The sequence below is a fragment of the Trichocoleus sp. DQ-U1 genome, assembly GCF_039961925.1.
Lineage (GTDB): Bacteria > Cyanobacteriota > Cyanobacteriia > Cyanobacteriales > FACHB-T130 > FACHB-T130.
This window is the reverse complement of sequence record NZ_JAMPKB010000030.1, coordinates 1-57,671: the sequence shown is the minus strand read 5'-3', so window position 1 is coordinate 57,671 and position 57,671 is coordinate 1. Positions and strand designations below refer to the sequence as shown.

The window sequence follows — 57,671 nt, the reverse complement described above, 5'->3', positions numbered from 1 at the left end:
GTTTTGCCGGAACCAGCACCGGCAACAACCAGCAAAGGCCCGCAGAAATGCTCGACAGCGCGACGCTGGGAGGGGTTGAGGTGGCTAAGGAAGTCAGTAGTGGTGGTCATGGTTCAACTGGAGGGATGCGACGCAAGAGCGTATTTTAGCAAGGCTATCCCATACTACCTAACCTGGTTGACCACCATTGCCGTCCCTCCCTTAAGAGAGTGCGATCGCCCAGCATTAACTTCTCATCCCGAATGTAACACTACGGGTAAGATTCATGCAGACATTTCGCCTGAATCAAGTCCCCACTCGTGCTTCAGAAAGGACTTGTACATATTTTCTTTGACGATCATTTGCTCGTACAGCATAATCAAAAATTCCTGTGCTTGTTCGCGGGACATACTCTGCACTTGGTCTGAGAAGCTTCTAATACTGAATTTTTGCTCTAAAGATAATTCAATTGGCTGATTCATAGTTAGTTCCTTTACTCGTCATCAAATGAACTTCGAACTGATTTTTGATTCTCCCTTGTTGTTTGTTATTGACTAGGGAAATGACTGGTTTTTAAATGTTGTGTAGCATCAACAAGAAAACTTGGTATTAAACGTACAGCAACTTAACCGACACTCAACGCCATTTTGTAACCTGCATCCAAGGGAAATCTGAGACAGAGATTTCGTGAAAGTTGATTCACGTTCTTGTCAAGTTGTCAAGTCCAAGCACCGGATTTATGCGAATTTTTAAATAAGTTAACATTATCTAGCAACCGTCACAGCGATAACTAATTGCAACGTCTCCGCTGCCGTATCCAGCAAAGCTACAAAGTGACGATTTTTTGTTCAAGTGAAGTCTAATATTGATACTATGACGAGCATTTCTCCAGGACAAACGCTGCTAGAACGCCATCGGCAGCAATTTCCAGCTCTCGCGAATAAAGCCTATTTCAACTATGGCGGTCAAGGTCCGATGCCCCAAGCAGCATTGGATGCGATTTTCCAATCCTATGAATACGTGCAGCGTGTAGGGCCGTTTTCCAATGAGGTAGGGAGTTGGGTGGTACGGGAGGCAACGGAAACTAGAGTTGCGATCGCGTCTTCTCTGGGTGTCTCTTCCCAGACCATTACCCTGACTGAAGATGTCACCGTCGGATGCAATATCGCCCTCTGGGGCATTGACTGGCAAGCGGGAGAACATTTACTAATTTCTGACTGCGAACATCCAGGCATTGTGGCAACTGTGCAGGAACTCCAACGGCGCTTTGGAATTGAAGTATCCTGCTGTCCGCTCATGGGAACTTTGAATGAAGGCGATCCCGTAGCAGCGATCGCAGAATATCTGCGCCCCAAGACCAGAATGGTAGTGCTGAGTCATATCCTCTGGAACACGGGTCAAGTCTTGCCGCTGGCTGAAATTGCTGCCGCCTGCCGCAACCATTCCACCGAAAATCATCCCATCAGAATTTTGGTGGATGCAGCTCAATCCGTGGGGTCAATGCCGCTAAATTTGACAGAATTGGGGATTGATTTTTATGCTTTCACGGGTCACAAGTGGTGGTGCGGGCCAGAAGGCGTCGGTGGTCTGTACGTGCGACCGGAAGCTTTAGAAAGCCTGAATCCCACATTTATCGGCTGGCGCAGCATTCTTTACAATTCATCCGGTCAACCAATTGGCTGGCAACCGGATGGGCGAAGATATGAAGTCGCGACTTCTGCCTATCCCCTCTATGCTGGGCTTAGGGCAGCGATCGCTCTTCATCAGCAATGGGGAACCCCAGAATCTCGCTTCCAAAAAATCCTGGAGTTGAGCCAATACCTCTGGCAACGTTTAGCCGAACTTCCTCACATCAAATGTCTGCGAAATGCACCGCCGGAATCCGGTCTTGTCTCCTTCCAGCTTTCAGGAGAGGGCAATCACCAGCAATTAGTACAATCTTTAGAAAATCAAAACTTGCTGGTTCGGACAATCCGCAATCCCGACTGTGTACGCGCCTGCGTTCACTATTTCACCCTGCCATCTGACATTGACCAACTTGTTGAAGCCATTCAAAAATTGAGTCAGTAGTCACGGGTCATTAGACCTTAGGAACTGGCAACTAGACTAATGACTAATCACGACTGACTACTGACTACTGACTAATGACTGCTAAACACCCAATTTTATACATCGCTATCACCAATCATGGCTTTGGTCATGCAGTCCGGGCGGCATCCGTCGCGGCGGCAGTTCAGAAAATGTATCCGGAAATTTTGCTAATTCTGGTAACAACAGCACCCCGCTGGTTACTAGAATCTTATATTCCAGGAGATTTTATTCATCGCCCCCGCGCTTTTGATATCGGCGTTGTGCAAGCTGATAGTTTCGCAATGGATAAAGCCGCGACTTTGGAAAAAGTGCAACAAATCCGCGCCCAAGAAAAATCGATAATTGCGAGTGAAGTAAACTTTATCCGTCAAAACCGAGTGGGTTTGATTTTGGCAGATATTCCACCGCTGGCAGCGTCAATCGGCAAAGCGGCTGGAATTCCTTGCTGGATGCTGAGTAATTTTGGCTGGGATTTTATCTATCGGGCGTGGGGAGGAGAATTTAGTGCAATTGCGGATTGGATGAGCGAATGTTATGCAAAGTGCGATCGCTTGTTTCGCTTGCCCTTCCACGAATCGATGAGTGCTTTCCCAGAAATCGTCGATGTCGGCTTAACCGGCGGCACCCCTCGTCACAGCCCAGACACACTACGATCTAAATGGGGAATTACCACACCAACCGAGCAAACCATCTTGCTCACCTTCGGCGGCTTAGGGTTACAAGAAATTCCCTACGACAATTTGCTGAAGTTTTCCGATTGGCAATTTATCACCTTTGACCGGAATGCACCCGATTTACCCAATCTCATAAAAATTACAGACCAATCTTACCGCCCAGTTGATTTTATGCTGGTCTGCGGGCGCGTCGTTTCCAAACCTGGATACAGCACTTTTGCCGAAGCTTTGCGATTGGGAGTACCGATTGTGACGCTAACACGAGAAGATTTTGCCGAAGCGCCTCTGCTGCTTGAAGGCATTCAAAATCATACTTATCATCAAATTCTACAACCTGCTGAGTTCTTCCAAAGCAACTGGGAGTTTCTGCATCAACCAATGCTTCCACCCCATCAGTCTCAGATGGTGGCGACAGATGGAACCGAAGCGATCGCCCGTGCTGTCGTCAGCTATTTCCAAAACCGTTAATTTTTTCGAGCCGCAATGACTCATTACCAAAAGATCCTGACCGTTCAAACTCCTGGCAAATCTTTATACAAAATTACGCCCAAAGTTCAAGCGATCGTTGCAGATTCGCGTATACAGACTGGACTTTGCACCCTGTTTTTGCGTCATACCTCAGCCAGTCTGCTGATTCAAGAAAATGCCGATCCAGATGTTCTCAAAGATTTAGAGAACTTTTTAACAAAACTCGTGCCGGAAAGCGATCGCTACTTCCACAATGCAGAAGGCCCTGATGATATGCCAGCTCACATTCGCACTGCTGTGACTCATACTTCTGAACAAATCCCCATCGCTGGCGGTAAATTGCTATTGGGAACCTGGCAGGGAATCTATATTTGGGAACATCGGCAGCGCGGTCATTATCGAGAAATTGTTGTTCACATCGCGGGAGACTAAGCTAGATGAGCGCTCCAAAACGCTAGTGACTTCAATCCGTAACTGCTACACAACTTTGTAACTAGCGATTGATTGCTTCTGGGTGGCGATCAGCGCTGCTGGTTTCTACTTCTATTGGGTCTTGCTCGACAGGAAGTAATTTGAGCAGCTGTAAACCCAAAAGAATCAAATAAAGAGGATTAAGTAACCAATAGCGCTTCCACAAGCGTTTGGGTTCCTGTAAAAAGCGGAAAAGCCATTCTAAACCTAAGCTTTGCATCCAGAACGGAGCTTCAGGAATGTTGCCAGAATGAAAATCAAAAGCAGCACCCACCGCAACGAGCGGACAATCTAGCTGATGGCGATGATTAAAAGCCCATGCTTCTTGGCGCGGACAACCCAAAGAAACAAAGACAATTCCCGCGCCAGATTCCCGAATTTGTTTAGTGTATGCCGCATCTTCTTGCGGCGTTAAAGGGCGAAACGGAGGAGAAACTGCTCCGGCAATTATCAATCTGGGAAATTTTTCTTGTAGATTCTTCTGTAAAGTTTCCAGAACTGCTTCCGTAGAGCCATATAGAAAAATACTTATTTCTTTAGCAGCAGCTTGTTCGCAAATATTTAACATTAGCTCTGGACCCCGCACCCGCTCCGGGAGTATCTCTTCATCACGATTACGAAGAAGATTGAGCGCCCAACGCACCGGCTGACCATCAGGGGCAACTAGAGTAAATTGATTGAGTTGATAACCATGACCGTCTGGGTCAAGATAACCGGAGGTAATGCTATGGACATTCACTGCTGCAACGGTACAAGATTGGCGTGATTGGGCACTTTGAATAATCAAATCCGTACAGTCTTTATATTTAGTACGACTGACTCCAATTCCCAATATATTTGTCTTAATTGGAGTTGTTTTTAAAGTTCGGGTGTTCATCTTTACCTTGAACTCACATATATTTTGTAGAGCGATCATAATTTACCTTTGCAGTATAACTTTGCAAGTACTTTTACGAAATTTATTTTTAATGATTTTTAAGTATTGCTCTTTGAAAATAGGGCAAAAACTGAATCAACTAGCTGTAGCTTAAGATTTCCATCTCTATTTTTTTATTCCTCAGTGAAATAGGTAATTTATTACCAACTTTTATTTTTTATTTCATCAGCAAAATTGCTGAATTCAAATTGGTAGACGGGAAATGATTTTATCAACTTGGCTAGGTTCTTTCACTGTCTTTCACTTCTCCTTAGAGTTTTCAATGAGTGATTATTTTCTCGTCGTTAAAGGAAAATAAATGGCTCTGATTCTAAGAAAAGTTAGGAAGCGAGCGAGCCGCGAAGCGTGTGGGGGCATTTTTGCCGAAAGCAAAGCAACCACAGACCTTACAGCCTTTATGCAGACAAGTTTATGCGAGAGTGCAGTGGCAATATATGCGTGTAATCACTGAAACCTGGAAGGGACACTCACAAATATTCAGTGATGTTCCTCACGCAATATAGACAGGAAATTAGGGAGGATGATAACAGAAGAGTTCTCACAAGCCTTTTGTCTGTCAAGTCGGCATTCGAGATTAACCGAGCAAAGAACAAAAAATAGCGATCGCGCGTCAATGATTAAGTAAGTCTAACGGTCAAAGTTTCTAGAAACGCTCAAATCTCACAGCCAGCATCCGGTAAAAGCAGAGTCGCAGTTGTAGATAAAGGACAGACAGTTAAATTTAGCTTTTTGAAGACTTGAAAACGTAACACAGGAGAAGCATCATGAATGTATCCCAGTATACAGTAAAAAATATTTCCCTGACAAGCTGGTTCTGGATGCCTCAAGAAGAGGTTTCCCAAAAGGTAGCCCCGATTCAACAACCCACAAAAGCACGGACGCGGTTGAACTTCCTGCAACCTCTGCGCGAATGGGTTGACAACATACAAGTGCGCGATCGCGAACTCGCTCATCGCCTGTGCAAGTCAATCCCCTCCCAATGCCCCTTTGAGCGCGATATCAAAGTATTTGGTCGCACCCTGCTTCACATTCCTCCAATGTGCAAGCTGAATCCGCTTTACGAAGAAGTCGTAAGCCTGCGTTTCCGGGCACTTTGCTATCTAGCAGATGAATGTGGAGAAGATGTCACCGCATACTGCTAAGATTCCTTCTCAGACGTCTTAAATTAAAGACGTGAAGATTCTGTGCATTATTGATAGGACATCATGGCTATCATTGCCCTGAGAGGCTGGTATCTCCAAGAGTATGAGCCGATTAAAGAATTAGAGAAACGTCCCCACGATCTGCGATTGAGCAAAAATAGCTTGCTGAAGTCTGGATTACGGGCAGATTTTTTAGAAGACAGCCAGGATGTTAAGCGCTCAGCTTGGTTTGGTCGTTATCTAGAAGGGGAATCGGTAGAGTTTTACATCGAAGGCAGCGGTGGCTACATAATCTCCAACATTGACCTGACAAGCCACGAGATTTATTTCACTAAACAGACGGTGATGGCGAATCTGGAACCGATTATCTTCCTCTGCCATCAGACTGAATATGCGGCGTCGAGTGAAGCCCTGCGAGAGGGACTGGCTAACGCCCTAGAAGCATTAAACACGCGATCGCGTCTTCCTTTGACGCTAGAAGTATCCAACCGCCCCACAGGTGCCTCAAATCGCCTCAACACCACGCAGATGCGAAAAATTCGGAAGAGTCTGCTATTTGTTGCTGATGGGACACCTATCACGAGCATTTCCAGGGAAGAAACGCCCCTACTCATTCCCAGTCCGAATGTTTGTGTAGAAATTGGCTACGCCTTTCAAAGTAAGCGTTCTGAACAAATTCTGCTAGCTCAAATGGAGCGTTCGGAGATGTCGGGACAGTTTCCCTTTGACCTTCCCAACCATCAACAACTGTTGTTTAACAGTGCGTCGGAACTGCATCAGACTTTACCGCCCCTGCTAGAAACCCTGCTGCATCGGTTTAATCTGTTTTCCTAGTCATTCGTCACTGGTCATTACAGTATATAAATATATAAATTTCAACCTGTGAAAACAGGTTCTAGCCGTGAAGCCTGAATTTTAATTCAAGGCTCTGAAGCCAGTGCTATTCGTCATTCGTTGGTTGCTACAGACTAATAACGAATGACCTTTTGAGAAAATTCTGTAGAAATAGCCTGTTATTTTCGACCATTCTCAGCTCATAATAATCAGGACGGATTGAAAATCAATCGACTGTATGCCGAGAACTCCCACCGAATACGCTGTACACCTGATGATAGAAGGTGGTCACAAAGCAGAAGTGCGTTTTGCAACCATTCAAGAGTTTCAGAAGTGGTACAGCGGCGAGCTGATGCCCAAAGCCGCCTCCACGGACTTTATCAGTGTGCCGATCAAAAATATCCAGGGCGAGTACATGGTTATACGTCCCGTCAGCATTAGGGCAATCCGAGTGGAACCTGTCTTCGCCGGAAGTGTCGATAGAAGTGACTACGAATAGCTATCACTTTCCCTTTTGGTGTAAGTAATGAGAAAGACATTGGCTTTACTGTCCCTGAGTTTTGGTGTAACTCTGGGAAATGTCACTTTGCCTGCCCTCGCTAAAGATCCCCTGTCCGTTCCGCTGATACCAGTCAACTCAAACCTTTTAAATCTCGTCTGTTGCCGGTCAGATGCACTGGGACTTGATGAGCAAATCTGGGGGCAAAACGGTCAAGCCGGAGACCGAAAAGCTTTAATCGCCTCGATTGATAACAGTCTGCGATATTTACAGACAAACAGTGCCGCTCAAGCCTACCAGCAGTATCCGGTGCCGGGAATCACCCGCGATCGCGTCCGCCGATCTTTAGTGCGCTTTCGGCAGCTAGTTCTCAACTCTGGTTCGGCTGCCGAACTGCAAGCTGCAATCAAGCGTGAGTTTGTCTTGTACCAGTCTGTAGGCAAGGACAACAAGGGGAACGTTCAGTACACCGCCTACTACGAACCAACCTATACAGCCAGCCGCAAGCAGACGGCAGAGCATCGTTATCCTCTCTATGGGATGCCGTCAAACTTCAACTCTTGGCCCAAACCCCACCCCACACGGGTTCAGCTAGAAGGGGAGGATGGCTTGCTGGGAGCGAACAGTCCGCTACAAGGGCTAGAAATCGCTTGGATGAGCGATCGCCTGGAAGCCTTCTTGGTGCAAATCCAAGGTTCTGCTCAGCTCCAGATGACCGATGGAAGCGTGATGACGGTCGGTTATGCGGGTGGAACCGATTACCCCTACACCAGTGTTGGGAAAGAACTCGCTAAAGATGGCAAACTGCCCCTATCCGGTCTGACGTTACCTGTGCTGATCAAATACTTCCAGCAAAATCCTTTGGAGCTGAGTAACTATATCCCGCGCAATCAGCGCTTTGTTTTCTTCAACGAAACCAATGGTGCCCCAGCGATGGGAAGCGTTGGGGTGCCGGTGACAGCTGAGCGTTCGATTGCGACGGATAAATCTTTGATGCCTCCGGGTGCCTTAGCTTTAATTCATACAAGAGTTCCCTACTTTAATCGTGCCGGTAAGATCGAACAGCGTCTGGTGAGTCGCTACGTACTCGACCAGGATAAGGGAAGTGCAATTCTAGGTCCCGGTCGCGTAGATTATTTTATCGGAACGGGTAAACGGGCGGGCGATCGCGCGGGTGTTACCGGCGGCAATGGGCAACTGTATTACCTGCTGCTAAAACAGTAAATCTTTTAGCGTCCCACAACCTAAGAAATTGAGGCGCTCGCGTCCTAATCCTACCTAGAAATTAAAAGTAAAAAGGCAAAAGTAAGAAGTTTTTACTTTTGCCTTTTTAAGTTTTTACTCTTTCCTTGTGTCCTATTTAGTTGAACTCAATCCAAAAATCACTTCTTGAATTGGTCTTCAGAACCGTGCGTGAGACTTTCACCTCACACGGATCCTCAATGATTTGAACTTTGTCATTAGCACTTCTCATTTACCATTCCTCTAGTGCCTTAAATTCGTTCTCTAACCATATAGAGTGTGCATGGTCGTGGCAATGCCCATGTAGCATTGATAGGTTGCTGTTCTTGTTGTTGTTATGGTTTCCGTCAATGTGATGTATTTCCATGACATCTCCCATTTTAAAATTAAGCCCACAACGGCTGCATTTACCCTTTTGCCTTCTTAGTAGGAAGGCGGCATCTTTTGAAATACCGGGATATTTTGCTAACCTGCTACTCCAGTACACCCAGTTTCCATCGAAGGGGCTGCTATTACCTTTGACTTTTGTATATCTGAGTATGGGTGTATCCGCTATTTCGAGCAGTCTTGCCTCCTTCGTGGAGTTCGTAAACACCCACTTCTCAGTACCTATAGTCTTCCAGTATTTTGCTTTTACCCAAGATGTTCCTTTGTTATGGTGCCTAAATTCCGCCCAACTTTTAAGCTGTGAGAATAGTAAGTGATCTGCTTTTGCAAAAGCATCTTTGCTTACTACTGTTGAGTAATAATTTGCCCATCCACGCAGTGTGAGATTCAGTCTTTTGATTAACTCAGGCTGGGGCGCAGCTTTCATGGAACCAATTATTTCGGCAGTTTTACTCAACAATCTCTTTATTGCTTCATTATTGGGTTTGATGAGGGTTTTAAATCCAAGCAATTGTCCATTGGTGTTTTTGCCAGAGTGATTTTTTCCTTGTGGATATTGTCTGACATTAAAACCTAGGAAATTGAAGCCTGTATTTTCTTCATACTTTTGGAGGGTATGAGAAGTTCGGGTTTTACTTGGTTTTAATTCCAAGCCCATGTCTTTTAACCAGTCTGATGCTATCTGCTGACATCTTTGGACAACGGATAAATCTTCGTGTAATATTACGAAGTCGTCGGCATATCGAATAACGGCAGGGCTTGGAATCGTTACCGTTTTACCATTTACCAAGAGATTTCTTTTGGGAAACGCCTGAGTAATTCGATTTTCCAATCCGTGAAGGGCAATGTTTGCTAGGAGAGGCGATATTACGCCTCCCTGCGGTGTGTCCTTAGATGTATGACTATATGCTTCTTTCCTTTCGGAGTAGGCTTTCCAGTCTATTACCCCTGCTTTTAACCAAGCCTTTATTTGATGGCGAATGGTGGGGGATGTATTTAATTTTCTGAGCAGAGCTTCATGATTAATGCTGTCGAAGCACTTAGCAATATCAGCGTCTAATACAAATTTGGCTTTATACCTGATTGTATTAAATATTGCTTCTATTGCGTCATGACATGAGCGTTCCGGTCGGAAACCGTATGAGTTAGGCTCGAATTTTGCCTCCCATTCTGGCTCTAATGCTAGTTTTACCAATGCCTGCAACGCACGGTCTGCCATCGTTGGAATCCCTAATGGTCGCTCCTCTTTTGTTCCGGGTTTGGGAATCCAAACCCTTCTCGTTGGTCTTGATTTTTGGGATAGTTTCAGGTTTTTAACTAGGGCTAGCCTTTGGATGGGCGTAAGTGATTTTATTCCATCTACTCCGGCTGTCTTTTTGCCCCTGTTTTCCTGCGTTACTCGACGTACAGCTAAACATTTTGCCGACCAGGATTTTATCAGTAGTCTCTGGAGTTTGTGGACTGTTTTGACATCACCACGTTGAGAAGCTTGATAGATGCGCTTTTGGAGCTTAAAAACACTTCGCTCAAGCTTACGCCAAGGAATTGTTTCCCATACATACATCGACTTGTCAGCCGTGTTCATATCTTTTGTACTCTACTTAGTACCTCTATCTTTCAAATCATCGTGTCTCTGTCTGCATATCCTCATCATTACAATGAGGCATTAGCTTTTGAGACAATCCTGCCCTTGTATCACTTGCGCTGGTTACTTCTCAGATACCGACCTTTTCTGAGAGTGAAGCAAGGGTTAAAACGTTCCTAACAATCATTTGATTGAACTTTTAGGATGATACTTTCCACCAGGTTTAATGGGAGTGCATACTGGTCAACCGTACATTTGCCAGCCCCGATATCCTGTGACATTTTGTCTGTTGCGTGTCAACCTATTTTCGCAACGTCGAGCTGATGGTGGTTAAAGTGTATCTTTGCTTTCGCTATCCATGAGTTCTCGCTTGACAGTGTTCCAGATTAGGTTTCTAGGTTCTTGCCTTTTTCCCTTGCTCACCACCGTATGATTACCAGTCATATAGCAGCAGGGAATGCAGTCACTCTTAGCACTTAGAGGATGGGACTTGAACTTTCTAGGTTACTCATTCTCACCCATATGATTGTTAAGTTATCCGGAGCATTTCTCTAACCAAGAAATTTCATCCGGTGGTCAATCCTTTGATGATTCCATTCCTCAGTTAGAGGTTCATAAATACCATCAATTTCTGACCAAACGTTTCGCACATAAGGAGGTTCGCCGTACTCAAATTCATCGTGATAATCGTATGAACTAGATACCCCTGCCATCTCCATTTTGGGCGCGGGGGTTTCCTCTTTCGGTTTTTCCTTTCCGAAGTCTTGGTATTCCTCAAAAGTCTTGCAGATAATCGCAGACTCCTCAGAACTGGAAGAAATTAGATATTCTGTTAAATTCTTAGCAGTAGGATGCTCGTAATCTACTGTACTAGCCACCAGAGCCGTATTTGTGCCGCTGCCCCTTTCCTCCATTTCAATTAACGGACAAAAAATTCCATGAGCGTGAAACAACGGTCCTTTTGGTGTTAAAGGCTGCTTGCGATACTGAGCATAAGCCTTTTCCAATTCAGCAATAAATCCACCGACGACTTGACCTTGTTTCATCTCGCAGTAGGATTTTCCAAAACTAGCACCTGCTGCACCATTCACCGTCAATTGCAGTGGCAAGTGATGCAAAAGCTTTTGTTTCTCCCCGACTAAAAAAATCAAGTGGCGAGTGAACGTCTTAAACTTGAGCTTGTCTGCCAAGAAAGCATCGTAGTTATCTTTAAACGTACCCAATTTCATCCCAGTTTCACGGTCTTTCACAGACAATGGACCCCGCCGCACGATGACTAAGCGGGGGGTAGTAGTGATAAACAGCGTTTCGACTCCGGTGCTAAACTCATGCTGCACCTGGTCCCAAGTGGCATCCGGTTTAAAGCCAACCGCATTAGCGTTATCTAGCTTAATTGCCAATCCGTGCGGCTGGATGCCAGTTTTCCCATATCGAGGATTGATCATCTGGCACCAAGGGATAACTTGAGAAGGTGGTGCGTTGAACTTGTCGTCGTCGAAGTCAAAATTCGCAGATGCGTTCATGGTCTTAGGCATCCAAGTCGTGTGCTGATCAAGTTTACAAGTCTGGAGCAAGTGGTGATATCCGAAAAGATACCGTAGAAATGATAAAAGTAACACAAGTGCAGCTAACCGGGTTTACTGACACCCTTACTCCAGTTGAATGCCAGCAAGAAGCAGTGTTTCTTAGAACAGCTTGCTAGGATCGAACCAGCACAGTAGGAAGAGGTTCTTTGCGTTCTGAGTGCAGGAACGGTTGTCCAGTGAGAAGATTTGGGGGAGTTGCTGCTGGATTTTTCTCAACAAACGGATTGAAAAGCGTGGTTGAAAGGGCAAGCAATTCAGTAAAGGACGCACTTTTCTTCTGTGCGCTTTTGGCATCTACTCTATATACCCTGTTTGCATCACAGACAAATTTTTGCTTTTTCAGTAGATTTTTAGACCGACCGTGTATCATAGACTACAGATATTTGTCTCAAAATATCCGATGCAAAGACAGGTTGACTATTGCATAGCAGCCAGGAAGGGTTAATATTTACTATCCTTTACCAAAGATATTGATATTGATAAAACTTCGTTGGTTTTATCAAAATCTACAACATGGAAACATCCTTTGAACTAACCCTGCAAATCGTTATCACGGTTGTTGCAGGTATCAGCGCCCAGGTTTTAGCCCAATATCTTCAGGTTCCTAGCATCGTCTTTTTGCTGCTGTTTGGCATTCTCCTGGGACCTGATGGCTTGCGCCTGCTACACCCGCATTCTCTAGGTACTGGCTTAGAGGTCATTACTGCCCTGGCAGTGGCAGTGATTCTGTTTGAGGGGGGGCTGAACCTAGAGCTGAGAGAGTTGGGAAAGGTTTCCGGCAGCCTGCGAAACTTAGTGACGCTGGGAACGCTGATCACGCTTCTGGGCGGCGGTATGGCAGCTCACTGGCTGGGTGAATTTCCCTGGCCTATCGCTTTTCTCTACGCTTCCTTAGTGGTCGTAACGGGACCAACCGTGATCAGTCCTCTGCTGAAACAGGTGCAAGTAGATCGGCAAGTGGCAGCACTTCTGGAGGGAGAAGGCGTCTTAATTGACCCGGTAGGGGCTATCTTGGCTGTCGTCGTGCTAGACACCATTTTGAACGCCGATACCGACCCCATCGAAGCTTTCATCGGTCTCGTCTTGCGCTTAGGCATCGGCGGCGGCATTGGCGTTGTCGGTGGCTGGTTGATGGGTTGGATTATCAAACGCGCCAAGTTTCTTTCAGAAGACTTAAATAACCTGGTCGTTCTGGCTGGGTTGTGGGGCTTATTTGGTTTGGCGCAAACAATCCGCAGTGAGTCGGGGTTGATGGCAACCGTGATGGCGGGAATTGTTCTGGGTGCCTCCTCAATCCCAGAAGAACGGATGTTGCGGCGATTTAAAGGACAATTAACGATTCTTGGCGTTTCGGTTTTGTTCATCCTGCTGGCAGCTGACTTGTCCATCGCAAGTGTATTTGCGCTGGGGTGGGGAAGTTTGTTTACAGTTCTGGCACTGATGTTTATCGTGCGACCGATAAACATCGGCTTATGTACCTTCAATAGTGACCTGAACTGGCGGCAGAAGCTGTTTTTGTGCTGGATTGCTCCTAGAGGAATTGTTTCAGCGTCGGTTGCTTCTCTATTTGCCATTTTTCTGACACAGAGGGGCATCAACGGCGGCGATTCTATCAAAGCGTTGGTCTTCCTCACGATTATCCTGACCGTATTTTTGCAAGGACTAACAGCACGTTGGGTTGCTCGTTGGCTGCAAATCAACCTCCAGGAAGCAACGGGCGCTGTGATTATTGGTTGTAATCCCTTAAGCCGCCTGATTGCCCGTTTGTTTCAAGAACAAGGAGAGTCTGTAGTGCTGATTGACACAGACCCCGAAGCGTGCCAAAAAGCAGAGCAGGAAAATCTGCGGGTATTCTTAAGCAGTGGTTTGGATACGGAAGTTCTGGAAGAGGCGGGACTCGACTCGATGGGAACCTTCCTGGCAATGACCAATAATGGGGAGGTGAATTTAGTGTTGGCGCAGCGTGCTTCTGAGGAGTTTCGTCCTCCTCGTGTGTTGGCAGTATTTCCCCAAGCGAATACACCGACTAATAATAGTAAAGTTCACCAAGCTTTCATTCCTAATTTATCAATTAAGAATTGGAATCAATACCTGAACGATGGACAGGTGAAGTTAGGCAAAACGTCACTCAAAGAGCCAGGTTTTTCGTTTCAACAAGCTCATCTACAAGCCTTGATTCGTTCTGGGGAGCTAGTACCCTTACTATTTTTACGGGAGGGGCGTTTCCAAGTGGTGCCTGCGACAGAGGATTGGGAAGCGGGAGATCAGATTATTTATGTGCTGCATGACCCTCGACCAAAACTCTTGAAGCGTTTATCGGGTGCGAGTCCATCTTCTCGTTTGGCCCTAGAGAAACTGCCGGAAGTTGAGGAGGTACCCATCTCATCTGCAAGCGTGGGCGTCCTTTTGGGAGAACTCAAACCAGAACCTCAAACAGAACCTACAGAAGCTTGACACAAGACAGTCGCGACTATGCCAATCTGCCTGGAAAGCAAGAAAAGCGATCGCATATTCTTGCAATCGGCGGTTGAAACCGCACAGCGACAGCAAGCACACAACCGAAACCTGCCAGGAGCAGGCTACTAAGTGGAACTAGATTTGAGACTATAAATTTGCTATTTCTGTGACTCAGCACTGCTAAGGCTGAGAGATTTGGGATCGTTCTGTGCTTGCGCGGATTCTGACTCGGCAGCTAAGTTAGTGGCAGCTAATTTTATCTGAAGCTGCTTTTGCTGTCTTTCCTGGACTAATAACCCGCCTAGATGAATCAGTGCGATCGCGATCGCTCCCACGGATAAAATGTAGCTGTGTAGGGTGTAGAGGTGTTCGACAGTAGCTGTAGTAATGGCTCCACCACCTGTAACGATGTCTCGCAGTTGAGAGCCAATAAAAGGAATGGCTTCGATGGTTCCCAATTCAATGCTCAGACGCCAGTAGCCGAGTTGAGTCCAGTCGAGAATCATCGCCGTCCAACCGAGCGCGATCGCGGTTAATGTCAATAGAATGCTACTAATCCAAGCAGTTAGCCAACTATTCGTAAATTGTCGCCCCAGAAACATCACGACAATTTCGATTAAAGACACTGCAATTAACCCATTTCCCGCGAGATCGTGAACGCGGAGAATCACCCAGCCATTGGAAACTTCATTTGCGATCGCTTGCAGGGAATCATAAGCACCACCTGCCGCCGGTTCGTAGTAGAAAGCTAACAGAATTCCAGTCACAGCAGCGATTAGGCTCAAGGTTAGAATCCCAACAGCCAGGATCGTAGCCAGACGCCGAAGGACAAATTCATACTGCTCGGTTTTCATGGCTAAACTTTACTTTTCTTAACATTAGTCAAATGCTAGCCAGTTACAGAAGGAATTTCGTTGTCCTAACAGCGTATGCCTAAAGGCTGAATCGTTGTGATGAGTCATGAGTGATTCGCCAACCGCCAATGACTCATCAGCATTACCCATGTCATGCCAAATACTCCACCCAAGACGGTAAAGCGACTGGCGAACCGTACCAAATGCCAGGAGTTCTGGGTGAGTGCTTGACACCTTCGATAACCAGATTGGTTGCTCCCTCCAGATGAGCCGCTTCAATCGGCGTAATCCCATCTCCCCAAGTGTTACCAATCCCGCAGGTAAGTTTGTAACTGCTGTAGGCTAGCCACTGCCCCGGACGCCTCGCCCCGAAGATAGATTTACCGGCAACGCAGATGTAACGCACCGTTGAGTAGAAGGCTCCTGGATAGTTCATTTTGACAAAATCTAGATTTTTCCGCGTCCAGCGTTCCCCGCTGATATGGGGCGTTCCCAAGGTGACAAGCGTGGCAACATAAGGGTGAGCGTGCCACAAACCAGCGTCTTCTGTGACATCTCCGTGAATAGAATAAGGTTTTTCCCCCAGGTAGATCCGGGAAATCCAGCCGCCAGCGGAGTGACCAATCAGGTTAAGCTGAGAAACGTTGTATTGCTGCAACATTTGTTTTACCGTGCGGTCGAGTTGCCGCAAAATCGGAATCATCGACCGTCCTCCTACAGTGGGCACCCAATCCCGACTTCGCAAGGGTACGGTTACAGTGGGGAAACCCGATTCTTGTAGAGATTGTTCGAGTGGACGGTAGGCGATCGCGCCTTCGAGATATCCGGGCAAAATGACAGTCGGTAAAGGCATTTGAGATTTTAGGTTTTGGCTTTTAGATTTTAAATTTTATTGTGCAATCAGGTATCTTGTACGGCATTGGCGTGGGTCCCGGCGACCCAGAACTGATTACTGTGAAGGGACTCGGCATTTTGCAACGGGTGCCGGTGGTGGCTTTTCCCGCTGGGTTACACGGTAAGCCAGGAATCGCTCAGCAGATGGTGGCTCAATGGTTGAATCCCCGCCAAGTGCAATTAGGGTTAACTTTTCCTTACGTACAAGAAAGCGAGATTTTGACTCAGGCGTGGCAAGTCGCAGCCCAAGAAGTCTGGCAATCTCTAAAATTGGGTCAAGATGTTGCTTTTGTCTCGGAAGGCGATGTCAGTTTCTATAGCACGTTTACCTATTTGGCGCAGACACTGCAACAACTGCATCCTGAAGTAATAGTGCAGACAGTGCCGGGAATCTGTTCCCCTTTGGCGGCGGCAGCGGTGTTAGGAATTCCACTGACAATTCGCGCTCAGCGCCTTGTTGTGTTACCAGCGATCTACACGGTAGGAGAGCTGGAAGCTGTTTTAGAATGGGCAGATGTGGTGGTGCTGATGAAAGTGAGTTCAGTTTACGAGCAAGTTTGGAAAGTGTTGCAGCAGCGCGGGTTGTTGGAACGTAGCTGGGTAGTGGAACGGGCAACGCTACCAGAGCAGGTAATTTATGCGGGGTTAAGCGATCGCCCGAATCTGAAATTGCCTTACTTTTCTTTATTAATTGTGCAAGTAAACGAGTCAGTAGATTAATTTCTTCAGGAACTTGAGGAAAGTGGCAACTTTTGGGCTTTTTTTCCAGTCTTGGCGATTGGGTCAGAGAACCTGAAAATTAACTTTTAAGCATTTTAGACTGAAATAATTGAGATTAAAATTCAGAATCTGAAACTAATATAAAAGCGGAGTGCTTGTTTTGATCGCGATCGCGTGCTTGCCGCACGTACCCACCTGACCTGATTCCCAGCCTGTCCTGTCGCTGAGGAGTGTAACTTACCTGCTATGTCCTATCTCTCATTCATTAGAAACCTGCCTGAAAAGTTAACTCAGCCGCCTCTGATTGCAGCTTTGGCTTCTGTGGGCATCCACGGAGTGCTGGCGATGACCCTTCCCAGTTTATCCGCGTCCTCCAAACCGGAAGAGCAGAAGCCGCGAGGGACTGTCAAAGTTGTGGAGTTAACGCCAGCAGAGCAAAGCCGCATTCCGCAACTTGCACCGCCGCCCGTGTCGCTGCCACCCATTCCCAACCAAACCCAGCTGTTGCCACCTTTGCCGCCGCCGTCTTCCGTATTGCCGCCGATCCCTAGCTCCCCACCCTACAAATTTCCGCTGAACTCCACACCGCAACCTAACACTGGGGCTGGGTTGCCGGAGATTTTTCAGAGATCGAGCGATCGCCGTCAGCAAAGAGCTAGGCAAAATCCTTTCAATCCCAACAACCCAAACTTTATCGTAGGACGGCTTCCCGATCCCCCCAAAGTTCCCCAATCAGGTTCTCGGAAGGTGACACAGCAAGAGATTCGCCGTCGCCTGTTTCAGGGATTGCCCGCTGGTGTCCAGCCGGGGCAGGACGACATTTCCGCTCTATTTCCGCCGCCACCGCCCACTTCCGAGCAACAGACACCTTTCAACCCTTCTGAGGAATCTTCTGGGAAACAGCCGCCTATCGATTTTGGACAACAGACGCCTAGCAATCCCAAGCCACAGAGGTCGATTGATTTTGGACAACAGACGCCAAATTCGGAATCACAAATAGCAGTGAATTCCGAACAACAAACGTCTAAAAATTCTGAGCAACAACCTCCAGCGACTTCCGGACAACAGACGCCTCCTCTTTCTCCACAACAAATAGCAATGGCGCGGCGCGAACTGCAACGGCAGCAAGTCCTTGCTGATATACGGCAGCAACGTCGAAACTACGCCTATGACGGCAATGGCACTCGTGATGACGATTACAGACAAAAGTTAGCGGGTTGGGGTTCTAGACTCAACAAAGTCCCATCGAAAGAACAAGAAATTACGCTGACTTCTCAATTTCGTGCGTGCTTTATTAAGAAGCCGGAAGCAACTGCTTTAGTTGGGGCGCAGGTGGATGCTAAAGGTAGTGTCACGACCGAACTGCTTAGGAGTTCTGGTTACAACATTTTGAATGAGAAAGCGCAGGAAGTCGTTAAGGCTCATTCCTTTGGTGCAAAGGAACAAGTTTATGTTGTTCAGGTCAAGTTTGCGTACAACGAAAAAGATTGTCCGCCGATGACAGCTTCACGAGAAGCTCGAAATTCTCAAGAAGCTCAAGATTCTAGAAAACCACGAGATTCTCAAGAATCCTCTGAGTCTCAAAAACCACGAGATTCTCAAAATTCCCAAAACTCACCTGCGCCGAGAAAACTACGAGATTCTCAAGAAGCTCAAGATTCTAGAAGACCACGAGATTCTCAAGAATCCTCTGAGTCTCAAAAACCACGGGATTCTCAAAATTCCCAAAACTCCCCTGAGCCGAGAAAACCACGAGATTCTCAAGAATCCTCTGAGTCTCAAAAACCACGGGATTCTCAAAATTCCCAAAACTCCCCTGAGCCGAGAAAACCACGAGATTCTCAAGAAGCTCAAGATTCTAGAAAACCACGAGATTCTCAAGAATCCTCTGAGTCCAAAAAACCGCAAGATTCTCAAAATTCTCAAAACTCACCTGAGCCGAGAAAACCACAAGAATCTCCGGATTCTCAAAATTCTCAACAGACACCCTGAACATAGTTCACAAGAAGCGAAGACAGTATTAGACAGTCAGTTGGGTTGAGGAACGAACCCCAACCAATACTTATGCGTGTTGAGGTTCGTTCTTCAAGCTAGCCTACAACTCTCAATAAACTCAAAACTCACGTGGGAGTAAGCGGCTAGTGGTTGGAATCCATCTGGATTCATTAAAAGCGCCCTCTTGCAGGATAATAAACCCTTGGACTTTTGCGACTTCCTCTATGGCTTTAGATGCTTCCTTCTTGGCTCAGCTGCAAAATTCATCTGAGCGATTAATTCAGCTACTGGATAACTTTGCCCAAGCACGGGTGCTGGTTGTCGGGGATCTTACCCTCGATGAGTTTCTGACGGGTCAAGTGGAACGAATTTCTCGTGAAGCACCTGTATTGATTCTGCGCCACGAAAATACCCGGCAGGTGCCTGGGGGTGGAGCGAATGCCGTTTATAACCTGGCAACGCTGGGGGCACAGGTGAAGGTGGCTGGATTAGTCGGAAAGGATGACCAGGGGCAAGCATTGCGCCATATCTTTGAGGCAGCTGGAATTGATACCAGTGGAATGTTGCTCGATCCAGACCGCCCGACGGTGACGAAAACCCGGATTTCTGGTCATGCTCGGCAGTCAGTGACTCAGCAGATTGTGCGCGTTGACCGGAAATCGGATGAGTTGCCAGATCAAGATTTGCAGCTACAGCTTGCTAAGTATATTCAGCAACATCTAGATACAGTGGATGCAGTAGTTTGCTCAGATTATGGCGATGGCGTTTTTACTCAGCCTGTAATTGAGGCGGCGTTGTCTCACCAGAAGACAATAGTGGATGCTCAAGTCGGTCTCCAAAGATACCAAGGGGCGACGCTGTTTACGCCAAATTTGCCGGAGGCGGAGCAAGCGGTAGGGTACGCGATCGCGTCTGGGCAAATCACCCAAGCTGGACGCGACCTCTTTGCACTGACTCAAGCTCAGCAAATGCTGATTACTCGCGGTGAAGAGGGGATGAGTTTGTTTGACCGCGGCGGGACGGAGCAGCATATCCCAGCGTTCAACCGTACCGATGTGTTTGATGTGACTGGCGCTGGAGATACTGTGGTAGCGGCGCTGACGCTAAGCTTAGTTGTTGGGGCGTCATTCTGGGAAGCGGCGGTTTTGGGAAATTTGGCGGCTAGTATCGTGGTGCGCCAATTTGGAACGGCAACCACCAGTCCAGAAGAGATGAAGGCGGCTTTACTGGCGTTGTTAGAAGAAGAATAAACGAACCGCCAAGACGCAGAGTCCGCAGAGGGAAGAAAAGGAGAGAGTTTGATGAGAGGAAGCCGTCGGTTGTTGGTGACAGGTGGGGCTGGGTTTATTGGTTCCAATTTTGTGCATTATTGGGGTAAGGCTTACCCTGACGATCGAGTGGTGGTACTAGATGCGCTCACTTATGCAGGGAATCGCTATAATTTGGCGTCCTTGGAGGGGCAAGAAAATTTTCGGTTTGTCAAGGGGGATATTTGCGATCGCGCTTTATTAGACTCACTCTTACAAGAAGAAAATATTGATACAGTGGCTCACTTCGCCGCTGAATCTCACGTTGACCGCTCAATTCTAGGTCCCGGTGCCTTCATTCAAACCAATATTGTCGGCACATTCACCCTATTAGAAGCTTTTCGGAAACATTGGGAAGGAAGGCAAGAGGGGATTTTTCTTCATGTTTCCACCGATGAAGTCTACGGTAGCCTAAACCCCAGCGATCGCGCATTTACAGAAACAACGCCCTATGCTCCGAATAGTCCTTATTCTGCTTCAAAAGCGGGTAGCGACCATTTAGTCCGCGCCTATTACCACACCTATGGCGTCCCCACCATTATCACCAATTGCTCTAACAATTACGGCCCTTATCAGTTTCCTGAAAAGCTCATTCCCTTGATGTGTATCAATATCTTAATCGGCAAATCTCTGCCAGTTTATGGAGATGGGCAGAACATACGGGATTGGCTGTATGTAGGCGATCATTGCAGCGCTTTGGATGTGGTGATTCATCGCGGAAAACTAGGCGAAACTTACAATATTGGCGGCAATAATGAAGTTAAAAATCTTGACTTAGTTAATATGTTGTGCCAGCTAATGGATGAATTAGCACCTAATTTACCCGTGCATCCTTGCAAAAAATTGATCGCATTTGTGAAGGATCGACCGGGGCACGATCGCCGCTATGCGATTGATAGCACGAAACTAAAAACTGAGTTAGGGTGGACTCCTTCTGTAACGGTTGAAGAAGGTTTACGACGCACTGTTGAATGGTATCTCACTCACCGCGATTGGTGGGAACCGTTACTGTCTGAGGAGTACCAAGCTTATTATCGCCAGGTTTATGTTTCTTAAAAATTTCCTACCTTAACGCGAATGGCACTGATTTAAGAGCCGTAAAATAAATTTCCGCCTTCACCACGCAAACCCCTTGAAACGAGTTGAAATCGCTATCTAGCTGGCTTTAGCTAACTTTAGGGATTAGCTAGCCCGAAATTTGTTTCAGGGCAGAGCTGTGGGTAAGGCTAAGCTTAAGCCAGTGCAATTCGATTTAAGTTTCTTATGCCCCAGATCCAAAGGGCCAAGTTGTGTATAAGAAAACGCTCACGGCGGCGATCGCGAGTAATCCCTGAATCAAATTCCCAATCAGCGAACCCACCACAATGCCTATCCCGGCTTTCAGTGCTAGCTTGATTCTTGGCTCAAATTCTAAATCGCGTCGGTAGAGAAACTCTCCAGTAATCGCTCCCAGTAGCGGTCCAATCAAAATTCCGATTAGTGGCCCCGCAACTAGAAAAGCGGGTAACAATCCCAAAAAGCCCAACACCAAGCCAACAATGGCTCCAATCTGCCCCCACTTGCTAGCCCCTGCTTGTTGCGCCCCCAAGTAGGTTGCTAAGAGATCGACGCCAACGCTAAGTAACAACACTAGGATAGCAACGCCCAGCGCCACAGACACGCTGCTAAAACTGTGAACGGCTCCCCAAACCACAATAGCAATCACAATCAAGCTAGTTCCAGGAATGCCGGGAACCACTGCGCCCACGACGCCAACGAGCATGAGGACAACGAGAAGCCAGTAGAGAATCGTCATGGATATTTAAATTCCAGCGGGTGCAACATCATCTAAGTGGTAGCTGAGAGTAACGTCTAGTTTTTCAGCAATCCCAGCTATCCAGTTTTCATCTTGCTTGGTGTAACTGCGCGGAGCATTGGCACCTAAAATCAAGACGCCTTGATTGCCAATCGGCTGACAGATCGCTCCTTGAGTATTCTCTGGTAGATAGTCAAATTCAATCCGTCCTGGGTATATTTTTAGAGCCACTAGATAAACGGGTTTTTGTTTTTCCAACACCCGCTGTAGAATCGGCCCTGGTTTTACTTCTGGGTTGACGCCTAAGATACCCCGCCGCAACAACACTCGTCCTTTGTACCAAACGACGAGCGATCGCGTCCCAGTGTTCGCGAGCAACAGATGCGATGCCCAAGCCAGTTCTATCTTTACGGCTTCCGGTAAGTCGGGTGCTAGTTCAAACCCTTCCTCGCCGATCAATTCGACAGCTTCGGGCGATCGCGGCTGTACTTGCTGCCACAGCAACCCCGTTAAAATTAACACCGCACTGATTATCACGCCCAACGCATCCGAACGAGCTTGAGAATCCGCTAGCTGCGGTGTCAATAAACGGTTAATCAACAGCAGCACCCCTGCCAACCCACCAACCACAAGAGGGAGTTGTCGTAGAACCTGATTTTGATCTGGCTTAGCCATTCTCTTAGTGCTGAGGATTGAGGGCTGAGGAATGAGTAGGAATAAAAGAGTAGAAATTTTCTCACCTTTTAACGTAATTCATTCTTCATCCTTCAGTTCAGATTTCATCCGGCTCAATGATCCGTTGAAACAGATAGCCAGTGCCTCGCGCCGTCAGTATTAGCTCTGGATTGCTCGGATCGTCCTCCAACTTTGCCCGGAGGCGCGAGATATGCACATCCACCACGCGAGTGTCTACGTGGCGTTCTGGCGTATATCCCCAAACCTCTTGCAAAATCTCAGAACGGGAAAAAGGTTCTCCAGAACGGCTGACTAACAACTCCAGCAAGCTGAATTCCATTCCGGTGAGTCGAATCCGCTCATCGCCTTTATAGACTTGCCGTTTATTGGTGTCAATCTTGATATTCCCGACATGGATGACCCCAGAACTGGGAATCCCAGAGGCACCCGTTTTGTCTACCCGCCGCAACACAGAGCGGATGCGGGCTTCCAGTTCCTTGGGGGAAAAAGGCTTGACAACGTAATCATCTGCACCCAGCTCTAAACCCGTGATGCGGTCGGCGACATCCCCTAGAGCCGTTAGCATGATAATTGGCACATCCGATTCCTTCCGCAATTCCTGACAGACGCCGTAGCCATCTAGCTTTGGCATCATCACATCCAAAACTACTAAGTCAGGAGTGGCATTGCGAAAGGTATCCAGCGCTTCTTCTCCATCGGCAGCCGTCACGACATCGTAGCCAATCATGGAAAGGCGCGTTTCCAGAATGCGACGGATGCTAGCTTCATCGTCAACTACCAGAATTTTTTCTTTATGGCTTTCCAAGCTCGTCAACGCTCCTTAAGTTCCGATTTCTAATCGTTAATTTTAGATACCATTACATTAAGATATCATTCTGTTTAGTCGGTTTGGAAAGCCTGAAATCCTCACAGTTGCTGGATTTTTATATTCTCTTATTCCTTGCGATTTATTAAGATTCTTTAACAAATCGAGAATGGTGCATGGCAAAGCCGCGAACTAACTATGTTTGTAACGAATGTGGGTCAGAATCTTCACAATGGTTTGGCAAGTGTCCCGCCTGCGGCACATACAACTCCCTGGAAGAGCAGTTTGTGTCCCAGATTAATTCTTCCCTTCCCAGCCGGGGTTTGCAAAGCTCACAGCGCAATGGCAAATTAGCTGCCAAAGCACCCCAGGCGCGGGCATCGCTGACATTCGCGCAAATTACCGATAAGTATCAGGAGCGGTGGACTTCTGGTTATGGAGAATTTGATCGCGTACTGGGCGGGGGGGTTGTTCCTGGCTCTTTGGTGTTAATTGGTGGCGATCCGGGCATTGGTAAGTCAACGCTGCTGCTGCAAACGGCGAATCAGATGTCGCAGATGTATCGCATTCTCTATGTCTGTGGGGAAGAATCGGGACAACAAGTAAAACTGCGGGCTTCGCGTTTGGGTGTTAGCAACCTGAATCCGGATCGGGAAAAAAACGGCGATCGCGTGTCTCTCCAGCCAGAAATAGAGGCATCTGTAGAGACATCTGTAGAGACTCCGGTGACATCTATCTCAGCGGGTGCGGATCTGTATGTGCTGGCGGAAACCGATTTAGAAGAGATTATCAGGGAGTTGGAATCTCTGAAACCGAATGTGGCAGTAATTGATAGCGTGCAGACGATTTACTTACCGTCTCTAACGTCGGCAGCGGGATCGGTGGCGCAGGTGCGGGAATGTACTGCTGCATTGATGAAGGTGGCAAAGAGAGAGAGTATCACCCTGCTGATTGTGGGACACGTTACTAAGGAGGGCGCGATCGCTGGGCCAAAAGTCCTAGAACACCTAGTAGATACCGTATTGTATTTTGAAGGCGATCGCTTTGCGTCTCATCGGCTTCTGCGTTCTGTCAAAAACCGCTTCGGCGCAACTCACGAAATTGGCGTTTTTGAAATGGCAGATCGAGGACTCCGAGAAGTTTCTAATCCGTCGGAGTTATTTTTGGGCAATCGGGACGAAGTGGTTCCGGGTACCGCCCTTGTCGTCGCCTGCGAAGGCACTCGCCCGATTGTCGTGGAACTGCAAGCCTTAGTGAGTCCAACCAGTTATAGTTCCCCCCGCCGCTCAACGACGGGTGTTGATTACAACCGACTGCTACAAATTTTGGCAGTATTAGAAAAACGAGTCGGCATCCCTTTATCTAAATTAGATTCTTATGTGGCTTCAGCGGGGGGTTTGAGTGTAGAAGAACCTGCTGTCGATTTGGGAATGGCGATCGCAGTTGTGGCTTCTTTTCGCGATCGCGTCGTCGATCCCCGCACTGTCTTAATTGGCGAAGTTGGCTTAGGCGGACAAGTCCGCGCTGTCTCCCAAATGGAACTGCGCCTGAAAGAAGCCGCCAAACTAGGCTTTAAGCGAGCAATTGTCCCCAAAGGGCAAACTTTCCCAGAATTGGGATTAGAAATTGTACCCGTCGCCAAAGTTATCGATGCCATCATTGCTGCTATCCCAGCCTCTCATCATCATGATGATGAAGAAATGCTAGATGATGATGATGAATAGACGGCATTAAGGTGCAAGTGGTAGCGCTTGGGGAATGATGCGCGATCGCCTTTATTGCGTTTTTTAGGCATCTTGTATCATTTTGGAATCTATCCATTTCACCAATTTTTGTAATATACGCTTTCTCAAAAACCGTTATTAAGCGGAACCAAGGAGAAAGCGAATATAGCAATTCTATTTGAGTTGTGAGCCAGCTCTTCAGATCCCCGACTTCTCTAGGAAGTCAGGGATCTCGCTTGCCCGCATGATTTAGGATTGCTGTATATTGGCTCAAAAAAATGAATTTATTTATATTCCCAATTATAGAAATTCAACTTTCAATCCCTTAAGAAAATAAACTTTTTATAAAACTAAATAGTTTTATTTGTTAATATTATCCGCAATTTTATCCGTAATATTACTGATGCACAAATACAAAAGAATAGGCTGAATTAAGAAAAGGGTTAATAATAATTAACCGTCTGGGTGCAGATAATCGATCCTGTTATTGATGAAGAACTCTGGTAAACCTTAACAGAGAGTTACAGCCAATCCAGCACCCAGATTCAGTTTAATTTAGCAATGAATATTACTACCAAGAAAAACGCATGGAAGCTTGAAAGCTCAGTTCCATTATGGTTTTTCGCTTTTGTTCCTTATAAAATAGGTGAAGGCCTACTAATTATACTAATGCCCCTATTTATCATTCAGGTAGTAGGGGGAACCGTCTCTGATGTCGCTAAAGTAAACTCACTGATCGCCCTAGTAGGTATGTTTGCCTTCATTTTATGGGGCAACCTATCAGATAAGATGGGCTATCGTACTCCCTTCTTGATATTGGGATTTCTAGGATTCACTCTCTGCACATCAATGCTCAGCTTTAGCGATAACCTCTCACAAGTATTAATTCTTGGCAGTGTGGGGGGCTTTTTCATGGCAACGATTACCCCAGTAGGTTCAGCGTTGGTACTGGATAGTTTTCCCGAACAGGAGTGGCCTAAGTTTTTCGGTAAATTCTATCAGGTAACAGGATGGAGTTTTGTCGCTAGTGTTCTATTCGGGATGACCTGGCTCAACTTTGCTTCCAAATACGTGGATAATGTTGCAGCAATGCGCGGATTATTATTATTTGCAGGTGTTGTTTCGTCGCTGAGTTTACTTTTGTGCTTTCTTTGGGTAAAAGAACCGAAATTTGTTCGCAAACGCCGAAAATTTAATCCGAAACTGCTAGGACAATTGACTGTAGGAGTGATTGAAAGGCGAGCAGTTTTTTACCCATCCCGCGCCCTCTACTTTGTACTGCGCCCAAGCTCTCTGAGCCAAGCGGTTCAGCCACTAGGAAGCCCTTTAGGGCGTTATTATCTATGTTCTTTACTATTTTTCGTTGCCATCAACCTGGTTATTGTGCCCTTCCCGGTTTTTCTCACCAACACATTAAAAGCTACGAATACTCAGGTATTCTTAATTGCCTTAGTTAAGTCAACAATAGAGTCTTGGTTGTACGTTCCTGTCGGTCATTGGGTGCATCAGCGACCTGGTATCAAACTCCAAGCGCAGGCTACCGCTCTCAGGGGTGGCGTTTTTGGAATTTTTGTCTTGTTGGCTTTAATTCCGCCTCAACCGAGCAGTCTGGCATTCGTTGGATTAGCCCAGATATTAAGCGGTATTACTTGGGCAGCGATCGCTGTGTCTAGTAGCACGGCAGTGGGTATACTGGCTGGCAAAGAGAAGGAAGGTTCGGCAATTGGGTTTTACAACGCAATAATTGGGGCATCAGGCGCACTGGGTAGCTTGGGAAGCGGATACCTTGCTGCTACCTTTGGATATAGCGTTTGTTTTGGGATAGGCGCACTATTGACAGCATTCACTGCATGGTTGCTTTGGCAACTACAGCCGGTTGTATTAGCCAAAACGTCCTGAGCGGCTTTTGGGCTTTATAAATAGAAGATACTAGGCAGCAATTTTTGAAAGGGTCGGGCAAGTGCAAACTCCGGCAAGTGCAAACAAAGACAAATTCTTGAGCGCGATCGCTTGCACTCTGTCTGATTCTGTCTGATTCTGTCTGATGAGGATGCGATCGCATTGCCCCAAATTGTTTCTTGTCTATTTTTATACAACTGTAAGCAAATAGACACTTGTCCTCCTTTGCATCCGACCCAAGTTTGATATTCTGCTAACCACAAAAACAAATCGAAGAATACGGAAGCTTTATCTAATCTTCATAATTTAGTTAAGTATTAATATTCAGCAAAACTCCTTAAAGCCAAGGAAATAGCAGCTTTATAGTTTTACCTACTCTATTTGTAGGTAAATCAAGATATTTTTTTGATAAAGATTCCGTGAACCTACTGGGAATTCATAGCAAGCTATGTAAGTATTTTTAAGTAGACGCCTGTATTTTATAAATATTATGTACAACTCTTCCGAAAGCTCACCTTTAAGCACACGTACAAATTTTGATACGCACAGTGGATGGATTTTGGGAAACCCCATGCAAATCAGCCGACGCAACCGCCGCTTGCTCTTTTGCGCGTTCCTGCTTTTAGGGTTTGTAGGGTGTGTTTTTGGAATATTGCTGGGAGCGGGTCTGGATATTGGAAAAGCTATACTGGCATTTATCGTCTTGTGGGCAGGATTGTGTACTCTTAGTGCCCGCTAAGCGTAAAACGAGAACGATTTTATAGGTCTAGTAGGAAATTAAGCAGATTTTACTCAATTTGCCTAAATAAAGACCTAAATAAAGAAAAGAAGCGCTCAGTTTGCATTCAAAAATTCCAGATATCCATTGCTGAGTTCTTTTACGGCTAATTCATAAAATTGCTTGCCGTGTTCGGGTGTTGCCAAAGCGGGATTAGAACCCATACGCCCATCAGGATAACGGTTACGGAAATCAGTAGCACCATAAATTGGGTGTCCAGAAGCGACTTGATCTGAGAGGGGCGCTTGTTTAATGGCTTCTGGATAGACGTACTGAGTGAGGGCAACTTCACTAGGGGTGGCATGAGAACCTTCTTGGTCTTTATATAGCTCTTTTGCCAGCTTGTAGACAGAACTGCACATGAACCAGTTGCCGACTTGACACTGCACTAACTGGGCATTGGGAATATTTAAATCAGCTAAATGAGCGTAAGTTTCCGAGAAAGCCGCCTTTAGCGTCGCAATATTACCGCCGTGACCATTAATAAAGAAAAATTTGGTAAATCCAGCCCTAGCTAAACAGAGGATATAGTCTCGAATTAGCTGAATCATGGTGCTGGGGCGCAGGCTAATTGTGCCAGGAAAAGCCGTATGGTGCAGCGCCATGCCAACATTGATAGTAGGGGCTACCATTGCGTCAATCGCTTCGCCAACCCCGCGCGCGATCGCTTCTGCACAAATTGCATCTGTCCCAATCAACCCAGTTGGCCCGTGTTGCTCTGTCGAACCAATCGGGAAAATTATCCCCTGAGAACGGTTGAGATAGACTTCTACTTCAGGCCAGGTACTTAAGTGCAGCAGCATAATCAGAATAATCAGAAATGTTGGGCGATCGCTAAAGATAAATTTGGGCGAAACAGCGCACCGACTCCATCCTAGCTGGGTTGAGGGGTCATGTACTCGAAAAGGAATCTCTGAGGCAGCAATTTTGTTGTATGAATGAGGATGGAATTACACTCTCAAGTTCCCCAATTATGCTTTCCCTCGACCTCCCGAAGAACCCATCTAGTCCAGAATTAGGGCGAACAAGCCAGATCCTAATTGTTGAAGATGAGGATCTCATCCGGGAAATGATAGTTTTGGCTCTAGAAGAGGAAGGTTTCGAGGTGGTAACAGCCGCCGATGGGCGTACCGCTTTGACATTTCTTCAGGGTGAGACCCCTGCTACGGTAGATTTCCCCTTTGACCTGATTATTCTCGATTTAATGCTTCCTCAGGTCAATGGCTTGGATCTTTGTCGCTTGTTACGGTATCAAGGAAATCCAGTCCCGATTTTGATTCTCAGTGCTAAAGCAACTGAAACTGACCGAGTTTTAGGTCTAGAAGTGGGAGCCGATGACTATTTAACCAAGCCATTTAGTATGCGGGAGTTAATTGCCCGTTGTCGTGCCTTATTGCGACGCCAACGACTTGGCGGATTGCCCCAAGCGCCAGTGCTGCAATTCAAGGATGTGACGCTTTATCCCCAAGAGTGTCGCGTGATTGTTCGGGGCGAGCAAGTTAACCTATCACCCAAAGAATTCCGCTTGCTGGACTTATTTATGAGTTATCCGCGTCGAGTTTGGTCGCGGGAGCAGCTGATCGATCAGGTGTGGGGTCCAGATTTTGTGGGGGACAGTAAAACAGTAGATGTTCACATTCGCTGGTTGCGAGAAAAATTAGAACGCGATCCTAGCCAACCAGAATACGTAATTACGGTACGTGGGTTTGGTTATCGGTTCGGCTAAAAGATGCAATATGAAGAAGGAAGAGTGAATTTTCAACCTTCCTTCTTCATCAGTAGAGGGGCACAACTAAACATGGCTGGTAGCGGTCGATGGTTGAGAGGCGCTGTTTTTATGAATCACTCCCCCCAACCATTCCCATCACCTTACGTTTATTGGCACCCACCTCTACTAACTTTGTATTTTTAACTGATAGCTTAAATGACCCTCATCGCATTTTTTGTGGGGCTAACTTTAGGAGTTGGGTTTTGGCTCTGGCGGCGGAACAAGCTTTACCGCCAGTTAGAGCAAATTCTTGGGTTGCTACCTTCAAGTGTAATTGGGGTATCTTTACCGCTGGTTTCGCAGCTACGCAGTGGAATTGCTTTGGCAAATCAGCAGTCTCTTCAGCTAAAGACGCAGTTGCAAATGAATCAAGAGATTCTGCAAGTGGCACCCATCGGCTATCTGGAGGTGGATGAAGAAAACCAGTTGATTTGGTGCAACGAGCAAGCCCGTATTTTATTAGAGCTTCATCGATGGGAACCAGGACAGGTGCGTTTGCTGCTGGAGTTAGTGCGATCCTATGAACTCGATCAGCTAATTGAGCAAACTCGACACCAGCAAAAGCCTTGCGAACAAGAGTGGGTATTTCACCCAGATTGTTCGGATGCAGCGGTAATTGGGGAGATGCGATCGCTTACTTTACGCGCATCTAGCTTGCCCTTAGCCTACGGACAAGTGGGTGTATTTCTAGAAAATCGCCAACCTTTAATCGAACTTTCCCAATCGCGCGATCGCTGGGTTTCTGATTTAGCCCACGAACTCAGAACCCCCCTCACCTCCATCCGTTTGGTAACGGAAACCTTGCAAAAACGCTTGCAGTCTACAAAAGAGCGCTCATTAATTGACCGCCTCCTGCCAGAAGTCAACAGACTAATGAACCTAGTTCAAGACTGGCTAGAACTAAGCCACTTAGAGCAAGATCCCAGCAAACACCTCACCCTAAAATTAGTAGAACTGCGAAGCTTAATTCACTCTGCCTGGGAAACAATAGAGCCTTTAGCACGACAAAAGCAACTCAGCTTCAGCTATTCTGGTTCCGACACCTTACTCATCAAAGCCGACGCATCTCGTCTCACCCAAGTATTTCTCAACTTACTCGACAACAGCATTAAATACAGTCCCCTTGAAGGAGCTATCCGTGTTGAAGTAAATCTTATTCCGAATAAGGATATCCCTAACTTGGTTCAGATCAATATTATTGATTCAGGGATTGGGTTCCCTGAGTTCGATTTACCCCATGTTTTTGAGCGGCTCTACCGAGGAGATCCCTCCAGGCGGCGTCAGCACAACTCCTCTGGAACTTCTGAAGAATTGTCAGTTGTGGTAACGACTGGCAGCGGTTTAGGCTTAGCGATTGTGCGGCAAATTGTCATCGCTCATGGCGGCTCCGTCAAAGCGAAGAATCATCCAGAAACCGGCGGCGCATGGCTGCAAATTGAATTACCTTCCTTTCAATCCCCGCTTGAAATTTAAGGTTAGCCGTCGTTGCAATTTCGATATTTATTTTCAAGTTTTTGCACAATTTAAGAAAATTAGTATTAACCAATCATGCTAGTCAGACAGAACCCACAATCTAAAAGGATTCTGAAACACTAAGATAACCAAAGTATGATTCGGCTAAATGATTTTTCAAGGGTTTCAGCCCCTGAACTCGGATCGTTAAGTTATTAACTGTGCCTTCCAAAATTAGCTCATAAAAATTACATCTATCCTACGATAGGTTTTCATTTAGTCTATATGCATACAGCCAAATCAACAAATTTAAGCCATCTTAGAGAGTATAGTCGTTTTGTTTTTCTACCAGCAGAGGTGAATGCTTTCCTCTAAACACGTGCATACGGAACGGATACACTTCGATCGCAGAACTAGGGGCTTATTAAGGGATGTTTTGCGAATGGGAGCCTTAGTAGAAAACTCCTTTCGCCTCTCGCATCAAGCCTTATTTTCCCGTAACCTGGCAGCCGCTAGGGAAATTCCCTTATTGGATAAACAAATTGATCGATTTTATCGCCAAATCGAGCTAGATTGTGCAACTTTAATGACCCTGGAAGCTCCGGTTGCACAGGATTTGCGTTTACTCAGTGCTTGTATGCAGCTGGTGCGCGACTTAGAACGCATTGGTGATTACGCCAAAGACCTAGCAGAAATTGCGATTAAACTCTTTCCTTACCCGCCTCATTCTTGCCTACCGCAGATTGAGGTAATGTCCCATCATGCTCAAGCCATGCTGGCGTCGAGTTTAGTCGCGCTGGCAGATTTGGACGCAGCCGCCGGGAAAGCTGTCAAGCAGCAAGACGATGCCGTGGATAGTGCTTACGAAACGGTTTATCAAACCTTAGCCTTTCAGCGGGATATCAAAGGGGTGGTTGAACCGATTCTGTTGATGGGGTTGATCATTCGGCATTTGGAACGAATGGCAGACCACGCCACCAATATTGGTCAACGAGTTGCCTACATTGTCACGGGAACCCGGTCTTAAAGGCTACAGTCACGGCACGGCAGTGCCCATACTGATTTAAGAGTAAACTTGCACTCATATAGCATTTTTTACTTGCGTTCTATACAGTTCGTGATAAGGGTCTACAGCTAGCTACCTGTAGACCCCTATCGCTGTATTTCCCTCTCATTGAGAAGTGATATAACTGTTACCCTCACTGCTGCTAATGGACTGCATCACTATTACGCTGACACAGTTAACCCGTATTTTGAAGGCAATGGCGGTGGCAATAATGCCCTATCCCGCTTTGCCGAACGCAACCCCATTTATCGGATTGGACCTTTAGGTGCTGGTGTCGGCTTGAACTACAAGATTAGCAACGCTCTGAAGTTGGACTTAGGTTATCTCTCCAACACAGCCAACAATCCCGAAGATGACAACGGGGTTTTTAACGGTAACTACTCAGGTTTGGCACAGTTAGTTTTTGGGACTAACCGATTTAAGGTTGGATTCACTTACATTCACGCCTATGATAATGGCGGCAATAATGCTCCCCGCTTTGCTATGGGTGGTACTGGCACTGGTCTTGCCAATTTGAATCCAGCGACGCTAGCTGCTGCGACTACAGGTGGTCTAACCCAAGCTCAGTTGAGCAGACCCGTTTCGAGCAACTCTTACGGGTTAGAGGCTTCCTTCCAATTAACCCCTCAATTTGTTCTAAATGGCTGGGTGGGCAAAACTGACGCTCGTTTGATTGGCTTAGGCGATGCCGACATTTAGAACTTTGCCCTTGGTCTTGCTTTACCGGATTTTTGCAAAAAAGGCAATTTGCTTGGCATTATCGCTGGAGCCGAACCAACTCTCAGAGGTCTAAATGTTCCTGGCCCAGAAAACTTCGAGCGTGATTTTGCCTATCACATTGAAGGTTTCTATAAGTATCAGATGATAAATAACATCTCAATTACTCCGGGCAGTATCTGGCTGACATCTCCTAACCAAAACAGAGATAATGATGACATCATTATTGGTACGATTAGAACAACGTTTACCTTTTAATTAGCGGTCAGGGTGAGGATCGATAGTCACAACTGACAACTAATCATATAAACTAATCTAATCGCTTAATCGCCAACTTTGCTCTTGCCGATTCGGAGCGCAACTTGAAAGCCTCTAAATCGGCTTTATTTGTTGGGTTCCTAGCTAGCGGATTGTCAGGATTGCTTAACCTGTAGATTACCAAATCCTTACCTATCCCTAAACTGACACAACTAGCATTAGAGGAAATTATGTCGCCTACAAGACAATGTTGAGCTTGAGTTGGCAGTGTTTCATGTTTAATAATGATGGAGTTTCTCAAGAAGACTCCCTATAGCGTTCCGTTAATCCGGGATTGTTTCCCTTGAGTTCAGTTAGGTGTGAGGAGATTAGATGTCTAAAATTTTGTGGAATACTCTAAAATTAGGGCCAGCGATCCTAGGTGCATCCTTATTAGTTTGCAGTAGCACGCTTGCCGCACAGACGCCTGAAACTCAAATGGCGAGCGAGCCGATAGCTGCCACTAACCAGGTGACTGATTTATTAAAACCAGCCGACCAATCCCAGCAAGCGCAGCAGACACCTGTTCAAGAACTGGCTGTTCAACCAGAAATTAGTTCTATTCCAGTTTTCACCAACGGCACGTCTGCCCAAGAAACGCCGGTTGCCGAAGCTGAATTAGTGAGTCCGAAACCAGTTTTAGCAGATAACGCGATCGCGCAACCCACTGCTGATGCTGTCCCCACGAGCCAAAACAGCGAATTAGAACAAATCGACCAATACACCAATGAAGTCGGGACGACCGACTCAATGGATCAAGTCACCAACGTCTCGCAGTTGCAAGACGTAGAACCGACGGATTGGGCTTACGAAGCACTGCGGAGTCTGGTAGAACGCTATGGTTGTATCGCCGGGTATCCCGATGGTACCTTTCGCGGCAACCGGGCACTGTCGCGTTATGAATTTGCCGCCGGGATGAACGCCTGTTTGCTGCAAATCGAAAAACTGATTGCGGCAAGTTCGGCTGACTTTGTCACTAAAGAAGATTTAGCGACGCTACAGCGGCTAATTGATGAATTTGGGGCAGAATTAGCCACCTTAAGAACGCGAGTAGATAACTTAGAAGGTCGCACGGCATTTCTGGAAAGCCATCAATTCTCTACAACGACTAAGCTGACTGGCGAAGTTATCTTTGCGCTTGCTGACGTTTTTGGTGAAGAAAGGGCTGGCGGGGGCGACATAGACGCTAACCTCATTTTTGCTGACCGTGCCCGTTTGAATTTTGACACTAGCTTCACGGGCAAAGACCGCCTGCGAACCCGCCTGCAAGCTAGAAACATCTTTCAATTTGATGCCGGTAGCTCGTCATCAACGAACCCAAGACCCAACATTACGGGTACCAGCATGACCCGCTTGGGATTTGACGGCAATAATGGGAATGATTTCGAAATCGACGACTTTTACTATCGTTTTCCTCTAGGTGACAAGCTCCTAGTCCAAATTGATGCCGCCAACGTTGAATTCAATGACAACGTCTACACCTTTAACCCCAATTTTGAGAGTAGTGGAAGTGGCTCCATCTCCCGATTTGGGCGTTTCAACCCCATATACCGACTAGGTTCTGAGGGGACTGGGTTGACTGTGACCTACAACTTTAGCAAGGCATTAAACCTCTCTTTAGGTTATCTAGCTCCTCGAGGCAACGATCCTTCAAACGGTTACGGGGAATTCAGTGGTGCCTATGCAGGTTTAGCTCAACTTGTTTTCCGTCCTAGTGACGCCCTGAATGTGGGTTTGGTTTACGCCCATACTTATGAGAACCAAGAAAAAGGCGTCAGCTTCATGTCGAGTACGGGTAGTAGATTTGCCAACCGGCCCTTCGGGAACATTGCGACTTCAGGCAATCACTACGGACTGAATGCAAGCTTCCGGCTTGGTTCTGCCATTACCCTCTCAGGCTGGGCAGGTTACTCAGTAGCTACAGCTGAAATTAGTCCGGTTGGTCTTGCAACTACAGGATCTAATGCAGATATTTGGAACTGGGCTGTAAGCTTAGCCTTCCCAGACTTGGGCAAAAAAGGGAACCTACTTGGTTTCGTATTTGGGATGCCGCCTAAAGTGACCGACAACGATGTCAGTAACAATGAAGATCGGGACACCTCATATCATGTAGAGGCTCTGTATCGCTATCGGCTGACTGACAACATTGAACTCACCCCAGGGTTGTTGGTGATTCTTAATCCCGAACACAACGATAACAACGACACACTCTACGTAGGAACGCTGCGAACAACCTTTAAGTTCTAAGCACCTATATTTCGGGTAGGGGCGGGGGATTCCTCTCCCGCTCGTCTCTGACCCCACAAAGGATACATTTACGCCAATAAAATGCTGCGTGCGATCGCTCCTATCTGAACTTATGCGATCGCACCTTCGCGTGCAGATCTAAGCCTTCAAAACTCCTTCGAGCTGCGCTTTCCTGCTGGCAATCATCATCTTTGCTTAACCTGTAGATTACCAAAGCCTTACCTTTACCTAAACTTACAGAACTAGCATAAAGATCGGCAGGGGTAGCATTTTAATTTTGTAAATACGCTATCTTGTAGAGTTGGTTTTCATCTGCTCTAGTTCATTCCTACTTCCTGGCAGTAAATAAAACGACAATAACCGCCAGGAAAGAACATGCACCTAGCATTTTTGACAATTCTTCAGCGTCAGCTTTTTAAAGACTCAAAGATTCAGTATGTTTTCTCCAATGCATTCAACACGACGGGCTTTTCTCGTTCCCTTTATTGCCCTCTCACTCAGCGTGACTGCCTGTCAGTCGCCAAACACAACTCCTACCACCAGTCCAACGGCAGGAACCCCTGGTAGCGCTACTCCTGCGGCAGCAGGCGGTGGTGGCGGTGGCAACGTCTCCTTAACTGGTGCCGGTGCCAGTTTTCCAGCTCCTTTGTATCAGCGGTGGTTCTCGGAGTACAACAAGCAGAATCCCAACGTCCAAGTCAGCTATCAATCGGTTGGTAGCGGTGCTGGTGTGGAACAGTTCACCCAGGGAACTGTGGACTTTGGTGCCAGCGATACGGGGATGAAACAGGAGGAAATCACCAAGGTTAGCAAGGGTGCCGTGTTATTACCCATGACAGCAGGCAGCATTGTTCTAGCCTACAACCTGCCCGATGTCAAAGGTCTCAAGCTACCGCGTGCAGTTTACACCGATATCTTCTTGGGCAAAATCAAGAAGTGGAACGATCCCAGAATTGCCCAAGCCAATCCTGGGCTGAATTTACCAGACAGGGAGATTACTGTTATCCATCGCTCCGATGGTAGCGGTACTACAGCAGTCTTCACCAAACATCTGAGTGCGATTAGTCCGGCATGGAAAAGTGGTCCTGGCGACGGTAAAACGGTCAACTGGCCTGTCGGCGTGGGTGCCAAAGGCAACGAAGGTGTCACCGCTCAACTCCTGCAAAGTGATGGTGCCATCGGTTATGTCGAGTACGGCTACGCCAAGCAACAAAACATCCCTGTAGCGGCGCTGGAAAATAAAGCGGGCAAGTTTATTGAACCCTCCAGCGAAAGTGCGGCTAACACGCTAGCCGCAGTGACTCTGCCCGCAGACTTGCAAGTTTCTATCACCGACCCAACCGGCGAGAATTCTTACCCAATTGTCACCTATACCTGGGTCATGGCTTACAAAACTTATGAGAATCCTGACGAGGCAAAAGCCCTCAAGGATGTCTTGAAGTGGTCGTTAAATGAAGGACAAAAGTACAGTGAAGAGCTAGGATACGTGCCTCTTCCCCAGCCTGTTGTCGCCAAAGTTCAAGCAGCAGTGGATACCATCAAGCCGTAAGTTTCAGCGTTAGATATTGCCCGAATCGGCAAGAGGCTAATCCTTTCTGAACCAGAATGTTAGTCAAGTAGGCACTGCTTACCCTACTTGACTATGAAGACTTTACAATGAAGTTTTTGGGATTGGATAGTTAGAATCTAGAACTTCCAATCCTGAATTCGCCTAGCACTATATCGCCTACAAAAGTAAAAACTTGGCAAAATTCAGAGATTCCCGGTAGACGTATACCTAGCTCTTGATATAAGATTAAAGGCTGTGACTTTTTGGCGAAACCAATGAACGCTCAGGAAATCATCCGCTCGATTGAAGCGGAGCATCTGAAAAAAGAGTTGCCCATTATCCATGTGGGCGACACCGTTAAGGTTGGGGTAATTATCCAGGAAGGCGGTAAAGAACGGACGCAGCCCTATGAAGGCGTCGTCATTGCCAAGGGCGGGAGCAGCATTAACTGTACGATTACCGTGCGGCGGGTATTCCAGGGAGTAGGCGTTGAGCGGGTATTTCTGCTCCATTCTCCCCGAGTTGAAAGCATCAAGATTATTCGTCGGGGTAAGGTGCGTCGTGCTAAACTATACTATCTGCGCGATCGCGTCGGGAAAGCCACTCGCGTTAAACAACGCTTTGACCGTAGCCTGTAGTCCAATTTGGACAAGGCTATTCCCGATTGACGCCGCTAGGGGTTAAACTTAAATAGAGAAAAGTTCAGCCTCTCGCTCTCAAATCCACCTGTGCGCTCTTAGTTCAGTTGGTAGAACGCAGGTCTCCAAAACCTGATGTCGGGGGTTCAAGTCCTCCAGGGCGCGCTCTCATCACAAAACAGGACTGAGAACTGAAGAGTGTTCGCGAAGTAGCGCAACAGCGCCAACTAAGTGAAAACATAGAGGGACTCAGAACTTAGGCATCAAAGCTCTGCCCGAAAGCATTCCTGTGGTTGCATAGTCAGCCTCAAAAACGTTTACTTTCGGGTAGACTTGTGTTGTGTAGGTGGTTCATCAGTATTGCCTAAGTCAGGTGCTAGACCCAACGATTGCATCGGTATCTGCGTAGATTGGCAGCACATTAGGCTGTACACAGCTAAAAGCGGTAGAAATGAACTGCTCAAGAGCTGTATTAACGGGAGAGATATTGTGGCAAAGAAAAACGAAGCCGAGAGCGAAGCAAAAACAACTGGGTTTAATATATCAACCTTTTTTCAGGAAACCAAAGACGAACTGAATAAAGTCGTCTGGCCCAGTCGGCAGCAATTGCTCAGCGAATCTGCTGCTGTGCTGTTAATGGTAACTCTTTCGGCAGTTTTAATTTATCTGGTTGATGGTTTCTTTGCTTGGGCAGCAAAGCAGGTGTTCGGATGAGTTTTGCAACCGACAATCCACAGGATTTCAATCAACTTGAAGACACGTCAGATGGCTCGGTAAAATCCCGCTGGTACGCCGTTCAGGTGGCATCTGGATGTGAAAAGCGTGTCAAGACAAACTTAGAACAGCGGATTCAAACTCTTGATGTTCGCGATCGCATTCTCCAGGTGGAAATTCCTCAAACTCGCACCCTGAAAATGCTCAAAGATGGCACTCGCAAGGAGTCGGAAGAAAAAGTCTTTCCCGGCTACGTGCTAGTCCGGATGCGGCTAACTCCTGGGGCAGATGGTGAATTGGAGATGGACGATGAAGCTTGGCAGGTTGTCAAGAACACCCCAAACGTGATTAACTTTGTCGGTGCAGAACAGAAACGCCGTTACGGACGGGGACGCGGACACGTTAAACCCTTGCCGCTGAGTTTTTCAGAAGTCGAACGTATCTTTAAACAAGCTACCGAGCAAGAGCCAGTAGTGAAAACTCATCTGGCTACAGGAGATAAAATTATTGTCCTTTCTGGTGCGTTTAAAGATTTTGAAGGCGAGGTCATTGAAGTCAGCCCAGAAAGAAGCAAGCTGAAGGCGTCACTATCCATTTTTGGACGCAATACGCCGGTAGAATTGGAGTTTAATCAGGTTCAGAAACAAAGCTAAATAGTTAAGATGGCAAAGAAAGTTGTTGCAATCATCAAGCTAGCTCTTAATGCGGGCAAAGCTAACCCTGCCCCGCCAGTGGGACCAGCACTCGGTCAGCACGGGGTCAATATTATGGCGTTCTGTAAAGAATACAACGCCAAAACAGCGGATCAAGCTGGGATGGTAATTCCGGCAGAAATCTCAGTCTATGAAGACCGCAGTTTTACCTTTGTTCTTAAAACACCACCGGCATCCGTTCTGATTCGTAAGGCAGCTGGCATTGAGCGAGGCTCCAACGAACCAAACCGGAAAAAAGTGGCGTCAATTTCAAAGGCACAGTTGCAAGAAATTGCTCAAACTAAAATGCCGGATCTCAATGCCAACGACATTGATGCGGCAATGAAAATTGTGGAAGGAACTGCCCGGAATATGGGCGTTACTATTAACGAATAGCGATTCTTTGATTCGCTAATTGCAAGCAAGCGGAAAGCTGGCAACGTAAACCCAATCGGGGGAGAGGTAACATCTCGTTAGTGACCCCAGGAGAAAAATATGGCAAAGAAAGTATCCCGTAGGCTCCAAGAGCTGCAAAAGAAAGTCGAAGATCGACCCTACGAACCCACAGAGGCTCTCAACCTTTTAAAAGAGACAGCCACTGCTAAGTTTCCTGAATCTGCTGAGGCGCATATCCGCCTGGGAATCGATCCCAAATATACCGACCAACAGCTGCGAACAACCGTTGCTTTGCCCAAAGGAACTGGACAGACAATTCGAGTTGCCGTAATCGCCAGAGGGGAAAAGGTACAAGAAGCTAGCAATGCCGGTGCTGATATTGCCGGTTCCGAAGAGCTGATTGACCAAATCCAAAAAGGCATGATGGATTTTGACCTGCTGCTGGCGACACCGGATATGATGCCCCAGGTAGCAAAACTGGGACGTTTGCTCGGACCCCGTGGCTTGATGCCCAATCCCAAAGGTGGGACGGTGACATTCGATCTGGTGCAGGCGATCGCTGAATTTAAAGCCGGTAAGTTAGAATTCAGAGCTGACCGTACTGGGATCGTCCACGTTTTGTTTGGCAAGGCTGCCTTCCCAACTCAAGATTTGCTCGTGAATCTTAAGGCGTTACAGGAAACGATTGACCGTAACCGTCCTTCTGGAGCCAAGGGTCGCTACTGGCGCACAGTGTACATATCTGCGACAATGGGGCCATCGATTGAAATTGACATCAACGCCCTGCGCGATCTAAAGCTGACTGAAGCTGCCTAAGATTCAGCCCTGTAGGGGCAAGGGTTTCCCACCCTTACAGGAGCAATCGATTGAGTAAACAACAGGAGCAAGATTTAAAGTTTTCAGCCCAATTAACTGAATAGCACGCGCCGGAGACAGCAGGAGCTAATGGCTTAATTTCCTGCCTAGGTTTGCGACTTTACCGCATTAAGGTCAATCTTCTCGCCACACGCAACATGGCAGAAACTGCACCAAAAATGCGAACTCTGAAAAGGGTTCCTTGGGATATTGCGTAACCCCGGCTCAACCGCTGGGGTTTTTAATTGGGCTTTTTTAGGTTTGGCATTCTGCATTTTCTAAAGGAGGTGAAAGATACATGGGTAGAACGCCGGAAGATAAACGGGCGATGGTCGCTGAAATCAAAGAAACTTTAAATGTAGCTCAGCTGGCAATCGTCATCGATTACCAGGGGTTATCAGTTTCGGAGATTATGGACTTGCGGCGGCGGCTGCGTCCCAGCGGCACCGTTTGCAAGGTAAGCAAGAACAAGCTGATGGGAATTGCCATTGAGGGTGATTCCAACTGGCAACCGATGTCAGAATTCCTTAAAGGTTCTTCTGCTTTCTTGCTAGTCAAGGACGATTTGAGCGGCGCAATTAAGGCTTACCAAGACTTCCAAAAAGCCACTAAGAAGACAGAACTTCGTGGTGGTGTAATGGAAGGTCGAGCTTTGAGCCAAGCTGACATCAAAGCGCTGGGAGATTTGCCTTCCAAGGAACAACTCATGGCGCAAATTGCTGGAGCTATCAATGGCTTGGCAACCAAGATTGCTGTGGCTATCAACGAAGTTCCAGCTTCGCTGGCAAGAGGACTACAAGCGGTCTCCGAGCAGCAGCAAGAAGGTGGCAACGGCGAAAGCGATGCAACTGCTACTGCCTCAGCGTCTGAGGAATAAATTGGCGGCTACAGGTACAAAGTCTGCCGATGAAGGCAGCTACCTAAACGCCTAAAGAATGGATTCGCGGCTACACAAACAAAGCCTGCCTAGGCAGGCTGTAACAAAAATAACGTTACTGGAGTTTTGAAATGTCTGCTACAACTGACCAAATTCTCGATCAACTAAAATCACTGACTCTGCTGGAAGCTTCTGAACTCGTTAAGCAGATTGAAGAGGCTTTCGGCGTTAGTGCTGCTGCCCCTGCTGGTGGAATGATGATGATGGCGGCTCCTGGTGCTGCTGCTGCTGCGGAACCAGTTGAAGAGCAAACTGCGTTTGACGTGATTCTGGAAGATGTCCCAGCTGATAAGAAGATTGCCATTCTTAAGGTAGTCCGCACCATCACGGGTCTGGGTCTGAAAGAAGCTAAGGACTTGGTAGAATCCACTCCCAAGCCAGTTAAAGAAGGCGCTGCCAAAGAAGAAGCTGCTGATATCAAGAAGCAGTTGGAAGAAGCTGGTGCGAAGGTAGCAGTTAAGTAAAAGGCTAATGGCTAATGGTTTTTTTCAATGAGCCATTAGCCATTCAGTAGGCGGCATTAATTATTTGTAGGATGGGTTAGCGATCGCGTAACTCATGCAGATTTGGGGTTTCCTGGCGTTTTTCCAACTAACCTACGAAAATCTACGAAAATCTTCAATTTAATTGCATCCGCCTACTTAGCAAAAAATCACCGAATAGAAATGAAGTAATTTCCTGAAGCTAAACAGGAATTACGATTCAGGAGTCTAAAGAAGGCTCCTTTTTTTTTGAGGTGATTTTTTAGGTAATCTAATCCCTCTTTTGTTCCTAGGGGGAATTCCGGGCGACCATGCGATCGAAGACTAAACGAGACATTTTGGGAAAAATTGTCTTATTTTGGGCGTAAGCGGCATCGTCACCAAAGACTGTCAAAATATAAACGGTGCTACCATCTCTGGTTGCGACGAATGCCGCTTCTTGGCGCGAAAAAGAAGTCCAACCCGCCTTTGAGTAAAAATCAATATCCACATCAGACAAAGCCTCGCCAAAAAATTCCTGGATGGGGTTGAAGTCACCCCAGGTTTTTGACTCTAGTGTCCTCATTTCTGGACGCAAATCTCTTCTCAGCCATCCGCACATTTTTTCGCTGGCAGTTGAGGAAACAGCCTGTCCAGTTCCACACATTTCGTACAGGAGTCTAGCTGCCTGATCGGTTGTTATCTTATTCCGAATGGGGTCTTTGGGATCGCCTCGCATTTGCAAATCAATCTCTAGAGGCTCTGGAAGCCTTAGGTAGGGGATTGGATAAGTTTTTTGGCTAATATTAATGTCTTTGTAGCCTGCTTCTCTAAAAAAATGATTAACTTGTTGACGCTTATCTAGCCATATTTTAAACTCTTCATCATTTTCTATTTTCGGTCTAGATTGCGTATCGGTTAACAGGTCAAGAATGACGCTAGCTGCCTCGTTATCAGACTCCTCGATCATTTTGGACACATATAAAGAAAATGCACCTTCGTCTGCCCAAATCCCGTTTTCTATCTGAGCATATAGAGCCACCATCCAAAATATTTTGATGACGCTAGCTGGATATCTCAAAGTATCTTGTTTATATCCGGCAATTTCACCTGTTTTAACGTTGATTAAGGTAATAGATAAAGGCTTTGTGGGTAAGTCTTTCTCAGTCGCCAATTTCACAACATCATCAACAATTTCTTCCAAATCTTGACTCTGCTTAAAGTTCGGCGGAGTCTTGACATTGTAGGTAAGTTGTGAGGGATTGCGTCCGGGGAGGCGAGATGGAAGAGGTAATAATGCAGTTTTAGCCCAAGGGGGAAGTACCGGCAAGGTAGAACTGAGTGGTTTGGATACGACTGCTGGACGCTGAGTTAACAACCGATTTAACGTTAATCCACAAGTTGTAAAGATTGTAGCGGAGGCGATCGCTAAAGCCGCAAATCGCAGCAGTCGCACCCGTCTCTTGACTTGATGGGCACGAGCTGCACGTCTGGCTTTAAATTTGGCAATTTGTTGGGCACGTTTATTCGGTTTTGGTTGTGGTTGCTGACCCACGAGCTGCACCTTATGGTTTTTAAGTTTTCCTGATTTCTCGTTTTAAATAATTTTCAAGGAACTGCACGGGGAGTTATTGAATTTCTCTGATCGTTTTGTATTCAAGGATTTTCCATTTGCTGTCTACTGATTGCAAAGTGTATCGCACCAACCGAGTTTTGAAGTCAGTTTCGTTGGGGTCGATATTACCGTTTTTATAGAGAGTACGTTCTTCAGTTACCCTGATTTCGATAGTTGCGCGATCGCCATCTACGGTAAATTTTTCAATATCTCCAACTTTTTGAACGCCGTACTGGTAGTAAGCATTGTTATTCTCTAGCCAAGCCATTGAGCCGCCCTCTCCAACGGTATTCTCATAGAGTTGTCCCGTGGTCAGTTCGGCAGCAAGTTCGCGATTAAAGGGGGGAGCGAATATTTCTCGCTTACTGTTTACCCACCGATTAATTAACGCGACTGCTTCTTGTTGAGCTTGCTGAGGGTTTTCTATATTGGGAGAACGGTTAGCAAAAAAACTTGGTAACTTTCCAGTTGTGAATAAAATACCACCCAGAATTACTACCCCGATCGCACTGCCTAAAATCACAGCCTTCTGCCAATCTCTTGAATCGGAGATGGTTCTGGTGGCAACAGGTTGGGAGGATGAAACCGCAGCGGTTTGTAAAGAAGCAACTTCAGGAGGGTAAGAAGGCACCGTGGATGGCTGATAGGTGTTTTCTGGAGGTGGAGAAACGACTGGCAGAGGAACGTAAGGAACCGTGGGGGGAATTGGAGAGACTGGAGTTTCTAAAGCATGAAGCATTTCTTGAACATTCGTATAGCGATCGCTCGGATGAGACTGAATCGCCTTATCCAGCACCGCCAGCAAACTGGCGCTAACATTCAAAGTGTACTGATGCCACAGAATCTCGCCGCTGTCACGATCGATATTTAAGGATTGAGGGAGTTTTCCGGTCAGTAGATAAATCGCCGTCAAACCCAAACTATACAAGTCACTCGAAAAAAGTGGGCGTCCGATTGCCTGCTCGCTAGGCATAAATCCAGGCGTTCCAATTACAATTGAGCTGATGGTACGCCCCTCAGAATTGACGATGGTGCCCATCGTTTCTTTCACCGCCCCGAAATCAATTAAGACGGGTTTGGTATCCCGTTTTCGCACAATCACGTTGGCTGGCTTAATATCTCGATGGACAATCCCTTTGTGATGCACGTAATCTAGGACAGGTAATAGATTTACCAAAATTTCCCGCACCGAACTCTCGCTGAGAGATCCCTGCTGTTGCACCATTTGAGCCAGCGTTTCCCCCTCAATCCATTCCTGAACTAGGTAGAACTGATCGCCAGCCGCAAAGTAAGCATACAGCCGGGGAATCTGGTAATTGCCTTCGCCCAACTCTTCTAAGATGGCGGCTTCGCGTTGGAATCGATCTTTAATTAGCTGGTACTGGGGATTATTCGTCACCGGCTTGAGTCGCTTGATCGCGCACCGGCGACCCGAAGGCATATGGATATCTTCTGCCAGAAAGGTTTCGCCAAACCCACCAGCGCCCAGCGTCTGAATTATGCGATAGCGATTGTCCAACAGCGTTGGCATCATTGGCCTTCACCGCGTAAGGTTTTCTTTAGAAGATAACATCAGGTATTCAGGACATTTCTAGCAGTTTCAGCAAAATTTACCAATAGTTAAAGAAGGATAAAGAAGGAGAAACCTCGGAAAGGTTTCATTTTCCTAAAAAAAGTTACCCACTTTTAGAGAATGCAATGACCACCCAGCCAGGGCAGCGGACTGTTATCAGCACCAATCCCTATTTGGTGCTAAATAATCAGGGGCAGATTTTACCACCCTTGGAACTGACAGCAGACCGACACATACTGGGACGCGATCGCGCTTTCGCCGATTTGATTGTTCCAGATAATTGGCGCGTCATTTCGGCTTGCCAAGCCGTCTTCCGCAAAGATGGGGATGACTATTACATTTATGACGGCGATGGTCGCAAACCCAGCACCAATAAATTGTTTGTAGATCACCGATTGATTACGCCTACAGAAGGCTATCTTCTGGAAAACGGCATCGAAATTCAAATTGGTCAAAATCCCCAAAACTTCATTCAGCTAAGGTATTTCAACCCCTCCAGCGCCAAAATGCTGACGCCACCGCGTCCTGTCTCGCTGAAAAATCGGTCGGTGGAAATCGGACGCGACGCCAATGCCACGATGCAGTTAGATTCGCCCATCGTTTCTCGACGTCACGCCACGATTGATACGGACTCTCAAGGGCGGTACATTCTGCAAGATCGCAGTACCAACGGCGTTTTTGTAAACGGGCAACGGGTAACGGGTTCTGCGGTTCTGGCACAAGGGGCAACTATTCGCATTGGGTCATTTACCCTGGTGCTACGCGGCGACAATCTGGTGGTACTCGACCAGGGCAATCAAATTCGCCTGGATGCTGAGGAATTGGTCATCGAACGGCGTCTGGATGACATTTCCCTGGCGATTGAACCGGGACAATTTGTGGCTTTGGTGGGGGGAAGCGGAACGGGTAAATCTACGTTGCTGAAGACTTTATTGGGGATTGAAAAGACGAAGAAGGGTGCGGTGTATCTTAATGGCGACAATTTGCAGAAAAACTTTAATCTATACCGCACGCAAATTGGTTATGTGCCGCAAGATGATATTTTGCACCGAGATTTAACGGTGGTAGAAGTGTTAACTTATGCGGCGGCGCTGCGACTCCCGCCGGATACGGATGTGTCACAGGTGGTGCAAAAAACTCTGGCGGATATTGAAATGTGCGATCGCCAGGATGCCTTAATCAAACATCTCAGCGGCGGTCAGCGCAAGCGAGTCAGCATTGGGGTAGAACTTTTAGCCGATCCGAAGTTATTTTTCTTGGACGAACCGACTTCAGGACTCGATCCCGGTTTGGATAAGAAGATGATGCAGATGTTGCGGAGATTAGCGGATCGAGGACGGACGATTATTTTAGTCACTCATGCAACGGCGAATATCAAAATGTGCGATCGCGTGGCTTTTCTCGGACGCGGTGGGCGACTTTGTTACTATGGCATCCCGGAGGACGCACTGAAATTTTTTGGGGTAACAACGGATAACTTTGCTGATATTTACACGCAACTGGATCGGGATAAAGACGAAGACACCGAAGCCATTGTCCAACAATACGCGCATCAGTTTCGGCAATCACCCGATTATCAACACTACGTCGCTAATTCCCTCGGTGCTGGCAGTCATACGCCACAAAACGCCAGTTCTCCCCCCCAGAAAACCAGTATCTCTCCTTTAAAGCAATTGGCTTTGCTGAGTGGGCGCTACTTGAAGATGATAAGACGCGATCGCATCTATCTCGCCTTATCTCTTCTAACTTCTCCCATCGGTATCGCCTTGATTCCCCTAGCAATTGGTGGGAAAAACCCTCTCATTCTTAGTAGAGAATCCGATCCTGCCCTTGCACCTTTAGCGCTGCGAGTATTATTTGTATTTACCTGCGCTGCGATTTGGGTCGGACTTTCCAGTTCTTTGCAAGAAATTGTCAAAGAATCTGCGATTTACCTGCGAGAAAGATTGGTAAATTTAGGGTTAATCCCTTATCTTGCTTCAAAAACATTTGTTCTTTCCGCGCTAGCCTTATTGCAAACCTTGCTGATTTCAGCAGTAATTCTGATTGGTTTCAAATCTCCGCAACCTGAATTGATACCTTGGTCTTTAGGATTCGCAGTAAATACCTTTTTGACGCTTGTTACTAGCATGAGTTTAGGCTTACTGGTTTCATCCCTTGCCAAAAATAGCAGTCAAGCGAATAGTGCTTTACCTTTACTTTTGCTACCTCAAATTATCTTTTCCGGGGTTTTATTTAAGATAGAAGGAATTGCCAGTAAAATTTCCTGGTTGATGTTAAGTCGGTGGTCGATTGGTGGTTACGGTTCTTTGGTCAATGTCAATGCAATGGTTCCCGATCCGATATTTTTACCGAATGGTACGCTTGCGCCGATGCCGTTTGATAAAACGCCAATTTACGATCCAACGTGGCAGAATTTAGGGTTAAATTGGGGTATTTTGTTGCTGCACGCGGCAGTTTATTTAACAGTTACTTTTTGGGTACAGAAGCGGAAGGATATATTTTAGTTTCTAACCCGTTCACCCGCCAGCGATTGAAGCAGCACACTTTAAGCCAAAGTTCACTAAGATAGTAGACTGAAAAGCACGATTTAGAAACCCATGTAGGTGAGGCTGAGGGACAAAACCTAACAAATGTTTGTAAACTACAACTATTAGCATTGTCCCAAAGCGGACGATAAAAATACTAACATTTCCTAGCAGCAGACACATTGTAATCGTGCATATCTGCTTCCCAAATACTGATGTAAATAACATCACAATCTTGCCTGACAATCATGCCTTTTAAAGAGCCTTGAGTAAAACGGTAAGAACTCAAGCGACGCTGTTGCACTTTTTGGAGTCCATCTTTAATGTAATTATCGGCTCCACCTTTTAATAATCCATCCAAAGTAGTCTCCATGACTTGAGGATCTACTGTTGGGTAAAAGGAGGCTTCAGTTTGGCGAAGACGACCGGAATTGCGATCGAATAAGTAGCCAAGATCGATCTGATTTGGCACTACGTTGTAGATGACAGCGCGGGTTTTCCAAGCGCCACTTACATCTCTGTCTGGGTTGCCGAGGGATGCTTGGATAGTGCTTCTTGATGTACCGACGGGAAATGTGGGAACGCTCGAAACTGGACGATTTGGATTCGGGTTATTGTTTTGGGATATGGGTGCAGGTTCGCGAGTTCGCGCGGGTTCAGGCGATCGCGCGGGTTCAGGTGTTGCAGATTGAACGGGTGCAGGTTCTTCTGGAGTTTGCGCTGGTTCGGGTTCGGGCGATCGCTCCGATTGTGGACTAGGAGATTCAGCAATAACTGGCGGCGTCGCTTCGTCCTGTCTGGTCGGTGAATTTTCCGGTGATGGTTCAGGCGATGTCTCTAGGGGACGATTTCTTTCAGGGGTTCGTTCTGTTTCTCTGGTGGTTGGTTGTGATGTTGATGGGGAAGATGACGTGACGGAAGACGGTTGCCCAAAATTCTTGAAAAGTTGGGTAAGACCGACAATAGCGCCCACCAAAACAATTGCACCCACAATGCCGATTAGCAGAGGATTCCATCGCCGTCCTTGACCAACTACAGGCGCAGGGTTTTGAGGGGTATACGGCGAATTGACGGGTGCAGGCGAAACGTTCCTCCCACCACCCGGAGATACCGCAACGGTTGCCATATTAGACACTCCAGCACCCCCAGCAGAAGCCACCGTTGGAGTTGCACCCGATTGTAAAGCATCGAGCATTTCTCTGGAAGTGGAATAGCGATCGCGCGGATGCGACTGAATCGCCTTATCCAAGACAGCAACAAAACCCGGACTAACATTCGCTGCGGACTGATGCCACAAAATCTCCCCCGTTCGCGGATCGGTTGGTAAATCTTGCGGTAGTTTCCCCGTGAGTAGATAAATCGCCGTCAGCGCCAAACTATATATGTCGCTGGCGAAGACGGGTTGCCCGACTCCCTGTTCCGGCGGCATAAATCCCGGCGTGCCAATTACAATCGAGGCGGGAGCATTCCCTGGATGCACCGCCGCACCCATACTTTCCTTAACGGCACCAAAATCAATCAATACCGGCTTCCCATCCCGTTGCCGGATAATAATATTGTCCGGTTTGATATCCCGGTGAATGATGCCCTTGCTGTGGATATAATCCAAGACGGGCAGCAGACTGACAAGTATCTCCTTAACTTGACTTTCAGGCACTAACCCCTGAGTTTGCACCTTTTTGGTCAGGGTTTGCCCTTCAATCAATTCCTGCACCAGGTGAAACTGCCCAGCTTCCGAAAAGTAGGCGTACAACTTGGGAATTTGATCGCTACCTTCACCCATCGCCTCTAAAATAGCCGCTTCCCGTTGGAATCGATCTTGCGCCATCTGGAACATCTGGGGATTGTTTGCCATTGGCTTGAGCTGTTTAATTACGCAGCGACGCCGTGACGGCATATGAGTATCTTCTGCCAGAAAGGTGTTACCAAATCCACCACTTCCCAGCGTCTGGATAATGCGATAGCGATTGTTCAACAGGTGTGGATTCATGGGATGTTAGGGCGGTCGGGGTTGCTTGGTGCAAGGATTGTAGAAGACTTGCGATTATCGCGTCCTTACTTCAGGTCTAGTAAGCCACTTTCTTTTAATTTTGGATTAAAGCGCAGTTCTTCTTGAACTCCACGGGTTTTGAGCTGCTGAAAAATTTCTTCTTCAACGCGCCTTGCTACATTTTTTAACAGCTTCCCTTGCCCGACTTCATCCATCGCTGGACTTGTCAATTTAGTTTGTTCCTCAGCGGTCATGGCTCGTTTTGCATCAATCGGATCGTTCCATGCAGCTTGTTCGGAACCATTACCGGGAGGGACGGCACCATTTTCTTCAATCCAGGCATTCCGAATGCTTTCTAGCAGGGTACGGTTCGGGCGATCGCTCGTGTGTGCTTTTAGCCAATAGCAGCGTTCGTGTTGACGTACCAAATATTGCTTGAGACTGAGATTGATATCGCGGGAATAGTTGATCAGTTGCAACACTTTCTCTCGATCGAATATTGCGTATACGCCAATTTTTCCCTGAAATTTCTCTGGTAAATGTCCGGTTTCGTCGAGGTAAGGGATATATTCTAGGCTGGCAAGAGATGGAATATCGCTTTCAGAAGTCATCGGTATTTTTTGAGTTATTTATTTGACTTTTTGATAATCTCACAGAGGTGGCTCGAACAAATTCCGGAAAAAATATTGCTCTTGAATTTATCCCTAAATTTAGATTTAGGCTTAAACTCAGAGGTTCTTCCTTTAGGTGCCATCTTACTGCCAAAAAAGCGCTAAAAAATAATTAACCTTATCTCTACACTTCTGCGCTCACGCTTCACAAGCTTAGTGAAGGATAATGCACCTTCACTATCTTAAAGCGTCTGGAGCAGCGAACGTTGCCGCGCTAACAAGAATTAAATGATTAAGCTATAATAATCAATTTTTTTAATCTGAATGAATCCTTATGCCAATGGGGATGACACAGTTGCTCTATCCGGCAGAAGATTGGAATTATTAGAATAAATAGTAAGTATGGCTACCAGGGAGATTGGCAGAATTGAATACGCAAGGCAAATGGATCTGTGATGGTGTACCGAAAAACAACAATCAACAGTACCCAAGCAATGAAGCCCATCCACCCCAGGAAAATCACGGGCCAGACTGTATTGTTTGTGGCTTGCCTAGAGAGGCAATGAATCCTCAGAAAAGCCAGAAAACGGTCATTTCTAAACCGCCCGGTTCTAAGCCTTCACTTCTGCTGCCAATCCTGATTCTGCTGGGGATTCTGGCGGCTCTAGCGGGGGGATTTGGGTTGTATAAACTGACACAGGGGAATAAACAATCGGCAATCGTGGCGTCTCCTGAGACTCAATCTCCCACCGCTAGCGACAATGCACCCACGGAAACTGCCGATCCGCAAGCGATCGCAAGCGATACCGCTGATAATGCCGAGTTGATCAGTCAAGGCGAGAAAATCCTGTTAAAGGATGCAACAAATTCCCAAAAAACAGCCGCCGCAGTCGCGTTTGCCCAGAAAAATTGGGAGGAAGCGATCGCGCAATATCAACAAGCGGTTAGCGTCAACCCCAACGATCCCGAAAGCAAGATTTACCTGAATAACGCCAAAGCCAAAAAAGCCGGGAATCCCCTGACAATGGCAGTCGTGGTTCCCATCACCCCTAGTCCGGACACGGCGAAGGAAGTTCTCCGGGGTGTGGGACAAGCGCAAGACGAGTTTAACCAGTCTCCGGCGACACCCGGACGCTTGTTAGAAGTCGTAATTGTCAACGATGTTGACCCGGTAAAAGCAGTTTCCTTGGCGCAAGACCTTACCAAGTCACCGAATATTTTAGGCGTTTTGGGACATGGGGTAGATAATGGCTCTCAGCAAGCGATTGCCATGTACGAACAAGCTGGATTAACCGTCCTTTCTCCCATCAGCACTAGCATTACTCCCGGTTCTGGCGGTCAGTCTACCTTGCAAACCATCCCCCTCGCCAAAAAAGCCAACGAGTTGCTGGGTACTTATCTGCAAACCGTCGGCACCACCTTAGCAAAATATACCGCTGCAAAGTCCTCCGCGCCGTCTGTGGTGGTTTTTTATAACGCCGATAGTCCTTACAGTCAGCAATTAAAGCAGCAGTTCACCACCGCATTATCTAAAGTAAACGGCAAAGTTGTGAAAGAAGTAGATGTTACGGGTGCCAATTTCAATGCTGCTACTGAGATTCAGAATGCAACTGCGGCGGGGGCAAAAATAGGTTTCTTGGCACTCAGTAAGAATAAAGTAGATCGAGCCGTTGCTATTGCCAAAGCGAATCCCACTGGGACGCAAGGGTTACAGTTAATTGGCGGAGATGAACTGTATAACCCAACAATTCTCACCTCTGGCGGCGACGCGATTAAAGGCATTGTGCTGGCAGTTCCCTGGAGTTCTCAACCTAACGATCCTTTCGCCAACCAAGCTGCCACGATTTGGAAAGGACGTGTCAGCTGGCGCACCGCTACCGCTTATGATGCGACGAAAGCTTTAACGTCTGCTTTTAGCCAAAATCCCTCTCGTTCGGGGGTATCTCAACTTCTGAACCAGGGAGTGCCCATTAGCGGTACTGCTACGGATTTTAATGTTCTCAATGAAGTTCCGCTTGTGCAAGCCGCGCCTGGTTCTAATGGTCCGCCGGGATCTAAGTATGAATTTAACCCGATTTAGAAGAGAACGAACCGCCAAGGACGCAGAGGACGCAGAGGGAAGAGAGGAGAGAGAGGAGTTTTTGGGTTGATTGCAGTCCGGAGTCGGTAGTGAAAGGGCTGTAGTTTATAGTTTGTTTTTGCTTGTCATGAGTCGTTGTTGTTGATGACTCATGACTCATGACCAATTTACAACAGGGTTCTCTAAGTGAGTCGTTCTCGTCGCGGTTTGTGGTTGTATCCGTTATTCCAGATTCCGTTGATGTTGCTGGGAGCGTGTATAGTCGTGACGGCACTCATCTGGCTGTTAGGATTAGGTAGACCGCCAGTAGCAGTTGCGATCGCTCTCGACCTCAGCAGCAGCACTTACAGTACGGAATTTAACGCCCCAGGTACGGTGATGGATCGGGAAGTCGCAGCGGTGCGGTCGTATTTGCAACAAAACGCCCAGCAGTTGAGAAACAAAAACCAGATACAGGTTTTGGGATTTGGGGGAGTCGTGCGATCGCTTACGGGTGATTTTAAAACAGACAGTCAACAAGTGGACGCCGAATTAACTCAAGCTTTGGCAAATCCCGATCTCCCTCAACTGGTCGCGAACAATACGACAGATATTAACTTAGCAATTCAAAAAGGTACGGAAGCACTCGGCACTATTGGGCAAAAGCGCTGTCGAGAATTACTGTTAGTTACCGATGGCGGTGCTAACGTGTCACCAGCCATCATCACCGATGCCAGGAATCGTAAAGTTAGAATTAATACAGTTGTGATAGGGGAAGGCTCTCCAGAATTGCAAGCCGCAGCTTTAGCTACTGGCGGTATTTATCTGTCTGGCGAACAGAATAATCTAGAAATGCTCTTCACCGACACATTTTTTACCCGTTTCAACAGTAACCTTAAATGGCTTATTCTGGGGCTAGGGGCGACATGGATTGCTTTAATGTGGACGCTAATTTTACCCCTGGATCGGTGGTTATTTCAAGGTTTAATTGGTTTTAATCGGTCACTTTCTGGTCAATTATCCTTAAGTAATGCTCTATTTTGGAGTGTTTTGACACCTTTAATTGTTTGGCAGCTATTTAATTTATTGGATATCGTTGTTAAATGTTAGGTGAGATTTTTAAAACCCAGAGGTACGCAAATAAAATCTTCTCTTTGCGTACCTCTGCGCTTACCTTTGCGCTCCTTTGCGTTAAAAATTCTAAAATATAGCTACTAGGAGAAAATCTTATGGCAGTAGAAGAGAAAAGCATGGTTCCCACTGTATTAGTGGGTATCGGAGGCACCGGGCATGAAGTGTTGTCACGAGTACGCCGCTTAGTAGAAGAAACTTATGGCAGTTTGCAAAATTTCCCCCTAATCAGCTTTTTAATTATTGATACAGATAGAGAGTACAAAGTCAATAATCCTGCCGCCGCTGGTTCTCCCTTCAAAGACAACGAAAAATATTGGGCAAGTGTTGCTGGTAGTGAAGTCAAAAAAATTATGTCGGATATGGGAAACTATCCCTGGATAGAGAGTTGGTTTCCTACCGAATTAGAGCGAAATATTGGGGCAATTGAAGTTGGTGCAGGACAAATTCGCAGTTATGGGCGATTTGCTTTTTATTGCAATTACCACAAACTTCAAAGACGGTTTAATGAAGCTGCTGATGCCGTCAAAGGACACGAAACCTTTATGCGCGATCGCTATGGCATTAAGGTAGATACAACAGGTTTAAATGTCTTTGTGACGGGTTCTCTATCCGGTGGGACTGGTAGCGGAATGCTGATTGATATCGGCTATTGCGTCCGCCATTGGTTGCGGGGGCAAGGGAGTCCGCTGGTGACGGCAATTGTGCCGATGCCGACAGCGTTCGCCAGTATTAATGTAGGCGATCGCGTTCTCGCTAACGGTTACGCTGCTTTGATGGAATTGAGCTATTTTTCTGATTATAGAACAGAATATATTGCCCAATTTAGCAGTGGTTTAGTGGATGAAATTCGCAGTAAATCTGCGCCTTTTGATTTTACTTATCTGGTTGGAACAAAAAACGGGGAAAGTGAATTTACTCTCGACCAAATTCGAGAGATGATTTCCCAAAATATCTTTCTTGATTTAACCTCTGATTTTGCGCCGTATAAACGTTCGATTCGAGATAATATCAAAGGAGCTTGGGCGCAAGCAGATCCTGGGGGACGCGGTTATCCTAAAAATTTCATGAGTTTTGGGTTATCTACGGTAGAAATTCCAATAGCTCAAATTCGCACTTCTTTATCAGATAGACTTGCCGCTGATTTTATTCGCTGGTGGCTGAATGAATCGGTACAGTTGCCACCGAATGTATTAGAGATGGTGCAAAGTGACCTGAAACGGATGCGCCTTACAGAAGGGGAACTGATTGCAGATTTAGCGGCGGCTGGTGACAGATCATATATAACCGAAATCTCCGCTTGGGTAAACTCTATCCGCAATGAAATTGCTACGGATAATAAGTTGCAATGTACCCAGCAAGGCGTAAATATTGTTGGTTCAGAAAAGGGCAAAATTCTCCAGTTTTTAGACTACCTCCAGCCAAAAGTTGAAGAATATAAAGCTAATCATTTGCGGAAATTAAGCCCGGATGAGCGATTGCACGGTGACTTCTTGCAAAAGATGTACGATAACCGCAACCGCATCGTGCAACAAGGGCGAAAAGCCTTAGACGAAGAGTTTTATCGGATTATTGAGGATCGCACGAGAGGGCCAAAGTTTGCCGATGCTTTCGTGACGGCGGTGCGTCAAGTTTTTGAAAATGCCGCCGAAAAGTTTCGTCGGGAATCAGAAAAAATTTGGCAACCTAAGGAAACGGAACGACAGAGAGATTACGAAAAGGCGCTGCAAGATATTACTGAGTTTAAGAATAAGTTTGCCCTTACCAAGCACGCAGATATGGAAAAATCCTGCGAGTTAGCGCTAACGGGTTTAGAAGGTAGCTTGGTGGCGACAATTCAAACTCAAGCGAGATATCTAGGTTTAGAAGTCATTACCAGAATGCTAGAACATCTGGATGAATTAAACCGCCGTTTGGCACGATTAAATCAAAAGTTGAAGCAAACTCGCGATAATTTCCAGCAAAAAGCGGATCGACAAGCGGATAGTGCCGACGCTTTGATTGTGAATGGGATTAAGCTTTATAACCGCGAAGAACTCAATGAATTATATCGGGATTTAATTGAGCAACAAGCAGGTGCCAGTGAAGGTTCTAAGAGCCGCTACGAGTTGGGAATTGATGGCATTTGTAGCAATTTGTCAGTTCAGGTTCTCGCAGAAGCAAGTCCGCTGTGGAAGCGTAACCGTGCGGCGGGTGAGTTGATGCGACTATTTGATGTGCCGAATTTAGCGGATGTGCAGGAGAATGACTTTAAAGAAATTATTAGCGATCGCGCTAAATTAGTCGTGATGAATGCGCCGGAAAGTAGCCGCTTGAAGCGGGAATTAGCAGCTTGCGATCGCTTATTCAAAGTCTTCAACAACGACGAAGCCGAAATCCGCAACCGCATCGGCACTGCTTACAGCAAATCGAAGCCGCTGATTTTACTCTCTGACGCCGTTCTCAAGCGTCAAGACGCAGGCTTTACCCCCGCACTCAATGCCAAAGTTGCCCTGGTTGGCGGACGCAACAGCAGCGATCCAGCGGCAATTAAGCTCATCCCGATTCTACGGGAGAGAGTTGGCAGCAATGAAGGGATTACACCGCTGGGAGAAGCTGAACGTCACCGGATTGTCTTTGTACAAGAAATTGGTGGTTTTTCCTTGCGTTGCATTGAGGGAATGCCGGAGTTGCAGCAATCTTATCAAGATTGGAAAGGACAATCGATTCAGGCAAAACGGGCGCAACTTAAAGGTGAAAGCAAAGAACCGCCGATTCCCGTTCACATTCAAAAAGAGCCGCCGTTTTGGGATATCTTTCCAGAAAATCCAGATATTTTCCGCCTGGTTGTGCAAGCAAGGGCGTTACAAGTGCTGCGAATAGAGGAAAATCGCCTCACCAAAGAAAAGGTAATTCGCTACACCCGACAAACCGTAATTGGTTTGGAAAATGTCGATATCGCCTCCAGTTGGGAAGAAGCGGTGCAAGTGCTGCAAGTATTGGCGTGTCGCCCGGATAAAGAAGAAATTCAGCGTCAGGTAACGGCAAAATTAACCCAAGCTGACACGGTGCAGAAAAAACAAGCTCTGTATCACCAACTGAAAGTATATCTGGATCGGCGTGCCGTCGAACTAGAAAAAGAAGGCGCAACTGATAGCTTAAATTACAAGCGCGAAGCAAGAGTGATTCAGGAGATGATTGAAGCTTTTAAGCTTTATTCACCGGGTAGTCAACCTGTTGATTCTCCTGTTACAACTCAGCCAATTGGGGTTGCTTCAAATCATTCTCCGGCTCAAGAGACTCGCACTCACGTTTTCTGTACTAACTGTGGAAATCAGAACCCAGCGAACTCAAAGTTCTGTTCTAAATGCGGCACTAAATTAGTGCAACTGAGCTAACATCAATTTTCATTTTCTGGCTTTGTCTGGGAATGGCTATTTATCAGGCTGTATCTTGTTGATTGAAATGAGGTACAGCCTTCGGAGAGATAAAACTACTCTTGATTAATTTTCCTAAATTTAGATTATTAATAAGTATTTTTCAATAAACGTGCGCCATCACGAAGTAACCAATCAAGCCAAATTTTGAGGATTTGACTTCCTTCTGGATTAAGAGACCCGCTAAGAGATTCAATAGCTTTATCACGATGATCGAGAGCTAAGTTCATTAACCTAGTTCGCACCTTCATTTCATCCAGTAATTTGCATATCTGAATTCTGTCAAATTCTTTTTCATGACACAGTTTTTCTAACAGATGTGCATTAGAGTGATTGATAGTTAGACCTAAAAGAATAGGGAAGCTCAGCTTTTCTATTTCTAGACTATTTTCAGTAATGGGAAACCAAAGTGCTTCAATATCATCCAGAATTTGAGTCATCCAGCCCAGATGAGCGCCACAGTTGGAACATAGGGCAATAGCATTTGACTCAGAACAAGCAATACGAGCGCCGACAACCGCAGCAAATTCGTACGCAGCTACGGTTTTAAGTTTAACTATTTCCTGATATTCAGGCAAACTGTTTATACGCTTATTTATATCAAAGTCTTGCCCTTGGCATACTTGCAGGAATGAGCAGAAATAATTATTTAAAAGCCCTTTTACCATATCAGATGAAAGAGAGGAACGCCAAAGTTCGCGAGTTGCAATGGTATTTAGCGCCATTGCATAATTCACCGACCGACCGACTCCAATAGATTCATAAAGTGCATCTGGATTATCCTTGTCAGCACAATCATCAATAATCCTCAGCGACCCATCAATTAGGACTACAGCAGCTGCAACATGTATCAATTCATCGAGCTTTCCCCCAACCGCTTTGCCAGTCGCAATCGGTAATAATGCTATCGGGTTAAGTGGATCTGGAAGGATAGAATCTATTAAAGTTTCTAGTTCAGACCAGCTTCCTTTAGACATCGCTACAGCCTGGTTCCGGATGCGAACAAGCGTGTCAATTAAATTAACCGAAAGCTCATTCATTAAATTTTCTATTATCTAGGTTTAAGGACTACCCACATTTTTGCAAGTGTAATTTCTCTTCTACTAATATCTCTAAGCCTTCTGAATCTTTGTAGCTGGG

At 46.6% G+C, this 57,671-nt stretch carries 47 protein-coding genes, 1 tRNA gene, 1 pseudogene and 1 other annotated feature (1 of these 50 running past the window's edge); of the genes and pseudogenes, 33 read left to right on the top strand and 16 right to left on the bottom strand.

Features of this window, described 5'->3' with window-relative positions:
* A protein-coding gene (gene pcrA / locus NDI34_RS14650) for a DNA helicase PcrA (protein WP_348233012.1) crosses the window boundary here: on the bottom strand, positions 1-110 show its beginning. Its footprint begins 2,236 nt before the window's first position; the window shows 110 of its 2,346 coding nt (coding positions 1-110); the start codon lies at positions 108-110; its stop codon lies beyond the left edge, outside the window.
* Between the two features lie 153 nt (positions 111-263).
* Positions 264-461 (bottom strand): NblA/ycf18 family protein, encoded by a 198-nt coding sequence (locus NDI34_RS14645; protein WP_190668611.1) that lies wholly within the window; start codon positions 459-461, stop codon positions 264-266.
* Between the two features lie 391 nt (positions 462-852).
* Between NDI34_RS14645 and NDI34_RS14640 the strand changes: the two genes are divergently transcribed.
* The 3 genes from NDI34_RS14640 (at position 853) to NDI34_RS14630 (ending at position 3,644) form a co-directional block, all read left to right on the top strand.
* Positions 853-2,049: an aminotransferase class V-fold PLP-dependent enzyme gene (locus NDI34_RS14640; RefSeq protein WP_190668615.1), complete on the top strand. Its 1,197-nt coding sequence runs from the start codon at positions 853-855 to the stop codon at positions 2,047-2,049.
* A gap of 74 nt (positions 2,050-2,123) precedes the next feature.
* Positions 2,124-3,212, top strand: a complete 1,089-nt coding sequence (locus NDI34_RS14635; protein ID WP_348233011.1) for a glycosyl transferase — start codon at positions 2,124-2,126, stop codon at positions 3,210-3,212.
* Between the two features lie 15 nt (positions 3,213-3,227).
* On the top strand, positions 3,228-3,644 hold the full coding sequence (locus NDI34_RS14630) for a secondary thiamine-phosphate synthase enzyme YjbQ (protein WP_190668620.1): 417 nt from the start codon (positions 3,228-3,230) through the stop codon (positions 3,642-3,644).
* A gap of 61 nt (positions 3,645-3,705) precedes the next feature.
* Here the strand turns inward: NDI34_RS14630 and NDI34_RS14625 are convergent, their stop codons facing one another.
* Positions 3,706-4,560: a WecB/TagA/CpsF family glycosyltransferase gene (locus NDI34_RS14625; protein WP_348233010.1), complete on the bottom strand. Its 855-nt coding sequence runs from the start codon at positions 4,558-4,560 to the stop codon at positions 3,706-3,708.
* A gap of 824 nt (positions 4,561-5,384) precedes the next feature.
* Between NDI34_RS14625 and NDI34_RS14620 the strand changes: the two genes are divergently transcribed.
* From NDI34_RS14620 to NDI34_RS14605, 4 genes are all read left to right on the top strand, one after another.
* On the top strand, positions 5,385-5,762 hold the full coding sequence (locus NDI34_RS14620) for a Mo-dependent nitrogenase C-terminal domain-containing protein (RefSeq protein ID WP_348233009.1): 378 nt from the start codon (positions 5,385-5,387) through the stop codon (positions 5,760-5,762).
* 63 nt (positions 5,763-5,825) lie between these two features.
* Positions 5,826-6,596 (top strand): hypothetical protein, encoded by a 771-nt coding sequence (locus NDI34_RS14615; protein WP_190415237.1) that lies wholly within the window; start codon positions 5,826-5,828, stop codon positions 6,594-6,596.
* 238 nt (positions 6,597-6,834) lie between these two features.
* Positions 6,835-7,095 carry a hypothetical protein gene (locus NDI34_RS14610; protein WP_190415235.1) on the top strand — a complete coding sequence of 87 codons (261 nt, stop codon included), beginning with the start codon at positions 6,835-6,837 and terminating at the stop codon, positions 7,093-7,095.
* Between the two features lie 27 nt (positions 7,096-7,122).
* On the top strand, positions 7,123-8,319 hold the full coding sequence (locus tag NDI34_RS14605; RefSeq protein WP_348233008.1) for a murein transglycosylase A: 1,197 nt from the start codon (positions 7,123-7,125) through the stop codon (positions 8,317-8,319).
* 250 nt (positions 8,320-8,569) lie between these two features.
* Here the strand turns inward: NDI34_RS14605 and ltrA are convergent, their stop codons facing one another.
* Together ltrA and NDI34_RS14595 are read right to left on the bottom strand one after the other, a co-directional pair.
* Positions 8,570-10,309 carry a group II intron reverse transcriptase/maturase gene (gene ltrA / locus NDI34_RS14600; RefSeq protein WP_348233007.1) on the bottom strand — a complete coding sequence of 580 codons (1,740 nt, stop codon included), beginning with the start codon at positions 10,307-10,309 and terminating at the stop codon, positions 8,570-8,572.
* A gap of 551 nt (positions 10,310-10,860) precedes the next feature.
* On the bottom strand, positions 10,861-11,832 hold the full coding sequence (locus tag NDI34_RS14595; RefSeq protein WP_348233006.1) for a DUF5895 domain-containing protein: 972 nt from the start codon (positions 11,830-11,832) through the stop codon (positions 10,861-10,863).
* Positions 11,833-12,408: 576 nt separating this feature from the next.
* Between NDI34_RS14595 and NDI34_RS14590 the strand changes: the two genes are divergently transcribed.
* Positions 12,409-14,349 carry a cation:proton antiporter gene (locus NDI34_RS14590; RefSeq protein ID WP_190415230.1) on the top strand — a complete coding sequence of 647 codons (1,941 nt, stop codon included), beginning with the start codon at positions 12,409-12,411 and terminating at the stop codon, positions 14,347-14,349.
* A gap of 161 nt (positions 14,350-14,510) precedes the next feature.
* On the opposite strand, the gene NDI34_RS14585 is transcribed toward NDI34_RS14590, so the two are convergent.
* The gene (locus tag NDI34_RS14585) at positions 14,511-15,206 is read right to left on the bottom strand and encodes a cytochrome b N-terminal domain-containing protein (RefSeq protein WP_348233005.1); all 696 of its coding nucleotides are present in this window, start codon (positions 15,204-15,206) and stop codon (positions 14,511-14,513) included.
* A 151-nt stretch (positions 15,207-15,357) separates the two neighbouring features.
* Entirely contained in the window at positions 15,358-16,059 is a 702-nt protein-coding gene (locus NDI34_RS14580; RefSeq protein WP_190441206.1) for an alpha/beta hydrolase, read from the bottom strand.
* A gap of 41 nt (positions 16,060-16,100) precedes the next feature.
* Here NDI34_RS14580 and NDI34_RS14575 point away from each other — a divergent pair, with 41 nt between their 5' ends.
* The 4 genes from NDI34_RS14575 to rfbB all read left to right on the top strand — a co-directional run bounded on the left by NDI34_RS14575 (position 16,101) and on the right by rfbB (position 21,178).
* Positions 16,101-16,820 carry a precorrin-2 C(20)-methyltransferase gene (locus NDI34_RS14575; RefSeq protein WP_348233004.1) on the top strand — a complete coding sequence of 240 codons (720 nt, stop codon included), beginning with the start codon at positions 16,101-16,103 and terminating at the stop codon, positions 16,818-16,820.
* A 246-nt stretch (positions 16,821-17,066) separates the two neighbouring features.
* A complete protein-coding gene (locus NDI34_RS14570) occupies positions 17,067-18,812 on the top strand; it encodes a hypothetical protein (RefSeq protein ID WP_348233003.1) in 1,746 nt (581 codons plus the stop codon).
* 227 nt (positions 18,813-19,039) lie between these two features.
* Entirely contained in the window at positions 19,040-20,065 is a 1,026-nt protein-coding gene (gene rfaE1, locus NDI34_RS14565; RefSeq protein WP_348233002.1) for a D-glycero-beta-D-manno-heptose-7-phosphate kinase, read from the top strand.
* A gap of 51 nt (positions 20,066-20,116) precedes the next feature.
* The gene (rfbB, locus tag NDI34_RS14560) at positions 20,117-21,178 is read left to right on the top strand and encodes a dTDP-glucose 4,6-dehydratase (protein ID WP_348233001.1); all 1,062 of its coding nucleotides are present in this window, start codon (positions 20,117-20,119) and stop codon (positions 21,176-21,178) included.
* Between the two features lie 205 nt (positions 21,179-21,383).
* Here the strand turns inward: rfbB and NDI34_RS14555 are convergent, their stop codons facing one another.
* The 3 genes from NDI34_RS14555 to rpaB all read right to left on the bottom strand — a co-directional run bounded on the left by NDI34_RS14555 (position 21,384) and on the right by rpaB (position 23,418).
* On the bottom strand, positions 21,384-21,917 hold the full coding sequence (locus NDI34_RS14555) for a DUF456 family protein (RefSeq protein WP_190427552.1): 534 nt from the start codon (positions 21,915-21,917) through the stop codon (positions 21,384-21,386).
* A 6-nt stretch (positions 21,918-21,923) separates the two neighbouring features.
* Entirely contained in the window at positions 21,924-22,592 is a 669-nt protein-coding gene (locus NDI34_RS14550) for a cofactor assembly of complex C subunit B (protein ID WP_190525599.1), read from the bottom strand.
* 97 nt (positions 22,593-22,689) lie between these two features.
* Positions 22,690-23,418, bottom strand: a complete 729-nt coding sequence (gene rpaB / locus NDI34_RS14545) for a response regulator transcription factor RpaB (protein ID WP_190415215.1) — start codon at positions 23,416-23,418, stop codon at positions 22,690-22,692.
* A 176-nt stretch (positions 23,419-23,594) separates the two neighbouring features.
* Here rpaB and radA point away from each other — a divergent pair, with 176 nt between their 5' ends.
* Together radA and NDI34_RS14535 are read left to right on the top strand one after the other, a co-directional pair.
* Positions 23,595-25,142: a DNA repair protein RadA gene (gene radA, locus NDI34_RS14540; RefSeq protein WP_190415214.1), complete on the top strand. Its 1,548-nt coding sequence runs from the start codon at positions 23,595-23,597 to the stop codon at positions 25,140-25,142.
* A gap of 561 nt (positions 25,143-25,703) precedes the next feature.
* On the top strand, positions 25,704-27,041 hold the full coding sequence (locus NDI34_RS14535; RefSeq protein ID WP_348233000.1) for an MFS transporter: 1,338 nt from the start codon (positions 25,704-25,706) through the stop codon (positions 27,039-27,041).
* 834 nt (positions 27,042-27,875) lie between these two features.
* Here NDI34_RS14535 and NDI34_RS14530 read toward each other — a convergent pair.
* Complete coding sequence (locus tag NDI34_RS14530; protein WP_190415210.1) at positions 27,876-28,622, bottom strand: creatininase family protein; 747 nt, start codon at positions 28,620-28,622, stop codon at positions 27,876-27,878.
* A 170-nt stretch (positions 28,623-28,792) separates the two neighbouring features.
* Here NDI34_RS14530 and NDI34_RS14525 point away from each other — a divergent pair, with 170 nt between their 5' ends.
* From NDI34_RS14525 to rplL, 15 genes and pseudogenes are all read left to right on the top strand, one after another.
* Positions 28,793-29,545 carry a response regulator transcription factor gene (locus NDI34_RS14525; RefSeq protein WP_190415208.1) on the top strand — a complete coding sequence of 251 codons (753 nt, stop codon included), beginning with the start codon at positions 28,793-28,795 and terminating at the stop codon, positions 29,543-29,545.
* Positions 29,546-29,743: 198 nt separating this feature from the next.
* The gene (locus NDI34_RS14520; protein WP_190441232.1) at positions 29,744-31,060 is read left to right on the top strand and encodes an ATP-binding protein; all 1,317 of its coding nucleotides are present in this window, start codon (positions 29,744-29,746) and stop codon (positions 31,058-31,060) included.
* A gap of 340 nt (positions 31,061-31,400) precedes the next feature.
* The gene (gene phoU / locus NDI34_RS14515) at positions 31,401-32,066 is read left to right on the top strand and encodes a phosphate signaling complex protein PhoU (protein ID WP_190415204.1); all 666 of its coding nucleotides are present in this window, start codon (positions 31,401-31,403) and stop codon (positions 32,064-32,066) included.
* A gap of 147 nt (positions 32,067-32,213) precedes the next feature.
* A complete protein-coding gene (locus NDI34_RS14510) occupies positions 32,214-32,804 on the top strand; it encodes an iron uptake porin (RefSeq protein WP_242033839.1) in 591 nt (196 codons plus the stop codon).
* An 18-nt stretch (positions 32,805-32,822) separates the two neighbouring features.
* Positions 32,823-33,080 (top strand): annotated as a pseudogene (locus tag NDI34_RS14505) (carbohydrate porin); the annotation flags it as partial.
* Positions 33,081-33,452: 372 nt separating this feature from the next.
* A complete protein-coding gene (locus NDI34_RS14500; RefSeq protein WP_190531940.1) occupies positions 33,453-35,366 on the top strand; it encodes an iron uptake porin in 1,914 nt (637 codons plus the stop codon).
* A 436-nt stretch (positions 35,367-35,802) separates the two neighbouring features.
* Positions 35,803-36,915 (top strand): phosphate ABC transporter substrate-binding protein PstS, encoded by a 1,113-nt coding sequence (gene pstS / locus NDI34_RS14495; protein WP_190531942.1) that lies wholly within the window; start codon positions 35,803-35,805, stop codon positions 36,913-36,915.
* 275 nt (positions 36,916-37,190) lie between these two features.
* Complete coding sequence (gene rplS, locus NDI34_RS14490; RefSeq protein WP_190415198.1) at positions 37,191-37,553, top strand: 50S ribosomal protein L19; 363 nt, start codon at positions 37,191-37,193, stop codon at positions 37,551-37,553.
* A 92-nt stretch (positions 37,554-37,645) separates the two neighbouring features.
* Positions 37,646-37,718: transfer RNA gene (locus NDI34_RS14485), tRNA-Trp, on the top strand.
* A gap of 324 nt (positions 37,719-38,042) precedes the next feature.
* Positions 38,043-38,267, top strand: coding sequence for a preprotein translocase subunit SecE (gene secE, locus NDI34_RS14480; RefSeq protein ID WP_190415197.1), 225 nt, complete (start codon positions 38,043-38,045; stop codon positions 38,265-38,267).
* Complete coding sequence (gene nusG / locus NDI34_RS14475) at positions 38,264-38,920, top strand: transcription termination/antitermination protein NusG (protein WP_190415196.1); 657 nt, start codon at positions 38,264-38,266, stop codon at positions 38,918-38,920. Before secE ends, nusG begins: the two co-directional genes overlap by 4 nt.
* Before the next feature lie 9 nt (positions 38,921-38,929).
* Positions 38,930-39,355, top strand: coding sequence for a 50S ribosomal protein L11 (gene rplK / locus NDI34_RS14470; protein WP_190415195.1), 426 nt, complete (start codon positions 38,930-38,932; stop codon positions 39,353-39,355).
* A 99-nt stretch (positions 39,356-39,454) separates the two neighbouring features.
* Positions 39,455-40,171: a 50S ribosomal protein L1 gene (gene rplA, locus NDI34_RS14465; RefSeq protein WP_190415194.1), complete on the top strand. Its 717-nt coding sequence runs from the start codon at positions 39,455-39,457 to the stop codon at positions 40,169-40,171.
* 92 nt (positions 40,172-40,263) lie between these two features.
* Positions 40,264-40,463 (top strand) — a sequence feature (ribosomal protein L10 leader region).
* Positions 40,464-40,508: 45 nt separating this feature from the next.
* Positions 40,509-41,087: a 50S ribosomal protein L10 gene (gene rplJ, locus NDI34_RS14460; RefSeq protein WP_190415193.1), complete on the top strand. Its 579-nt coding sequence runs from the start codon at positions 40,509-40,511 to the stop codon at positions 41,085-41,087.
* A gap of 131 nt (positions 41,088-41,218) precedes the next feature.
* Positions 41,219-41,611, top strand: coding sequence for a 50S ribosomal protein L7/L12 (gene rplL / locus NDI34_RS14455; protein WP_190415192.1), 393 nt, complete (start codon positions 41,219-41,221; stop codon positions 41,609-41,611).
* A gap of 307 nt (positions 41,612-41,918) precedes the next feature.
* On the opposite strand, the gene NDI34_RS14450 is transcribed toward rplL, so the two are convergent.
* Both NDI34_RS14450 and NDI34_RS14445 read right to left on the bottom strand, forming a co-directional pair.
* Positions 41,919-43,163 (bottom strand): serine hydrolase, encoded by a 1,245-nt coding sequence (locus NDI34_RS14450; protein WP_348232999.1) that lies wholly within the window; start codon positions 43,161-43,163, stop codon positions 41,919-41,921.
* A gap of 73 nt (positions 43,164-43,236) precedes the next feature.
* Complete coding sequence (locus tag NDI34_RS14445) at positions 43,237-44,757, bottom strand: IMS domain-containing protein (RefSeq protein ID WP_348232998.1); 1,521 nt, start codon at positions 44,755-44,757, stop codon at positions 43,237-43,239.
* 164 nt (positions 44,758-44,921) lie between these two features.
* Here NDI34_RS14445 and NDI34_RS14440 point away from each other — a divergent pair, with 164 nt between their 5' ends.
* Positions 44,922-47,303 (top strand): ATP-binding cassette domain-containing protein, encoded by a 2,382-nt coding sequence (locus NDI34_RS14440; protein ID WP_348232997.1) that lies wholly within the window; start codon positions 44,922-44,924, stop codon positions 47,301-47,303.
* Between the two features lie 178 nt (positions 47,304-47,481).
* Here NDI34_RS14440 and NDI34_RS14435 read toward each other — a convergent pair whose 3' ends face one another.
* Positions 47,482-49,314, bottom strand: coding sequence for a protein kinase (locus NDI34_RS14435; RefSeq protein ID WP_348232996.1), 1,833 nt, complete (start codon positions 49,312-49,314; stop codon positions 47,482-47,484).
* Between the two features lie 65 nt (positions 49,315-49,379).
* The gene (locus NDI34_RS14430) at positions 49,380-49,925 is read right to left on the bottom strand and encodes a GIY-YIG nuclease family protein (RefSeq protein WP_348232995.1); all 546 of its coding nucleotides are present in this window, start codon (positions 49,923-49,925) and stop codon (positions 49,380-49,382) included.
* Positions 49,926-50,352: 427 nt separating this feature from the next.
* On the opposite strand from NDI34_RS14430, the gene NDI34_RS14425 reads away from it, so the two are divergent.
* The 3 genes from NDI34_RS14425 to NDI34_RS14415 all read left to right on the top strand — a co-directional run bounded on the left by NDI34_RS14425 (position 50,353) and on the right by NDI34_RS14415 (position 56,492).
* Positions 50,353-52,005, top strand: coding sequence for an ABC transporter substrate-binding protein (locus tag NDI34_RS14425; protein ID WP_348232994.1), 1,653 nt, complete (start codon positions 50,353-50,355; stop codon positions 52,003-52,005).
* A gap of 186 nt (positions 52,006-52,191) precedes the next feature.
* A complete protein-coding gene (locus NDI34_RS14420; protein WP_190534332.1) occupies positions 52,192-53,094 on the top strand; it encodes a VWA domain-containing protein in 903 nt (300 codons plus the stop codon).
* Between the two features lie 119 nt (positions 53,095-53,213).
* Positions 53,214-56,492, top strand: a complete 3,279-nt coding sequence (locus tag NDI34_RS14415; protein ID WP_348232993.1) for a tubulin-like doman-containing protein — start codon at positions 53,214-53,216, stop codon at positions 56,490-56,492.
* Positions 56,493-56,620: 128 nt separating this feature from the next.
* Here the strand turns inward: NDI34_RS14415 and NDI34_RS14410 are convergent, their stop codons facing one another.
* Positions 56,621-57,571, bottom strand: coding sequence for a polyprenyl synthetase family protein (locus NDI34_RS14410; protein WP_348232992.1), 951 nt, complete (start codon positions 57,569-57,571; stop codon positions 56,621-56,623).
* Positions 57,572-57,671: the final 100 nt, after the last annotated feature.

Excerpts from the sequence above, each read along its gene's own strand:
- NDI34_RS14645 (WP_190668611.1), bottom strand. The coding sequence starts at position 461 with ATGAATCAGCCAATTGAATTATCTTTAGAGCAAAAATTCAGTATTAGA.
- NDI34_RS14615 (WP_190415237.1), top strand. The coding sequence starts at position 5,826 with ATGGCTATCATTGCCCTGAGAGGCTGGTATCTCCAAGAGTATGAGCCG.
- NDI34_RS14610 (WP_190415235.1), top strand. The coding sequence starts at position 6,835 with ATGCCGAGAACTCCCACCGAATACGCTGTACACCTGATGATAGAAGGT.
- nusG (WP_190415196.1), top strand. The coding sequence starts at position 38,264 with ATGAGTTTTGCAACCGACAATCCACAGGATTTCAATCAACTTGAAGAC.
- rfaE1 (WP_348233002.1), top strand. The coding sequence starts at position 19,040 with ATGGCTTTAGATGCTTCCTTCTTGGCTCAGCTGCAAAATTCATCTGAG.
- NDI34_RS14500 (WP_190531940.1), top strand. The coding sequence starts at position 33,453 with ATGTCTAAAATTTTGTGGAATACTCTAAAATTAGGGCCAGCGATCCTA.
- NDI34_RS14440 (WP_348232997.1), top strand. The coding sequence starts at position 44,922 with ATGACCACCCAGCCAGGGCAGCGGACTGTTATCAGCACCAATCCCTAT.
- rfbB (WP_348233001.1), top strand. The coding sequence starts at position 20,117 with ATGAGAGGAAGCCGTCGGTTGTTGGTGACAGGTGGGGCTGGGTTTATT.
- rplL (WP_190415192.1), top strand. The coding sequence starts at position 41,219 with ATGTCTGCTACAACTGACCAAATTCTCGATCAACTAAAATCACTGACT.
- radA (WP_190415214.1), top strand. The coding sequence starts at position 23,595 with ATGGCAAAGCCGCGAACTAACTATGTTTGTAACGAATGTGGGTCAGAA.
- NDI34_RS14620 (WP_348233009.1), top strand. The coding sequence starts at position 5,385 with ATGAATGTATCCCAGTATACAGTAAAAAATATTTCCCTGACAAGCTGG.
- pstS (WP_190531942.1), top strand. The coding sequence starts at position 35,803 with ATGTTTTCTCCAATGCATTCAACACGACGGGCTTTTCTCGTTCCCTTT.
- NDI34_RS14605 (WP_348233008.1), top strand. The coding sequence starts at position 7,123 with ATGAGAAAGACATTGGCTTTACTGTCCCTGAGTTTTGGTGTAACTCTG.
- NDI34_RS14580 (WP_190441206.1), bottom strand. The coding sequence starts at position 16,059 with ATGCCTTTACCGACTGTCATTTTGCCCGGATATCTCGAAGGCGCGATC.
- NDI34_RS14555 (WP_190427552.1), bottom strand. The coding sequence starts at position 21,917 with ATGACGATTCTCTACTGGCTTCTCGTTGTCCTCATGCTCGTTGGCGTC.
- NDI34_RS14590 (WP_190415230.1), top strand. The coding sequence starts at position 12,409 with ATGGAAACATCCTTTGAACTAACCCTGCAAATCGTTATCACGGTTGTT.
- rplJ (WP_190415193.1), top strand. The coding sequence starts at position 40,509 with ATGGGTAGAACGCCGGAAGATAAACGGGCGATGGTCGCTGAAATCAAA.
- NDI34_RS14410 (WP_348232992.1), bottom strand. The coding sequence starts at position 57,571 with ATGAATGAGCTTTCGGTTAATTTAATTGACACGCTTGTTCGCATCCGG.
- NDI34_RS14640 (WP_190668615.1), top strand. The coding sequence starts at position 853 with ATGACGAGCATTTCTCCAGGACAAACGCTGCTAGAACGCCATCGGCAG.
- NDI34_RS14520 (WP_190441232.1), top strand. The coding sequence starts at position 29,744 with ATGACCCTCATCGCATTTTTTGTGGGGCTAACTTTAGGAGTTGGGTTT.
- NDI34_RS14550 (WP_190525599.1), bottom strand. The coding sequence starts at position 22,592 with ATGGCTAAGCCAGATCAAAATCAGGTTCTACGACAACTCCCTCTTGTG.
- rplS (WP_190415198.1), top strand. The coding sequence starts at position 37,191 with ATGAACGCTCAGGAAATCATCCGCTCGATTGAAGCGGAGCATCTGAAA.
- NDI34_RS14595 (WP_348233006.1), bottom strand. The coding sequence starts at position 11,832 with ATGAACGCATCTGCGAATTTTGACTTCGACGACGACAAGTTCAACGCA.
- NDI34_RS14430 (WP_348232995.1), bottom strand. The coding sequence starts at position 49,925 with ATGACTTCTGAAAGCGATATTCCATCTCTTGCCAGCCTAGAATATATC.
- phoU (WP_190415204.1), top strand. The coding sequence starts at position 31,401 with ATGCTTTCCTCTAAACACGTGCATACGGAACGGATACACTTCGATCGC.
- NDI34_RS14535 (WP_348233000.1), top strand. The coding sequence starts at position 25,704 with ATGAATATTACTACCAAGAAAAACGCATGGAAGCTTGAAAGCTCAGTT.
- NDI34_RS14530 (WP_190415210.1), bottom strand. The coding sequence starts at position 28,622 with ATGCTGCTGCACTTAAGTACCTGGCCTGAAGTAGAAGTCTATCTCAAC.
- NDI34_RS14635 (WP_348233011.1), top strand. The coding sequence starts at position 2,124 with ATGACTGCTAAACACCCAATTTTATACATCGCTATCACCAATCATGGC.
- ltrA (WP_348233007.1), bottom strand. The coding sequence starts at position 10,309 with ATGAACACGGCTGACAAGTCGATGTATGTATGGGAAACAATTCCTTGG.
- NDI34_RS14585 (WP_348233005.1), bottom strand. The coding sequence starts at position 15,206 with ATGAAAACCGAGCAGTATGAATTTGTCCTTCGGCGTCTGGCTACGATC.
- NDI34_RS14435 (WP_348232996.1), bottom strand. The coding sequence starts at position 49,314 with ATGAATCCACACCTGTTGAACAATCGCTATCGCATTATCCAGACGCTG.
- NDI34_RS14570 (WP_348233003.1), top strand. The coding sequence starts at position 17,067 with ATGTCCTATCTCTCATTCATTAGAAACCTGCCTGAAAAGTTAACTCAG.
- rplK (WP_190415195.1), top strand. The coding sequence starts at position 38,930 with ATGGCAAAGAAAGTTGTTGCAATCATCAAGCTAGCTCTTAATGCGGGC.
- NDI34_RS14445 (WP_348232998.1), bottom strand. The coding sequence starts at position 44,757 with ATGATGCCAACGCTGTTGGACAATCGCTATCGCATAATTCAGACGCTG.
- NDI34_RS14625 (WP_348233010.1), bottom strand. The coding sequence starts at position 4,560 with ATGAACACCCGAACTTTAAAAACAACTCCAATTAAGACAAATATATTG.
- rplA (WP_190415194.1), top strand. The coding sequence starts at position 39,455 with ATGGCAAAGAAAGTATCCCGTAGGCTCCAAGAGCTGCAAAAGAAAGTC.
- NDI34_RS14630 (WP_190668620.1), top strand. The coding sequence starts at position 3,228 with ATGACTCATTACCAAAAGATCCTGACCGTTCAAACTCCTGGCAAATCT.
- NDI34_RS14525 (WP_190415208.1), top strand. The coding sequence starts at position 28,793 with ATGCTTTCCCTCGACCTCCCGAAGAACCCATCTAGTCCAGAATTAGGG.
- NDI34_RS14415 (WP_348232993.1), top strand. The coding sequence starts at position 53,214 with ATGGCAGTAGAAGAGAAAAGCATGGTTCCCACTGTATTAGTGGGTATC.